This is a genomic window from Sandaracinaceae bacterium (assembly GCA_016706685.1).
In the GTDB taxonomy this organism is placed as follows: domain Bacteria; phylum Myxococcota_A; class Polyangia; order Polyangiales; family Houyiibacteriaceae; genus JADJJE01.
Genome location: JADJJE010000013.1, coordinates 228757 through 285032 on the forward strand (window position 1 = coordinate 228757; position 56276 = coordinate 285032).

The following is a 56276-nucleotide window of genomic DNA, read 5'->3' on the forward strand; positions in this document are numbered from 1 at the left end:
GTGGCGGAGCTCATCGTGCAGGTGCTGGACGCCGAGTGGATGACGGGCAGTGTGGTCACGCTGGACGGCGGCTTGAGCCTGTGAGGCCTGTGAGCCGGGTCAGCCCGGCTCTTCCATGGCCGCCGTGATCAGCGCCATGGCCCGCTCCAGCTTGTGCACGAAGTCGGTCTCGTTGCTCACGTCGAACAGCCGCGGGTGGCCGGCCCAGGCGCGCTTGATGCCTTCGTCCACGCGGCGGGCCTCTTCGGGCGTCTCTTTGCGCGTGGGGTTCTGCAGGTTGTAGCCGCCCCCCACGCCCGGCACCGCCAGGTGGATGACCGTGTGGTAGCGCGCGTGCTCGGCTTCGCGCGTGGACCCCACGGCCTCGAAGAAGTCGGGCGTGCCCTTCCAGTAGGCCGCGCCGTCGGCCGTCCCGCGATCGCACAGCACCACGGCGTCATCCGGGGCGTGCACGGTGCAGGCCTCTTCCAGCTCGCGCTGCACGAAGTAGATGGCCCGCTGGGCCGCGCGCCGGGTCTCATCGGACACCGGCAGCGGGAAGCCCCCGGAGAAAAGCAGGGTGGCGGCCTCGGGCACCAGCACCAGGCGGTCGCCGAACTGCTCGCTGGCCACCTGCTGCACGGCGGTCTTGCCGGCGCTGGGGCCACCCGTGAGGACGATGATGCGGTGCGCGGACATGCTGATGGGCCTCCCCGGGAGCGTACTACGACGGAAACACGAAAGGCCGGTGGGATGACCCGACCGGCTCTTTCACGAGCACCCGAACGGAGCGCCTCAGCTGGCGCTGCGACGAGCCGCGATCTCGCGCATGACCGACGCGATGCCGCGCTTGTCGATCTCGCGGATGCCGGCCGTGCTGACGCGCAGCTTCACCCAGCGGTTCTCTTCCGGGATGAAGAAGCGCTTCACCTGGAGATTGGGCTGGTTGAAGACAACCGTCTTCACGTTGGAGTGGGAGACTTTGTGGCCGCGCAGAGCGCGCTTGCCGGTGACGTCGCAGACCTTGGACACGGTAGAACTCCGCAATTCAAAAGGGCTGGCCAGATATCATGCCCGTTGCCCAGCCGCAAGCGCGGGGGCCTTTTAGTGCACCCGTCACCGGGGTGAACCAGGCAGCATCACCCCATGGACACCCCTGGAAACCTGACGGTCACCTACGAGCTGCACGGGCACGTGGCCCTGATCACCCTGCACCGGCCCGAAGTCCAGAACGCCGTGGACAGCGCCACCGCACAGGCCCTGCACGGTGCGTTCGCCCACTTCGAAGCGGACGAGCAGGCCTACGTGGCGGTCTTCACGGGAGGGGGCGGTACCTTCTGCGCGGGGGCGGACCTGAAAGCGCTGGCCAAGGGAGACACCCGCGATCTCGCGCCGGAGGCCATTGGCCCCATGGGGCCCACGCGCATGGAGCTGGACAAGCCGGTCATCGCCGCCATCGAAGGCTATGCCGTGGCCGGGGGGCTCGAGCTGGCCCTCTTCTGCGACCTGCGCGTGGTGGCCGAGGACGCCGTGCTGGGGGTGTTCTGCCGGCGCTTCGGGGTGCCGCTGATCGACCTCGGGACCGTGCGCCTGCCGCGCCTCATCGGGCACGGGCGCGCCATGGACCTGATCCTGACGGGGCGTCCGGTGCACGCCGACGAGGCGCTGCGCATCGGGCTGTGCGAGCGGGTGGCCCCGAAGGGACAGGCCCTCTCGCAGGCGCTCGAGCTGGCGGCCCAGATCGCGGCGTTCCCCCAACGCTGCATGCGCGGCGACCGGCGCTCGGCCATCGACCAGTGGTCCCTGGCGTGGCCCGACGCCATGCGCCGCGAGCTCGAGCTCGGGCTGGCCACGCTGGCCTCGGGCGAGACGTTGAGCGGGGCCACGGCGTTCTCGGGTGGCAAGGGTCGGCACGGGTCGTTCGAGTAGGGCCGGAGTGGCTCGTGGAGGCGGCTTCTAGACTTGGAAACAAGGTCGATTGGCACCCCCGGCTAAAGCCGAGGGCAGCAAACCAGGTGATCGTACTGCCTAAAGTCCCCCCTCCGGGCGGACTGGGTGGCTGCTGTGCCGGATCCGTTCTACCCAAGGTACCCGGACACCAAGGATTGCCGGACCAGAGAGGTGACTGGATAGCGACCAGCTAGTCCGCCCGAAGGGGGGACTTTCAGTAGGCCGAGGCCTGGTTTGCTGCCCTCGGCTTTAGCCGGGGGTGCCCCAAGTTGCGGCGCGCCGAGAGATGAAAGACGCTCGGCCTGGTGGACACCCCCAGCACGCTCGAGACCCTGCACGCGCGCATGACCGCCGCGAAGCTCACGAGCGACGTGGACCCGCTCTCGCGGATCTCGGCCGTGCTGTCGGACGACCTCCACACCGTGGCCGCCCACAGCCAGCTGGAGCGCATGCTGCAGGCTCTGCAGCCGCTGAACGTGGCGCGCGAGACGGTGGGGCGTCCGCCTGGCGCGCTCCCTCCGAACGGCGCAGGACCGCACGCCGATTTCGACCTCGTGGTGCGTGGGCGCCTGGGCGAAGGCGGGATGGGCGTGGTGGAGCTGGCGGAGCAGCGCTCGCTCGGCCGCGAGGTGGCGCTCAAGCGACTGCACAAGAAGCCCCAGCACGAGGCGGAGGGCTATGCGCTGTTGGACGAGGCGCGCATCCACGGCAGCCTCGAGCACCCCAACGTCGCGCCCGTGCACGCGGTGGGGGCCGATCGGGAGTTCGGCCCCGTGGTGGTGTTGAAGCGCGTCAGCGGCCAGAGCTGGGGCAAGGCCTTGCGCGCGGACGCCACGCGGCTCCCCCAGCAGCCGGACGCGCTGGAGCGTCACCTGCGTGTGCTGATCCAGGTGTGCCACGCGCTCGACTACGCCCACAGCCGCGGGGTGCTGCACCGTGACGTGAAGCCCGAGAACGTGATGCTGGGCGAGTTCGGCGAGGTCTACCTCATGGACTGGGGCCTCGCGCTGCGGCGTGATGGCCTCGTGGCCGGGCGGACCCTGCCCATCGCGGGGACACCGGCCTACATGGCGCCCGAGATGGTGCGCGGAGACGCCGAGGCCATCGACGAGCGCTCCGACGTGTTCCTGCTGGGCGCCACGCTGCACGAGGTGCTCTGCGGCGCGCCACGCCACCTGGCCGAGTCCATGTCGGCCACCATGATGCGGGCGCTCCACGCCGAGGCCGTGGTCTATGGCGACGAGGTCCCGGCGGATCTCGGGGCCATCGCCAACCGCGCGTGCGCCCCGGACCCGGACATGCGCTTCGCGAACGTGCGCGCCTTCCGCGAGGCCCTCGAGGGCTTCCTCACGCTGCGCGAGACCCACGCGCTGGTGGCCAGCGCGGAAGCGTTGCTGGACGGGGCGGATGGCAGAGACCCGCGGCCCTTCTACCAAGCGCAGTTCGTGCTGGAGCAGGCGCTGCGTGCGCGGCCGGGGCTGCCCTCCGCGCGGCGCGCGCTCGCCCGCTGTCGCGGGCAGATGTTCGCGCACGCGCTCCGCGAGGGCGACGTGCGGCGCGCCGAGGTGTTGCTGCTGGAGCTCGGTGATGCGGCCAGCAGCGCGCAGCAAGACGCGCTCGCGGCGGCGAGGGCAGAGCAAGAACGTGAGCGTGCCCGCATCGAGGCGCTCGAGCGTGACGCTGACCCGCGCGTGGCGAACGCCGTGCGGTTGCGCGCCATCAGCGCTGCCTTCGTGCTCCTGAGCGCGGCTCAGGCGGCGCAGCTCATGGCGGACCCGAGTCCGGGCTTCGCGGCCGACCCCACGACGCTCCTCTACACCTCTTTGGGCACCACGGTGATGCTGGCCGTGTACCTCGCGTTCCGCGCACGGGATCTCGCCGTCACTGCCATCGACCGGCAGTTCTTGCAGATCATCGTGGGCATGTCGCTCGCTGCCCTCGCGTCTCGCAGCGCGGGCATCCTCCGCGGCGAGGACGTGCCCACCATCCTGACGCGGGACACCTTCCTGTTCGCCACGGTGTTCGCCGTGGTGCGTGTGCCCATGCGCGGGACGCTGGTGCTGGGGCTGGTGGGCCTGGGCTTCGGTGTCATGAGCGCCGCGTGGCCACAGCTGGCCCGCTACCTGCACATGGCGCTGGTGGAGTTCGTGGTGTTGGGGGTGCTGCTCGACATCCTCCTCGAGGCGCGGCGCTTCGCCCGCACGCCGGCTGCGGCTCCCACCACCCGGCCTCCGCGCTGAGCGAGCGTGTCGAGAGGCCGAAGGCGGCCCGCGAGCTGATCCGCCCGGTCACGCCACGTTGGCGACGACGGGGCCCGTCCAACGAAACGGACGCGCCGCCTCGCGATCCGCGTCGGTCCAAGGCCGCACGCCATAGCGCGCGCGGACGGACTCGAGGCTCTCTTCGAAGTGCCGCTCCCAATACACGGGCAGCAACGGACTGGCTTCGCGGCCGCGCCGGTAGGCGGCGAGCAGGCCGCTACGCATGAGCCCGAAGCGCCCCTCGAGGAGCATGTGCTTCAGCGAGCCCAGCACCATGAGCACCACCGAGCTGGGCATGCCGGTCTGCGCGAGGGAGAACGCGTGGATCAGGATCTCGTCGTGGCCTGCGATGGAGAAGCCCGTGAGCACGTGCCAGAGGTCGTGGGAGTGGCGGTAGCGGCGCATGAGGTACGCTTGGTCCGGGTCGGCCGTGTACAGGGCGGGGATGCCGTAGATCTCGGTGGTCAGCCCGTTGTCTTCGAAGAAGCGTGCAAAGGCGCCGCCCAACGTGGAGGCCGGCAGCCGCCGCAGCGCCTCTTGGTCCACTTCCCCGAGGTCCGGACGATCCCGCATGATGTCGGGGCCCTCGCCCGTGCTCATGACCCCACACGTGGCGAGGTAGGCGATCTGCGACTGGGCGCCCAGCTCTTCCGCCGTGATGATGTCCTCGGTTCGGTTGGAGTCGAGCAACACTCGGAGGACGCAGCCTCCTACGGTCTTCCACTCATCGAGCGTCATGTCGGTGGGGAGATGAATCCTGGTGGCGTCACGCATGGCCGTCAGTGTGTATGCGAGCTATGCTCGCATACAACTCGCATTCTGGATAGGCTTCCCCGGTGTCCGAGACCACGCCCCCCTTGCCCCGCTCGTCATTGCTCAAGATCCCGACACAGCAGCGAGCCGTCGACACCGTGCACTTGATCCTGGATGCCGGTATTCGCGTACTGGAGAGCGAGGGGGTGGCGGGGTTCACCACCAACCGCGTGGCGGATGTCGCCGGGGTGAGCCCAGGCTCCCTCTATCAGTACTTCACCAACAAGGAGATGATCGTCTCCGGCATCGTGGAGCGGGGCGTGCTCTCCACCGAACAGCAAATCCGCGGCGTGAGCCTCAACGCCGTGGACATCCCCCCGCGTGTGCTGCTGCGGCAGGTTTGCCTGTCGGTCCTCGTGCAACTCGAGCCCTATCGAGTGCTGCTCTCGGAGATCCTCGCCGCCACCCCGGTGCTCTCCGGCACCGGTGTCGCTGCAATCTTGGAGACGCGGATCGGCGACGTGTTTCGCGCCTACCTGACGGCGAACAGCGAGCGCTACCGCGTACGCGGCGGGCCTGCGGCGCTGTACGTCGCGATCAACGGCGCGATCTACGTGGTGCTCAAGTGGCTCAGCGAGCGCCCGGCGTTCATCTCCCGCGAGGCGCTGGTCGACGCGCTCGTGACGCAGCTGGACGTGCTCTTGATCGCCAGCTGAGGAGGTGGCGCCTGCACGCTTCCTCTATGCCGCCGCGCTCCCCGTGACGGCGTCTCGCTCGCGACGGAACCGCGCCAGGCGCTCGTAGATGGCCACCCGCGCGCGGTTCAGGCCTCCGAGCGGTGAGTGCTCGGGGAGGGCGTGCCCAGGCGAGAACGCCAGCGACTCGCTGAGCGCCCGTCGCTCGGGGGTGCGAAAGACCTGAAGCGGGATGACCACGGTGGCCAGCTTGATGAAGGGGGAGGCGGCTTCGTCCCACACCACCGCCGCGTCTTCGATGGGCATGCCGTCCTTCTGGAGCTGCACGCAGAAGTCGAAGGTGGCCTCGTGTTCGTCCAGGTGCGCGGCCATCGCGTCGGTCAAGTAGTGCTCCCCCAGCTTGGCCGGCAGCGTGCTGCGGTGTGCCGAGGTGGGGATCAGCCCGTACTTCACCACGCGGTCCCCGAAGCGGTACGGGGTGGTGCTCCAGTAGCGGATATCCAAGGGCGACGTGGGGCAGCCGCTGGCCTTCTTCAGCTCCCAGAGCGCCCGGGCGTGGCCGGTGAGCACGAACTTCGCCAGCAGCAAGAGCGGCGAGCTCTCCACGGCGTAGTAGATGGCGTCGCGAAAGAGCGGCACCGTCCCGAGAGGCATGCTGGGGTGACTGAGCAGCACGAAGTCCTGCCCCCGGGGCACGTCGGCATCGCCCGCGCCGGTGGCGCCCAGCAGCTTGATGGCGAGCCCGCGCAGGTCCGGCACGGCGTCCGACTGGGGCTTGGCGCTGGCGCTCGATGAGCGCAGCCAGCAGTCGTAGCGGCGCCCGGGCTGAAACACGCCCACGGCGAGCTCCGCCGGCAGGTGCTCTTCGACCGTGAGGCTGCCGTGCAGCACGCCGAGGGACTTGGGGTGCGCTGCCCGCAGCGTGGACCCCGCGGGGTAGTCGCGCGCCAGCTTGCGCTCGAGGATGCCGATCATCTCCCGGACGAGCTCGACTTCACCGGGGAGCGCCATGTCAGCCGCGTCAGTCATTCTGATTCACCATGGGTGCGAGGGGGTGTCTGCGTCATGAAGGTTTCCAGCGGGTTCGCGATGCGCTGAACTCACGGTGCTCTTCATGTTGCAAGGCCCACGCCAGCCTCGGGGAGGTCAGCCGTTGCGTCGGCTGTCGATCAAGTCGCGGCTCACGCCCGAGGCCAGGATGAACTGCATGGTGGGCTCGTTCAGGCTCTCCAGCAGCTCACGCGGCGTCCCCGATGCCTGCACCTCGCCGAAGTACATGAAGGTGATGCGATCCGCGATGCGGAAGACGCTGGCCATGTCGTGGCTGATCACGATGCTGGTCACGCCGAACTTCTCTTCGGCCTCGGCGATGAGCTCGTCCACCGTGCAGGTGGTGATGGGGTCGAGGCCGGTGGTGGGCTCGTCGTAGATCAGCACGTCGGTCTCGAGCACCAGCGACCGCGCCACCGCCACGCGCTTCTGCATGCCGCCGCTCAGCTCGGCCGGAGACTTGTTCCACGCGTGCCCGATGCCCAGGGACTCGAGGCGGTCCATGACGCGCTCCTTGATCTCCTTATTGCTCATCTTCGTGTGCTCCCGCAGCGGGAAGGCCACGTTCTCGAACACGCTCATGGAGTCGAACAGCGCCGACATCTGGAAGACCATGCCCATGGTGCGGCGCATGGCGTCCAGCTCCATGCCCTCCAGCTCCACGAAGTCGCGGTTGTTCACCAGGATCTGCCCCGAGTCCGGCTTCTCGAGCCGAATGAGCTGGCGCATCAAGACCGTCTTGCCGGAGCCCGACGGCCCGATGATGACGTTGGTCTTGGCGCGCACGATGTCGAAGCTGAGGCCCTTCAGGACGTGGTGCGCGCCGTAGTACTTGTGCACGTCACGCACGCGAATGTGCACTGGGTCGGCCAGCACCTCCGGGTCCACGCGGCGGATCTCGTCGGCGGAGGCGCCCGTGAACGCGCCGAACCACTCCTTGACGCCCATCAGCCGAGGCCCTCGCCGAGCACGATGCCGGTCACCAGGTAGTCCAGCACCAAGATGGCGATGGCGTTGTGCACCACCGAGCGGTTGGTGGCCTGGCCCACGCCAGCGGCGCCGCCCGAGGCGTAGAAGCCCTGGCGGCACGCGATGAGGCAGACGGTGACGCCGAAGACCGCGGACTTGGTGAGGCCCAGCTGCACGTCCTTCCAGTCCACGATCCAGCGCATGCGGTCCAGGAACACGCCGCTGTCGAGGCCCAGCAGCTTGGTGCAGACCAGCCACGCGCCCGACATGCCGATGACGTCGAAGAAGATGGTGAGGATGGGCACCATGAGCAGCCCGGCCACCACGCGCGGGACCACCAGGTACTGCACGGGGTTCACCGCCATGGTGATGAGCGCGTCGATCTGGTTGGTGACGCGCATGGAGCCGAGCTCGGTGGTCATGGCGCTGCCGGCGCGGCTGGACACCATGAGCGCGGTGAACACGGGCCCGATCTCGCGCGAGAGCGCGAAGCCCACCACGGAGCCCGTCTGGCTCTCCACGCCCAGGTCGCGGAAGCCGTTGACCAGCTGCAGCCCGAGCACGGCGCCCACGAAGAAGCCGGTGATGCCCACGATGAAGATGGACTGGACGCCCACGTACTCCATGCAGTGGATGAAGATGCGCCCGCGATAGGGAGGCCGCAGGCCCCAGAAGACCACTTGGCCCAGCATCCGCGCCAGCGCGCCAATCTCGGCCAGCGGCGCGGTCAGGCTGGCCAGCAAGCGAGTCAGCCAGACGACCACGAACGAGGGCGGCTTCGGCTCCTCCTGCGCGGCCGCGCCCACGGCGCGACCCGGGTCACGCGGAACACCCTGCTTGGCCTCGTCGGCTTCAGGGGGCGCCGGGTCGCTCGGCTCATCGACTTCGTTGTCGGACACGGCCGCCTAGATACCACGGGAACCGCGCTGGGTCGTAGTGAACGGCGGAGGGTCAGTCGAAGACGGCGATGCTCACCCCGTCCGGCTCGGCGGGCCAGCGCGGGATGCCGATGCGGCGGCCGTTCCACTCGGCCACCGACGACTGGTCGGCGTCGGCGCCCGGTGCGAAGTCGAGGCCTGCCAAGAACGGGAAGGTCTCGAACAACGCCACGGGGCTCAGGTCGGTCATGTCGTCGCTGACGTTGTCGAAGAAGAACAGCGCGATGGTGGTGTTGTCGCGGTTCGTGTACGCGTCCCCGCTCAGGTCGGCTTCGTCGAGGTCCAGCATGTCGCCGGGCTGGAGCCCGCGGCTGGCCAGGAAGATGACCGTGGTGGGCTGGTCTTCGTCGAAGCGGGTGGCGCCGATCAGCGCGCGCCCGAAGAGGCCGGTGGGCAGCGTGCGCAGGTAGACCAGGGTGTTGCTGCGCACGAAGTTCTCCCGGTAGTAGTGGATGCTGCGGCCCGTCAGCGGGATGACGTGGAACTCGTAGCGGACGTCGGGGCTCCCGGCGAAGGGGCCCCAGTAGCCCTCCTCGCTGGCGATGAACGTGGCGCGCGGCCGCGAGCGCAGGCGCTGCCCCGTGTCGGTGTCGACCTCGTAGATGTTGATGGTGGCTCCGGCCACCGGCACGTTCTCACCCAGGGCGCCCGCGCGGCCCGCGATGACGATGGGCTCGGTCTGCGGCGTGATGTCGGTGGTGGTGGGCGCGCTGTCGGTCAGGAACTCCCAGATGGCCGTGAAGGACTCGGCGCTGGTGGCCACCTCGTAGTGGTCGTCGTCCACGAGGTCCACGTTCTCGGCACCGTCGATGCCGTCGTTGGCCGTCACGACACGGTCGTTGGCGGAGTAGAGGTTCAGCGTGGGCACGTTGGCCGTGGGGCCCGCGGGCGCGTCCTCGTCACCGCTGCCGATGTGGACGTAGCGCCGCACCTTCGCCGCACGCGTGGCGTCTTCGAGGTAGCTGTAGCCGATGCCGCCCCCGGCCGAGTGGCCCATCAGGTCGATCTGCGTGGCGCCGGTCACGCGCAGTACTTCGTCCACGAACGTGTCGAGGCGCGCGGGGCTGTTCCCGCCACCGAGCGAGTTCCAGTCGTAGACGAAGATCCGGTCCCGGCAATAGCCGTTCGCCGTGAAGCGCATGAGGTGGTTGGTGTACGTGTCTCCCGACGCGAGGAAGCCGTGCACCATGACGATGGGGACGTGCGCGTTGGTGCAGCCCTCTTCCCACGGCGGCAGCAACGTGGTCTCGCGCACCTCCCAGCCCGGGTCGGTGGACCCACCACCGCCACCGCCACAGCCGGCGGTGAGCGCCGCGAGGGCGAGGGAGAGAACGAGAGTGCGCTCGATCGTGAACGGCATGTTGGGAGGCTCCGGGGGGATGACGGACGGCGCGCCCGCGGACGGCGTGCGCCCGTCATGATGAACGCTCGCGGCGCCGGATGCGAGCTTGGACGATGGGCGGCAGGGCAGGGGGTGTAGAGTGGGGACATGGCCAAAGTGCCCGCGAGCTACCGCGTCCGGATCCTCACGACGACGCCGCTGGCCACCTCGGCCGGGTTGACGCGGCTCTTCGACACCCTGGCCGAGCTCGGTCTCACGCCCACGCACCAAGGGGCCGACGAGCGCGCCCGCGAGCCCTTCGACCGAGAGACTCTGGTCGCGGCGATCAGCGCACGACCCCACGCGTTCGCCCTCGCGCGGCGCAAGGCTCCCACGTACTCGGCGTCGATCTCGGCGCAGCCTGCTGGCGAGCTGGGGGCCATCCAGCTCGACTTCCCCGGCAGCCAGGATGCCTCGGCGGTGTTTGCCGTGGGTGACCGCTTGGCCGAGGTGTTTCGTGCCGAGCACGGTCTGGTGCATCCCACCTTCGAAGGCGAAGGGCAGTTCAACTCGGCCTCGGTGCTGGAGGCCGGGCGCCTGCAGCAGTACGGCCTCAAGGCGCCGGGCGCGCGCACCTGGTATGGGCCGCACCTGCGCGCGCTGGTGGGCGAGGCGCGCTTCGCCAGTGCGGGTGGCGTGTTGCGTGAGACGGCGTGGGGTGCGCTCTGCCTCGACCTCGTGGCCGACCCCGAGAGCGCGCGCTTCACCACGCTCGCCCGTCGCCAGCGCGAAGCCTTCGCCGCGCTGTCTCCGTCCGGTGCATTCGGCGACTACAGCCACCCGGTCATCAAGAAGCCGGGGCCCCGCTGGCGCCCGATCCCCGTCGCGTGAGCCAAGGAGCTCCACAGGCCGCGCTTGCGTTCTCTCCCGCGCTCGCCTGACACTCGTCTCCTGCTAGGAAACATGAGCACGAGCACCTGGCCCACCAAGACGCGCGAGTTCCACAACCATCACTTCGACTCCACCATCTGGAACGACTTCGCCTTCCGTGACGACGACATCATCATCGGCACGTACGCGAAGTCGGGCACCACGTGGATGCAGCAGATCATCTCGCAGCTGCTCTTCGCGGGCGAGGCGGGCCTCGAGGTGGCGGACATGTCGCCGTGGCTGGACCTCCGCGTTCCGCCGAAGGAGGTCAAGCTCCCCGAGGTGGAAGCGCAGACGCACCGGCGCTTCATCAAGACTCACCTGCCGGTGGACGCGCTCGTGTTCTCGCCCAAGGCCAAGTACCTGTACATCGGGCGCGATGGGCGCGACGTGGTGTGGAGCATGTACAACCACCACCTGAACGGGAACGCGGCCTGGTACGGCGCGCTCAACGACACGCCGGGGCGCGTGGGGCCGCCCATCGAGCCGCCGCCCGACTCCGTCCATCAGTACTTCCGGGACTGGCTGGCGCGCGACGGTCACCCCTTCTGGCCCTTCTGGGAGAACATCCGCACGTGGTGGGCCACTCGCGACCTCCCCAACGTCCAGCTGGTGCACTTCGCGGACCTGAAGGCCGACATGCCCGCGCAGATCCGGCGCATCGCCGCGTTCCTCGACATCCCCATCGACGAGTCCAAGTGGGACCAGATCGTGGACCACTGCACCTTCGAGTACATGAAGGCCAACGCCACCAAGTCGGTGCCCCTCGGGGGCGCCTTCTGGGACGGCGGGGCGCAGACCTTCGTGCACCGCGGCACCAACGGCCGCTGGCGCGACACGCTGACCGACGATGATTGCGCCGCCTACGAGGCCCGCGCGCGAGCCGAGCTGGGCGACGAGTGCGCGCGCTGGCTGGCCGCCGAGTAGTGGGCTAGCCGCGCCCGTGAGGGACCGCAGGCAGAGCGCGCCCAGCTTGGCCAGGGCGGCGTCGGTGCGCGCGTCGAACGGGCTCGCGCAGTTGAGGCGCAGGTACCCGCGGTGGCGGCCGGTGGGGGAGAACAACGGGCCGGGCGCCACGCCCACGCCGCTGCGCAGGGCGCTGCGATAGAGCGCGATGGCGTCCACGCCCTCGGGCAGCTGCACCCACAGCACGTGCCCGCCGCTGGGGCGCGTGCAGCGCGTGCCGGGCGGGAAGTGTCGGCGCACGGCCAGGCCCACCGCGCTCACCTGATCGCGGTACGCAGCGCGCAGCCGGCGGATGTGCGTGTCGTAGCCGCCCCCTTCGAGGTAGCTGGCCACGACCAGCTGCGGGAGGCTGGCGCTGGCGAACGACACGGCCAGCTTGGCATCGAGCACGGCGTCGTAGAAGCGACCCGGGGCCACCCAGCCCACCCGCAGGCCCGGCGAGAGCACCTTGCTGACCGAGCTGCACGACAGCACCCAGCCACCGCGATCGAAGGCCTTGAGGGAGCTGGGGCGCTGCCCGTCGTGCGCGAGCTCGCCGTACAGGTCGTCCTCGATGAGCGGGAGCTTGGCGCGCACGCACAGCTTCACGAGCCGCGCCTTGTCGGCGTCGGACAGCAGGCTGCCGCAGGGGTTGTTGAAGTTGGGCACCAGCACGCACGCGCTCGCGCCATCGGCCACCATCCGCTCGAACAGCCCGAGGTCGAGACCACGCTCGGGCGTGCTGGGCACCTCCACCGGAACGCGCCCCATGAACTGGATCTTCTCGATGATGCCGAAGTAGGTGGGCGACTGGACCAGCACGCGGTCGCCCGGCTGGGTGGTGGCGGCCAGGCTCAGGTAGATGGCCTCCATGGCGCCGGTGGTGGTGATGATGTCGCTGGGCTGGAGGTTGGCGCCCGCGTCGGCCGCGTGCGCCGCGATGGCACGCCGCAAGCGCGCAGGACCGGGGGGCAGCGCATAGCCGAAGGCCTCCTCCGGCGACTCTCGCATGATGCGCGTGGCCAGGCGCCCGAGCGCGCTCAGCGGCAGGTGCACCGGGTCGGGCAGTGCAGTGCCCAGGGCCACGAGGTCGGGCGCGGCGGTCTCGCGCAGCACGGAGAGGCCACGCAGGCGCTCGTCCTCCGGGAGCGGCACGCTGGGCTCGGGCACTGGCAACCAGAGGCGGGGCGTGTCCCGCACGAAGTAGCCCGAGCGCGGTCGAGCCTCCACCAGGCCGCGCGTCTCGAGCACTCGGAACGCGTGCTGCGCCGTGGCCACGCTCACGCCCCAGCGGTCGCGCACGTGCCTCACCGAGGGCAGCCGGTGCCCGGGCAGCAGCGTGCCATCATGGATCAGCCGCTCGAGGCGCTGGGCGACGTCTTCGTAGAGCATGACAGTTGGATCCCGTTGGACCAGTACAGATGGTGACCGACGCATCTGTGCTGGTCCAACTGTTCTTTCTCTGAATCTGTGCCGAAGTGGATGCGGACGCCAGGCTCTATGCATGCCTAGCACCGCGCTCCTCCCGGCGGCCGAACCGCCCGTCGGCGTCTCCCCCTCCCGCTTCAGCGACACCTTCACAGGCCTCTGGCTCGGCACGGTGGCCGTGGCCGCTTTCAGTCTGACCATGCCCATGACGCGCCTCGCGCTGCGCGACCTCGATCCCATCTCCGTCGCCACGGGTCGGGCCGCGCTCGCTGCGACGCTGGCGCTACCGCTGCTGTTGGCGCGCCGCGCACGCTGGCCCGGCTGGCCGCTCGCGCTGCGCCTCGCTGGGGTCGGCCTGTGCGTGGCCGTGGGCTTCCCCATCACCATCGCGTGGGCCATGCAGGAGGGGAGCGCCTCGCAAGCTGGGCTGGTGCTGGGGCTCGCGCCCATGGCCACGGCCGCCTTTGCCGCGCTCCGCTACGGTGAGACACGGCGCGCCCGCTTCTGGTGGATGTCGGCGGCGGCCACGCTCACGGTCGTCGCCTTCGCGCGCCACCACGGCGGCGGCGCGCTGCAGCCGTCGGACGCGCTGCTGCTGGCGGCCGTGGGCTTCACGGCGGTCGGCTATGGCTCCGGTGCACAGCTGACCCGTGAGCTGCCCAGCGTGGAGGTCATCGCGTGGGCTGTGTTGCTGGTGGCGCCGCTGACCGTGCCGTGGGCGCTCTTCGCGCTGCGCGAGCAGCACAGCCTGCCGGGGCTGCCCGCGATGGGCGGGCTGGTCTACGTGGGGACCATCTCGCAGCTGCTCGCGTTCGTGCCGTGGTACACGGGGCTCGCGCGCGGCGGAGTCACCACGGTCAGCCAGGTGCAGCTGCTTCAGCCCTTCCTCACGTTCTTGGGGGCCGCGTGGCTCGTGGGCGAGTCGCTGCCCATGACGCTGTGGGGCTTCGGCGGTCTGGTGGCGCTCTTCGTGTGGCTCGGCCGGCGCTAGCGGTGCCGCCGCATTTCGGTCCGATGTCGATCGGGTAAATAGCGCCGCGCTCCGTGCGCCTACATGGAAGAACGAAGCGCGGGTGCCTAGACTCTTCGGGAGAGGCCCCCATGGCGCAACAAAGTGCGTTCGTTCGCGAGATTGAGCTCTGGTCGCCGCAACGCGGCCATGACTGGCGGCGCACGACCACCGGTCCCGCCGGGCAGAGCGAAGAACAGGTGACGATCCACGGCACAGCCCAAGGGACGGCGCGCCTGGTGCGGCGTGTGCTCTCCACGCAGCGACCCGAGCTGGACAGCGAGGACCGCGAGACCGTGGTCGTGGCCTTTCCGCTGTTCCACGCGCAGCGGCTCTCCACAGTGGTGGTGCTGCGCTGTCACAGCGAGACGGGCCGCGGGGGCTGCGTGGAGGTCTGGGAGCCGAGCCAGAACGCCGAGCTGGTGCACGCCGAAGGCTACTACGGGGTGCTCGGCGACTTCGAGATGTCGAGTCGCCTCGCGCGCTTTCGGCGTGGCATCGGGCTTCCGGGAATCACCTGGGACCGCCACCGGCCTCACATCATCGACGACCTGCGCTACTCGCCTCACTTCTTGCGCGCCGCCCTGGCGCGGGAGCACGCGCTGGCCGTGGGGCTCGGGGTGCCCATCGTGCGGCAGAACGAGGTCGAGCACGTGTTGGTGTTCCTGACAGCCCAGCGCTCACCGCCGGCGCGCGCCATCGAGATCTGGATCCCGGACGCGCAGGGGCGGCTGTGGCTGGACCATGGGGCCTACGACACGGGACTCGAAGCGTTGGGCCGCGCGAGCCGGACCACCTGCCTGATGCCCGGGGAGGGCGTGGCCGGCCGCGCGGCGAAGGCCGGCGAGCCGCTCGTCTGGTCGAGGCAGAGCAAGCAGAACGATGCAACCGACAGCGACGCCGCGCGGGCCGGCCTGGTGCTGGGCGTGGCGCTGCCGCTCGTGGAGAGCACTGGCACACGGGCTGTGTTGGTGCTGCGGTCGTAGAGCAGAGCGGCACGCATGCGCGGCGAAGGTGGGGCTACAGGCGGATGTACGCGTCGATCCGCGACAGGAAGCTCGCGCAGTGGGTCCTGTATGCGCACCTCGCGCTCATGAACTCTCCGAGTGACACCGCCCAGCTCGACTCGCCGCTCCGGACTCCGTACGAGTGCGTGTAGCCACCGCCGTGGACCCGGCTCACGGCGGCGACCACCCAGTCGACGTCGTCGAGGTCACCCGTGCAGAAGCCGTGCGCCACGGTGCGCGACCACGTGCGGGTGTACGTGTCGGGTTGCTCGCCGGGGTGGCGCCGGACGGCGGCGATGGTCTCCGTGATGGACTCGAGCGAATCCGCCCCGAGGTATTCGCTGACCACACGGCGTGCGTGGGAACGAGGCGCGAGGACCTGCTCGAACGCGTAGGCGCCCTCGTCGGTCCAGCCGTCCACGCTGGGCCAGGCCAGCACGAGGCGTGGGGTGCGATGCGACCCATCGAGCCACGCGGTCACTTCGCCCGTCTTCGAGAGCCAGCGGGTCATGCGGGGCAGTCTATTCGGACCCCGGGACGCCGACACAATTTAGTCGTCGTCCGTTCACCTCCGCGAAACAGCAGCTCCAACTGACCATTTCACTACGGCGAAATCGCGCGGAAACGTCGGCCGATCACGGTACGACCATGACCGACATCAATGAATCGAACGTCGCCGCGAACGAGTCCGAAACAACGAGCGAGGCCCCGCTCGCCCCGGTCGGACGTCGTGGCTTCCTGAAGTGGAGCGCGGCGGGCGTCGGTGCCGCCGCGCTGAGCGCCACGGGTTGCGGCAGCGACGAGCCGGCCGCGCGCCCGGCTCAGGGGAGCGCTGGCGGCACGGGACCGGAGCTGTCCGAGGTGCGCCTCGGAATGATCGCGCTAACCGACTGCGCGCCCATCGTCATCGCGCAGGAGAAGGGCTTCTTCCGCCGCCATGGCATCAGCGCCACCATCGTGAAGGGGGCGAGCTGGGCGGCCATCCGTGACTCGCTCACCAACGGGTCCATCCATGGCACCCACATGCTGCTGGGGATGCCCATCGCGTCCACCATGGGCCTGCTCGGGTCCCCGCGCGTGCCCATGGTGGCGCCGTGGATGATCAACCGGAACGGGCAGGCCATCACGCTCGCGAACCGGTTCAAGGGCCGCGTGGCGGCTGACCCGGCCGCCATGCTGCCCTTCGTACAGGAGGCGAAGGCGGCGGGCTCACCGCTCACCTTTGCCATGACGTTTCCGCCCGGCACGCACGCCATGTGGATGCGCTACTGGCTGGCGGCCGGGGGCATCCACCCCGACCGCGACGTGGCGCTCGTCACCATCCCGCCTCCGCAGATGGTCGCCAACATGCGCGTGGACCGCATGCATGGCTTCTGCGTGGGCGAGCCCTGGAACGCCCGCGCGATCGCCGACGGCATCGGCTACACGGCCACCACCACGCAGGAGATGTGGCAAGACCACCCGGAGAAGGTCCTGGCCTTCCGCGAGGACTTCACCACCCAGAATCCGCGCACGGTGAAGGCCATGCTGAAGGCCATGCACGAGGCCAGCTTGTGGCTCGACGAGCCGGCCAACCGCCCCGAGCTGGCGGCCATCCTCTCGCGCACCACCTACGTGAACTGTGGCCCGGAAGTGCTGCTTCCCCGCCTCCAGGGCCACTACGACTACGGCGACGGCCGCGTCTCCGAGCACACCCACGCCATGACCTTCCAGGCGCGCAACACCAACCGCCCGCAGGAGAAGTACGCGGTGTGGTGGCTCACGCAGTTCCGGCGCTGGGGCATGGTGACCGGTGCGCCCGACTACGCGGGGGTCGCGCGCAAGGTCATGCGCGGCGACCTCTACGACGAGGCCATGAGCGAGCTGGGCTACACGCACGGAGGCGTGAACGATGCCCCCGAGACGCTCTTCGACGGTCGCACGTTCGATCCCGCCCAGGCCGAAGCGTACGCGACCTCCTTCACCACGCACGCCGTTCGCAACAGCTGACCCGATTAGGAGCACCCCACGTGGACAAAGCGCTGACCCTGAAGATTCGGACCTTCCTCGAGAACCTCCTCCTTCCTTTCGTGGGCATCGGCGTCGTCGTCGCCGGGTGGTCAGTCGCATCGGCGAGCTTCGCCGAGCAGCTGCCTTCTCCGATGGAGACCTGGGAGGCGAGCAAGCTCTACGTGCTGGCTCCCTTCGAGAAGCGGGGTGAGCTCGACCAGGGCATCCTGCGGTTCACGTGGTACTCGCTCGTGCGGGTGGCGGAGGGCTATGCGCTGGGCATGGCGCTGGCTGTGCCGCTCGGGCTGGTCTTGGGGGCGTCCAAGACGTTCGCGAAGTCCTTCGACCCCATCATCCAGATCCTGCGGCCCGTGTCGCCGCTGGCTTGGCTGCCGCTTGGCCTCGTGTTGTTCGGACAGCCCGACCCGGCCGGCACGTTCACCATCGCCATGTGCTCCATGTGGCCCACGGTCATGAACACGGCGCTCGGTATCCGCTCCATCCCCGAGGACTACATGAACGTGGCGCGCGTGCTGCGGCTCTCGCGCACCAAGACGCTGTTCAAGATCATGATCCCCGCGGCGCTCCCCTACATGTTCACGGGGTTCCGGCTGAGCCTCGGCATCGCCTGGCTCGTGATCGTGGCCAGCGAGATGCTCACGGGCTCCCCCGGCGTGGGTGGGTTCCTCTGGCAGGAGTACAACAGCCTCATCTACGAGCACCTGATCCTCTGCATCGTGACCATTGGCTTGGTCGGGTTCCTGCTCGACCGTCTCATGGGCGTCATGGAGCGCTCGCTCTTCGCGAAAGTCTGAGGGAAACCGCATGGCGTATCTCGAAGTCAAAGGTCTCGGAAAGTCGTTTGCGCGCGGCGGAGGCACGCTCGAGGTGCTGTCCAACGTGTCGCTGTCGGTCGAGAAGGGCGAGCTCGTCGCCATCGTCGGCTACTCGGGGTCGGGCAAGACCACGCTCGTCTCCTTACTGGCGGGGCTCATCGAGCCGGACACCGGCAGCATCGTGCTGGACGGAAAGCCGGTGAGCGCCCCGGGGCGTGACCGCGCGGTGGTGTTCCAGAGCTATGGCCTGCTGCCCTGGATGACTGTGCGACAGAACGTGGCGCTCGCCGTGGACGCGTCGAACCCCGAGCTGCCGAAGGCGGAGCGCGCGGCGTTGGTGGAGAAGTACATCACCCTGGTGGGTCTCGCTCACGCGCACGATCGCAAGCCTGCTCAGCTCTCGGGCGGCATGAAGCAGCGCGTGGCCGTGGCGCGCGCGCTGTGCACCGACCCCGACGTGCTGCTGCTGGACGAGCCCTTCGGCGCGCTCGACGCCCTGACGCGCGCCGGCATGCAGCGAGAGATCGCGCGGCTGGTGCGCGAGAGCGGCAAGACGGCCGTGCTCATCACGAACGACGTGGAAGAGGCCATCCTGCTGGCGGATCGCATCATCCCGCTCTCGGCGGGCCCGTCGGCGACGCTGCTCGACCCCGTGCCAGTGCCCTTCGCGTTCCCACGCGACCGCCGTGAGCTCTCGCGCGAGCACGACTACAAGGCCATCCGCGCCCACGTGCTGGCCACCTTGATTGCGAGCTCGAAGAAGCGCGCGGTCGCGCCCGAGACCAAGAGCGTTGCCATCCCCCGCGCCGAAGAGGTCATCGCATGAGAAGCGAGAACAAGTTCGTGGAGATTTGGCAGGTCACCAAGGAGTTCCCCACCAAGGCGGGGCCGCTCGCGGTGGTCAAGGAGTTCGACCTCACCATCGCCCGGGGCGAGCTGTGCTGCCTGCTGGGGCACAGCGGCTGCGGCAAGTCCACGGTGCTGTCCATGGTCGCGGGCCTCACGAAGACCACGAGCGGCGCCATCATCGTGGACGACAAGGAGGTGGTCGCGCCCGGGCCGGACCGCGCGGTGGTCTTCCAGTCGCCCACGCTGTTCCCCTTCATGACCGCGCTCGGGAACGTGCGGCTCGCGGTGGATCAGGTGAACCCGAAGACGTCGGCGGCGGAGCGCGACGCCCTGGCGCGCAAGTACCTCACGCTCGTGGGCATGGGCGACGCCTGGGCCGCGAAGCCCGCCGCGCTCTCGCAGGGCATGCGTCAACGCGTTGGCATCGCGCGCGCCTTCGCGCTCTCGCCGCGCATGCTGCTGCTGGACGAGCCCTTCGGCATGCTGGACTCGATCACGCGCGTGGAGCTCCAGCAGACCCTCGTGGACATCTGGTCCGAGCACAAGATCACGGCGCTCATGGTCACGCACGACGTGGACGAGGCGCTCTTCCTGGCGGACCGCATCGTGCTCATGACCAACGGCCCCGAGGCGCGCGTGGGCAAGATCATCGACGTGCCCTTCGAGCGCCCGCGCGACCGCTTCGCGGTGATCGAAGACCCGCGCTACGACGTGCTGCGCGACGAGATGCTGGCCTTCTTGGAAGAGAACGACCCGCACGCCGCGGTGGCCTGAGCCGACGCCAACCCTGCCGCTGCGCCGCGCCACGTTGCGGGGCGTGAGGTGGCGGGGTAGCCATGGCCCGTGCGTTCACCCCGCGACACGCTGATCCTGAAGCCGCGCCTGCAGTCTGCCGCGGACACGCTGCGCCCCACGCGCGCCGAGATCGACCTCGACGCCGTGGTGCACAACTTGGGCGTGGCGCGCGACATCGCGGGCACCAGCCGCGTGCTGGCGGTGGTCAAGGCCGACGCCTACGGGCACGGCGTGGTGCCCGTGGCGCGCCGGCTGCAAGAGGTGGGCGCCTATGGCTTTGGCGTGGCCCTGGCCGAAGAAGCACTCGAGCTGCGCGAGGCAGGCATCCACACGGCCATCGTGGTGCTGAACGGCGTGCACGGCGGCGCCCATGAAGAGGTGGTGGCCGCGGGGCTCACGCCGGTGGTGTACGAGCTGCCCGAGCTGCGCGCCTTTGCCGACGTGGCGGCCCGACGCGGCGCGCCCGTGGGTGTGCACCTCAAGGTGGACACGGGCATGAGCCGTCTCGGGGTCCCGTTCACGGCGCTGCCCCAGTTCCTGGACGCGCTCGAGGAGCTGGGCCCCAAGGGGGCCATCGCCATCGAGGGCTGCATGACGCACCTGAGCTCGGCGGACAGCGATCCGGACGTGACACGCGAGCAGCTGGCGCGCTTCGACCAGGCGGTGGCGCTGGTGCGCGCGCGCGGTCACGAGCCCACCCTGTTGCACGCCGCCAACACGGCGGGCGCGTTCCTGCACCCGGAGTCGCGCTACGACCTGGTGCGCCTCGGCAGCGCGCTGTTCGGCTATGGGCCGCCGGGCACGGAGCAGGCCGGGCTGCGGCCAGCCATGCGCTTGCGCACCGAGATCATCTCGCTGCGTCGCGTGCCTGCCGGCACGCGCGTGGGCTACGACGGAACGTTCACGGCCGACCAGGAGCGCACCATCGCGACGGTGCCCGTGGGCTATGGCGACGGCCTGATCCGCGCCACCAGCAACCGCGCCGAGGTGCTGGTGCGCGGGCGCCGCTGCCCCGTGGTGGGCAACGTGTCCATGGACCTCACCGGCATCGACGTGAGCACGCTGCCCGACGTGCAGCTGGGCGACGAGGTGGTGCTGCTGGGCGCGCAGGGCGGCGACGCCATCGACGCGCACGAGCTGGCGCGCTCGGCCGGCACCATCCACTACGAGGTGCTCACCAACGTGTCGCGCCGCGTGCCCCGCTTCTACGCGGGGTGACGAGCGCTAGACCGGCGAGCCGCCGATGAGCTTGGTGAGCAGGGCCTTCTCGACCGGGAACGCGGTTGGCGCGCCGCCCTCCGGGAACACGCGGTGCAGCAGGTTCAGGATGCGCGTGGTGGTCTTGGGGGTGACGCGGGCGGACACCGAGTAGAAGCGTCCTTGGCCGGTCATCACCATGCGTCGCTTGTCCACCACGCCGTCGAGCACCATGTGCGCGGCGCGCTCGGGCGTCATGATGTCTTTGCGCTCGGCGTAGGCCTTGGTGGGCGCCATCATCTCCGTGCGCACCAGCGGCAGGTAGATGTTGGAGACCTGCACGCCCTCGTGGTGGAACTCGGCCGCCAGGCAGTTGCCGAACGCCTCGAGCGCGGCCTTGCTGGACAGGTAGGCCGAGAAGTACGGGCCGGGGATGAGCACGCCCATGGTGAGCACGTGGCACACGGAACCGCGGCGCTCGCGCAGGCTGGGGAGCAGGCCCAGCGTCAGGCGCACGGGCGCAAAGTAGTTGAGCTGCATGGTGCGCTCGTAGTCGTGGAAGCGCGCGCGGCTGTCGGCGATGCCACGCCGGATGGAGTGCGCGGCGTTGTGGATCAGCACGTCCACCCCGCCGTGCGCTTCGGTCACCTTCGCCGCCAGCGCGTCGAGCGCCGCGAAGTCCGCGAGATCGGTGGGGTAGGTGGTGACCTTGGCACCCGTGGCGCGCAGCTCCGTGGCCAGCTCATCGAGGGCATCGGCGTTGCGCGCCACCAGCACCAGCTCGGCGCCTGCGCGTGCGGCCTGTCGTGCCACCTCGGCGCCGATGCCGCGCGACGCTCCCGTGACCAGCACCACCTTGCCGCCGAGTGCCTGCGCATAGCGCATGGGCCGCTGGTGCACAGCGGTCAGGTGGTCGTCGTAGTAGCGCACCATCGGCCGCGCGTAGTCGGCCAGGCGTGGGCACGCGATGCCGCTCCCGGCGAGCGCGGCCTGCGTCATCTGGTCGTCGAAGCGCACGCGCAGGTTGAGCGCGTCGATGCCCGTCGGCGGGAGCCCTAGGTCGTCCAGCACGTCGCGCCGCAGGGTGGCCACGCTGGGCAGCATGTTCATCAGGTTCAGCGCGTTGTCCACGCCGGGGATGCCGCGCACGTCCACCTGCACGCCCAACCCCGGCCCATGCATCTCGCGCAGGAAGATGCCCAGCATGGCGGCGAAGCGCGGCGGCGCGGGGTCCACCAGGTGATGGACGCGGCCTTTGGCGCTCACGTCGCTCGCGCTCGCTGCGAGGCCGATGTGGGCCAGCGCGTTGGCCACATAGTCCACCGGCACCAGGTTCATGCGCCCGCGCACCTTCGGCACGGGCAGCTTCACCCAGCGCGGCAGGGCGCCGGCCAGCTGCTGGAGCCCGGCGAAGCCCAGGTAGGGGCCGTCCACGCGGTCCATCTCGCCCGTGACGCTGTGGCCCACCACCGCGCTCGGCCGGTAGATGCGGTGGGCGAGGCCAGCCGCGCGCACCTGCTTCTCCGAGTTGAACTTGGAGCGGTGATACGCGTGCGGAAACGACTGCCCCTCGTCGAACATGGACTCGGTGAACGTGCCCTGGTAGTCGCCCGCCACCGCGATGCTGCTCACGTGGTGCAGCACGCCCCGAAAGCCTGACAGCGCGGTGAGCAGGTGCCGCGTGCCCGCTTCGTTGGCCGCCACCAGCGCCGCTTCGTCCGCGCTGATGTCGTAGAGCGCGGCCAGGTGGAACACGTGGTCCGCCGCGAGCAACGCCGTGCGCCCCGCCTCGTCGAGGCCCAGGCTCGTGTCGTCGAGGTCGCCCTGGACCACGATCAACGTTCCGCCGCGGGCCGACGCGCGGCTCACCTCGTGGAGCGCTTCGATGCGGGCTGCTCGCGCCCCGAGCGACGAAGGCCGCACCATCATGGTGACGTGCGCGCCGCGGCGCAGCAGGGCCTCGATGGTGAAGCGCCCGATGAGGCCGGTGCCGCCAGTGACGAAGACGCGGGGTGATGTCGTCATGGGCGCATCTTGCCAGGTGTCGGCTCCAGAACGTGTGCTCATCGCCCCGGCGCGCCGTGGCGGGCGCCCTCGGTGGTGTACGATCGAGGTGTCGCCCACGATGACCGCGCTCCTCGACATTGCCCTCAGCGAGCTCCCCGGCGACCTCGCGAGCTGGCCCGCCGCGTTGGGTGCCATGCGTGAAGTCGACGCGCACGAGGTGCTCGCTGCGCTCTTCGAGGCCTGGGTCGCGGGACGGCTCGAGGCTCACCTCCACGCGCAGGGCGAGACGTATCGCTCTTTCGGTGCCCTCCTGACGGGACTCCCAGAGCGGTTCACGGTGGGCCTGTCGGCGGAGCGCATGGCCGACGACGAGGTGGACGTGCGGCGCTGGTGCTGGGCGCCGGGGTGGTTCCTGCTGAGCCAGGACGAGGACCTCATGGTCATGAACGACGACTGCGTTTCGGCGCTCCTCGAGGAGGGCGCGGCTGGATGCCCCAAGCGCGAGTACGTGTTCGGCATCGTGGAGCACCATGTGCGCGATCAGATGCACCATGCGCTGTGGGATGGCGCGGCCACGTTGCCCGAGCGCCTCGCTTGGGCTGGTCAGGTGGCGAGAGGATGCCGCACGAGCGGGCGCCACCGACCTGGTGGACTACGCCGCGCGCATCGCGAGCTATGCGGTGCAGGGTGCGGTGAAGCGCGAGGACGTGGAGCAGCGCGTCTTTGATCTCCGGCGCTGCCACCCCAATCGGACCGTGCCGCCCCACGTGCGCCTCGAGGGCGACCGGTGGCTGGCGAGGCTGGACCGCGCGAACGCGCTGGTGGGCCAGCTGGTCATCGACCGGAGGACGGGCGCCATGCGGGCGGACGAGACGGTGCGCCGCCGCTGACGCTGGCCGCGCTACGAGGCGAGCCGCTGCGCGGAGGCCTCGAGCGTCCGCAGCTGACCGCTCACCACCGCGATGTCCCGCTCGCAGTCGCGGATGTTGCCCGCGTACTCGATGACGTGGACGCCCGTGATGTACCAGCCCCCGACGACCAGCAGCACCACCTGCACCAGCACCGCGAGCGCGATCCAGAAGCCCCAGAGCACGAACGCGGGGACGGCCAGGATCCCGAGCGCGCCGAGCTTGATGGCGTTGTTGCGGTCGCGCGTGGCGGCGTCGCGCAGCGTGATCAACCGCGTCTGCTCGAGGCCGAGGATGCGCAGCCGCTCGCGCAGGGCCTCGGGGCTGTCCACGTGGGTCACACTGCGTCGGGTCATGGGGTGCTCTCCGGTTCCAGGTTGCTCAGCATCGCTTCGAGTGCGCGCACCGCGGCCGCGAGGGTGGCTTCGTCCAGCCCCTGCACGGCCTGCGCGCGCACGGCGCCTCCCAGCGGCACCAGCTTGGCCTCGAGCCGCCTGCCGGTGGGGGTGAGGAACAGGCGCGGCGTGCGACGGTCGCTCGGGTCCGCCTTGCGCTGCACCCAGCCCTCGGCCTCGAGGCGCGAGACCATGCGGCTGAGCTGACCCTTGTCCTTGAGCGCGATGTCGCCGAGGCGTGCTTGGGGCAGGCCGTCCTCGGCCCACAGCGCGCGCATGAGGCGCCACTCTTCGACCGTGATGCTGAAGCCCGCGTCGCGCAGCTTGATGAGCAGGCTGCGCTGGAACGCCTGCCCCACGCGCGCGCTCAGGTAGCCGATGGTGCGGGCGAGCGGGAGCTCGGGGCGCAGCTGATCGCTGCGCGTGGCCGTGGTGGTGCGTGGCATCCCACTCAACGTGGGGTCAATGGTTGAGTATGTCAACCGTTGAGCTACGACACGGCGCGGACCCTCACTCGGACGCGAGAGCCTCAGGGGTGCGTGTAGATGTCGGTGGCGGGCGGGCCCTCCGTCGCTTCGCCCCCCGCAGGCTCTTCCATCGTGGCTTCGCTGGCTGCGGTGAACGCTTGGAAGCCGCTCAGCATGGCGATGATCACCCGCTCGAAGGTCTCGCTGTCGAGGCTGTAGGTCACGTCCACCACGGGTCCGTTGGCCACGATGTTGGCGCTCGCGAACAGCTGGTCGAACCCCGCGGCCTGGAGCTCGGCGCTCTGCTGCCCCTCCGCGATCTTCTCGCGCATGGCGGTGGCCATCGCGGCTGCGGTCGCGTCGTCCGTGAAGAGGCCGAAGCCCTGCAGTCGGATCGACTCGCCCAGGTCCATCCAAGCGCCGAGTGAGACGGCGTTCCCTTGCACCGGGAACACCCCGTCGAGACCGAAGTCACCGGGCACCGTGCTCGCGTAAGTGACGGTGTGCTGGCCCAGCTCCGCCCGCTGCGTGGCGTCCACCAAGACGGCGCTCGAGGGGCCGGCGGGAGGCGCCAGACCGTCCAGGCGGTCGAGCGCGGCCAGCACCCAGTGGTCGCTGCCGAACATGAGCGTGTGGTCGCTGGCCAGCGCCAGCACCGTGGGTCCATCGCGGCGCAGCTCGTGCTCTCGGTGGGTCCCGGGTGTCTGCGAGGCCGCGAACGTCTGGAGGTCCGACGCGCGGAAGCTCCCGCGCATCACGATCAGCAGCGGCTCGCCACCTTCGTCGGTGGGCTCGTGGCGGAACGCGACCGCCACCCGGTCGATGCGGTTCAGCAGCTCACGCACGTTGGTGGACTGCGCGTTCATGTACGGCTCGAGCGCTTCGTCCACCCGCGCCATGAACGGCGCGCCGCGCACCGCGGCGACATCGACCACGACCACGCCCTCGGCGTCGGGCGGCAGCAGCGAGACCACGTCGAGGACGCGGACCTGCGACGGATCCTGCGGCGAGGGCGAGCCACCGCAGCCCGAGAGCGCGACGGCGGCGGACGCGCACAGCGCCATGGAGGACAGCACGCGGCGGATGCGTACAGAGGGCTGATGGCCAGTGATCATCCGGGCAGGCTAGCAGCGCGCAGCGCCCACGTGAACGCCATGCGCTCGGAGCGGGCGGCTCGCGAACCGCTCACGCCTGCGCGTCGGCTTGAGACTCGCTGCGGGCGCCCGCCAGCGCCGCGCGCGCGCGACCGCCACGCTCCTGGTACGCCAGCAGCGGGCGGAAGTGCACGAACGAGTTCACGGGGTGATGCGTGGGCAGCCCCTGGATGGTGAACGGCCGCGTGGCGTCGGGCTCGATGTGGAAGCGGCGCAGCAGCGTGGTGATCAAGATGCGCAGCTGCATCTGCGCGAAGTTGCGGCCCAGGCACAGGCGCGGCCCGCCGCCGAAGCCCACCATGTACTTGCCCTTCGCCTGGTCCTCGCCGCGCGCGGGGTCCCAGCGGCCCGGGTCGAAGGCGTGCGGGTGCGGGAAGGCCTCGGGGCAGCGCTGGCTCATCCACGGGCTCCAGAACACGGGCGTGCCAGCGGGCACGGTGTAGCCGCCGAACTCGAAGTCGCGCATGGCCGTGCGCGGGAACATGGTGAGGCTCGGGCCGCAGCGCTCCACCTCGCGCAGGAACCAGCTCAGCGTGGTGAGCTTGGCGCTGCCCTTCAGCTGGTAGGGCTCGTCGCCCAGCGCGTCCCACACGTTCTCGCGCAGACGGTCTTGCCACTCGGGGTGGTGCGCCAGGAGGTGCAGCACCCAGGAGCCGGCGCTCGCGGTGGTGTCGTAGCCCGCCCAGAACAGCAGCATGGTGTGGTGGATGACGTCCTCGATGGGCAGGTAGCGGCCGTGCTCGTCCTTGTCCTGCGCCAGGCGCCCCAGGAAGCCCTTGGGCTCGGGGTCACGCCGCGCGCGCTCGATGTGCGGGCGCAGCATGTCCACCAGCACGTCACGCGACTTCAGGCCCCGGTCGAGGATGCCGTTCGGGTAGCGCAGCTTGGTGTGCGCCATGGCGCCCACGATCATGGCCTCGAAGTGCGGGCGCATGGCGTCCAGCTCGCTGCCGTCCTTGAGGCCGGTGAGCGCCATGGCCGACGCCTCGAACGTGGCGCGCTGCGCGATGTCGTACACGTCGCCGTGGGGGCGCCGCTCGAGCTTGTCGGCCGCGCTGTCCCAGATGCTCTGCACCTGGTCGATGACCTCGCCGAGGCCCAGGCGGTTGACGGCCGGCTCGAGCAGCGTGCGTGTGCGCAGGTGCTCCTCGCCGTCGAGCAGCAGGATGTTCTGCTGGAACAGCTTCCCGAACGCGAGCTGGCCGTAGCCCCCCGCGTACGAGAAGTTCTCGCGCCCGCTGACCATGATGGTGCGGTTGGCCTCGGCGCCCATCATCCACACCACCGGGTACACCAGGCTCGAGCGGAAGATGGGGCCGTGCGTGAGGTAGCGCTCCTCGAAGAACGCGAACGGGTTCTGCACCATCGCGCGGAGCTCGAGGGGCGAGGAGGTGCCGGGGATGGCGCGAAAGCGAGGGTCGATGGCGTAGCGCATGATGGTGGTCTGGGCGTGTGAAGTGGGGTCAGGCGGTGAGGCCACGCGTCACCAGCGCGGCCAGGCGGTCCAGGAAGGCGGTGTCGCTGAGGTCGAAGCCCGTCACGAGCGCGCGCAGGATGAGCGGGCCAATCAGCGGCTCGGCCAGGTCGATGGCGCTGGCGCTGGCGGGCAGCTCACCGCGCACCACAGCGCGCTCCACCACGGCGTCGAACGGCCCGCTGCGCGTGAGCCAGAACTCGGCGGCCCAGGTGCGCAGCTCGTCGTCGTGCGGCGCGTCCGACACGACCATGCGCACGATGGCCTGCGAGATGGGCTGCGCCAGGTAGTGCCCGAACTGATGGGCCAGCGCGCGCACGTCACCCGCGAACGAGCCCGTGTCGGGCGCCTGCATGGCGGTGTCGTCGTAGTCGGCGCAGGCCTCACGCACCAGCGGCTCCACGCTGCCCCAGCGACGGTATAGCGTGGTCTTGTGCACGCCCGCCTCGTGCGCGATGGCCTCCATGGTCAGCCCCACGCGGCCATCGCGCGCCAGAATGGTGAGCGCGGCGTCGAACACCTGACGCTGCACGCGCTCGCTGCGGCCCTTGGGGCGGCGAGCGATGGGAGCGGCGTCGTGCGCCGCGCGCGGGGGGTGAGCCGACATGCGAGGAGAACACGTTCTAGTCGGTTGCTGCCACTAACGCAACTCGGAGTTGCGTTTTGACTCGAATGCCGGGACCGCGAGGGAATGGCCGCGTCCCATGGGGGTTTGACAGGGCCCCACCTCCCATCCAGGTCACCCCGATGACGTCTCGGCTCTACTCCCTCCCGTCCTTCTCTCTCGTGCTGAGCCTCGCCCTGGGCGCGTGCGGCGGCCCCAGCACCGGCACGGTCACCACGCCGCTCGACCAAACCGATGGCCGCTCGGCGCGCACGGCGATCGAGGCCGCCATCTCGGGCAACCACCGCTCGCCGGACAGCCGCTCGCGTGACGCCCACCGGCACCCGCTCGAGACGCTCATGTTCTTCGGCCTCGAGCCCGGCATGACCGTGGTGGAGATGGGGCCCGGCGGCGGCTGGTACACCGAGATCCTCGCGCCCGTGCTTCAGGAGGAGGGACGCCTCATCGCGGCGGCCCCGCCGGGCGACACCGAGTACGGTGTGCGCTTCGACACCTTCCTGGCCACCAACCCCGAGCTGTACGGCCGCATCGAGCGACTCTCGTTCAACCCGCCGGACTCGGTGTCCCTCGGGCCCGATGGCTCGGCGGACATGGTGGTCACGTTCCGCAGCACGCACGGCTGGATCAACCGCGGCTTCGCGCAGGCGGTCTATCAGGCCATGTTCGCGGTCCTGAAGCCCGGCGGCGTGTTGGGGGTGGAGCAGCACCGTGGGCCCGAGGGCATCAGCGCCGAGAGCGGCTATGTGCCCGAGGCCACCGTCATCGAAATCGCACAGGCCGCTGGCTTCGTGCTGGAAGCGCGCAGCGAGATCAACGCCAACCCCGCGGACGACCACGACCACCCGGAGGGCGTGTGGAGCTTGCCGCCCACGCTGCGTGGCGCCACCGACGAGAACCGCGCGGAGTACGAGGCCATCGGCGAGTCCGACCGCATGATGCTTCGTTTCCGCAAGCCCGCCATGCCGTGAGCCGCGGATGTGACTAGCATGCTCGCCTTCCAACTGAAGAAGCTGCTGGGCATGCTGCTCATGCCCATCCCGCTGGTGCTCGTGGCGCTGGGCGTGGGGCTCTTGCTGCTGCGGCGTCGGCCGCGCACGGGGAAGGGCGTCATCGCGGGGGCCACGCTGTTCTTGCTGCTGACCAGCTGGAACCCCGTGGCGGATAGCTTGCTCGCGCCCTTCGAGGACGACTTTCCCATCTTTGACGTGCGGCAACCCGTGGCGGTGGTCGTGGTGCTGGGTGGCTGTCACGTGACGGACGACTCCCTGCCGCCCGCCGCGCAGCTGTGCGCCACGTCGCTGCACCGGCTCACGGAGGGCGTGCGCATCCTGGACGCCAACCCCGAGGCCAGGCTGTTCGTGTCGGGCTTCGCTGGCGTCGACCGTCGCGCGCACGCCGACGTGCTGCGCGAGGTGGCCATCGCGTTGGGAGTGGAGGCGACCCGCATCGAAGCCTTTCCCGAGCCCCGCGACACGGCGGAGGAGGCCGCGGCCATGGCGCCCGCGCTGCGTGGCTTGCCTTTCGCGCTCGTCAGCGAGGCCTCGCATCTTCCGCGCGCGGTCGATGCCTTCGAGGCGGCGGGGCTTCACCCGCTGCCGGCGCCGGCGGTACGCGTGAGCCGCGACGAGTCCACGCTGCGCGTCGAGGCGAGCGCGGCTCAGAAGAGCGAGCGCGCGCTGTACGAAGGGGTGGGGCGGCTCTGGCAGTGGCTGCGAGACTGAAGCCTGCGGAGGGCTGAGCCGGCGGTGCGCGAGCCAGCGACTCGCGCGAGCGTGCGCCGAGTGCCGCGCAGGAGCGGCGCAGAACCGGCGTCTCGCGCATGAGGCGCGCCGTGGAGCGGGCTCGGGGGGGCGATTGTTTCAGGCTGCGCACACCCAGGGAGTCCGAATCCCTCGCGGCCTGTTTTGGCACCATCGTTGCGTAGGGCCGGCTCGTGGACGCTCGGATATGGAGTTTGGCGTGGCTCGCGCTGGCCGCCGCCTGTGATGGTGGTGCGGCCGAGTCGCGTCGCGACGTGGAGCCGCCCGAGGCGCGCTACCCCGTGACCATCACCACGCCGCGGGTGCTGGAGGGCCTGCCCGTGGGCCCCCTCGACGTGTCGGGGCGACCCACGGTGGTGGCGTGTGGGACATGCCACGAACCGGGTGCGCAGCGTGAGTTCCCAGAGAGCGCTGGCGAGGTCGGCGCACCGCACGCGGGGCTCTCCCTCCGTCATGGCGAGCTGCCGTGTGCCTCGTGCCATGCGCAGTCGGACCGCAGCGAGCTGCACCTCGCGGACGGAACCGACATCCCGCTGACCGACGCGCTGCGCCTCTGTGCGCAGTGTCACGGCCCCCAGTACCGCGACTACCGGCATGGTGCGCACGGCGGCATGCGCGGCCACTGGGATCTCTCGCGTGGGCCACGCGAGCGCAACCACTGCGTGGCCTGTCACGACCCGCACGCCCCCGCGTTCGGACAGTTCGAGCCGGTGCCCGGCCCGCGAGACCGCTTTACGGGAGCCGCCGCGCCCCACGGAGACGCCCATGACTGACGACATCAGCCGACGCAGGATGCTGAAGGCTGCGGGGGCCACGCTCGGCGCCGCCGCCTTTGCGCGCGCCGTCGCGCCTCTCCTGCAAGCGGTGGAGGCCACGAGCATGGAGGAGCTGCTCACGCAGCACTACAAGGAGCTGAGCGCCGATGACAAGCGCCGGCTCATCGCGCGGCTCGAGTCCGAGACCGAGCATCGCTATGGCGCGGTGGTCACCATCCGCGACATCGAGGCCCGAGCGGGCGTGCAGTTCGCGTATGCGCTCAACCTGAGCGCCTGCATCGGCTGCCGGCGCTGTGCCGACGCTTGTCATCAAGAGAACAACCACGATCGGCGCACCAATCAGTCGTACATCCGTGTGCTCGAGATGGAGCAGGGCTCCATGGACATGGAGCGCGGCACGGTGCACTACGACCACGCCGTGCCGGCCCCCGGGAAGTTCTACATGCCGGTGCAGTGCCAGCAGTGCGAGAACCCGCCGTGCACGCACGTGTGCCCCGTGGAGGCCACCTGGCAGGAGGCCGACGGCATCGTGGTGGTGGATTACAACTGGTGCATCGGCTGCCGCTACTGCGAGGCCGCGTGTCCCTACCACGCGCGTCGCTTCAACTGGACGGCACCCGAGATCCCGGCGGAGGAGATCAACCCCGACCAGGGCCTCTTGTCGAACCGCATCCGCCCGCAGGGCGTGGTGGAGAAGTGCACCTTCTGCCTCCACCGCACACGCGATGGTCGCCTGCCGGCGTGCCTCGAGGCGTGCCCGACCGGCGCCCGCGTCTTCGGGAACATGCTGGACCCCGACTCCGAGATCCGCTGGGTCCTGGACAACAAGCGCGTCTTCGTCCTGAAAGAAGAGCTCGGGACGCGCCCACGCTTCTACTACTTCTTCGACAACTGAGCGTGCCGTGACCCATCAACCCACGAACCCAGACGAGAGCCCCGGCGAGGTCCGCCACGCGGTCAGCTATCCGCGCTTCCTGCTGGACGCGCTGGACGAGGCCACCGAGGGCTCGCGGCTCTTCTACGCGTGGATGTTCGTGCTCACGGCCATCGCGCTGGTGGGCGCCAACGCGTGGGCCAACCAGGTGGTGGAGGGGATGGGCGTCACCAACATGACGGACCACGTGTCGTGGGGCCTCTACATCGCGAACTTCACGTTCGCGGTGGGCCTCGCCGCAGGCGGCGTCATGATGGTCATCCCGGCCTACGTCTACGACGACCACGAGATGCACCGCGTGGTGATCATCGGCGAGGTCCTGGCCATCGCGGCCATCGTCATGTGCTTGATGTTCGTGGTGGCTGACCTCGGTCGCCCCGACCGCTTCTGGCACATGATCCCGGGCATCGGCCGCTTCAACTGGCCCATGTCCATGCTGACCTGGGACGTGTTGGTGCTGAACGGCTACCTGCTGATCAACCTCCACGTGGTCGGTTACATCATCTACCAGCGCTGGCTGGGGCGAGAGCCCAACCCCAAGTGGTACCTGCCCTTCGTCTTCCTCTCCATCGCGTGGGCCATCTCCATCCACACGGTCACCGCGTTCCTCTACGCCGGCCTCGGCGGCCGTCCGTTCTGGAACTCCGCCCTGCTGGCCCCGCGGTTCCTGGCCTCGGCGTTCGTGACCGGGCCGGCGTTCATCGTGCTGTCGCTGCAGGTGGTGAAGCGCACCACGGACTTCTACGTGCCGCGCGCCGCGCTGACCACGCTGGTGTCCATTATCCGGGTCACCGCGCCCATCAACCTCTTCATGCTGGGGGCCGAGGTCTTCTCGGAGTTCTATGCGGGTGGCGCGCACGTCGCCTCGGCGCGCTACCTGTTCCTCGGGCTGCACGGGCACTCCGAGCTGGTCCCGTGGATCTGGACGGCCATCAGCTTCAACGTCTTCGCCGCCGTGGTGCTCCTGACGCCGCCGCTGTCCGCCCGGCCGTGGCTGCTGAACCTCGCCCTGATGCTCACCTTCGTGGGCGTGTGGATCGAGAAGGGCATGGGGCTGATCGTGCCGGGCTTCATCCCGTCCACGCTGCACGAGATCGTGCCGTACACGCCCAGCCTCACGGAGTGGAAGGTGATGGCGGGCGTATGGGCGGCGGGGCTGATGGTGTTCACCGTGGGCCTGCGCGTGGCCCTCGGCGCCATGACCGGTGCGATGCGTGCTGACGACGCGCCGGCCGAGGACCTCGCGCTCGCGCCCGACGAAGCTCCCGCGCAGCACGCGAACGTGCGGGGAGGCCACTGATGCCCATCTCCGGCCTGGTGGTGACCCTGGACCGCGACCACACCGCGTGCGCCGCTGCCCTCGCCGAGCTGCGCGCCTTCGCCGCGCTCGAGCTGGGCGAGCACTCGGCCGGGCGCGTGGCTGCGGTGCTGGAAGCCGGACTATGCGGCCCACGACGCGCGCCTCGCAGCGCTGCGGGCCCTGCCCGGCGTGGTCTGGGTGGACGTGGTCTTCCACGACTTCTCCGACCTGCGCGACTTCGAGCGGCCCCCGCGTGGGAGTCGCCCTGACCTTTGCTCGGATGATGGAGGTGCCCATGGAGCGGCGTGACTTCTTGAAGGCTTCGGCCATGAGTGCGGCCAGCGCCGCCGTCCTCGCGCGCACTGTGAGCGCCAACGCGCCCGACGCCCTCGACCCCGCCATCGGTGAGCAGGTCGGCAGCGGCGTGACCTGGGACAAGGCGCCGTGCCGCTTCTGCGGGACAGGCTGCCACGTGCAGGTGGGCGTGCGCAACGACCGCGTGGTGGCCATCGCGGGCGACCGCCAGGCGGCGGTGAACCGCGGGCTGCTTTGCGTGAAGGGCTACCACGTGGGGCTCGCGCTCTACGGCGGCGACCGCCTCACGCGCCCCATGCTCAAGCGGGGTGACGTGCACGTACCCATCTCTTGGGACGAGGCGCTCGGCATCATCGCCGACCGGATAAGGGAACCCGGCTGGCTTCGCGTTCTACGGCTCGGGCCAGTGGACCATCCCCGAGGGCTACGCCGCGCAGAAGTTCATGAAGGGGGGCCTCGCCAACAACCACATCGACCCCAACGCGCGGCTCTGCATGGCGTCGGCGGTCACCGGGTTCATCTCTACCTACGGGGTGGACGAGCCCGCCAGCTGCTTCGACGACCTCGAGCACGCCAACGTGGTCATCCTGTGGGGCAACAACCCCGCGGAGATGCACCCCATCCTCTTCTCGCGGATGATCGACAGGCGCGCGCGTGCGGCGAGAGCCGTCACCCTCATCGACATCGGCACGCGTCGCACGCGCACCACGGGCTTCGCCAACGACTACCTCGAGTTCCGCCCGCAGTCGGACATCGCCATCCTCAACGGCATCCTCCATCTACTGATCGAGGACGGCACTTACGACCGCGAGTTCGTGGAGCGCCATGTGGCGTTCCGGCGCGAGGAGGGCGCCCCCGACCTGATGGGCGTGGCCACCGACTTCGACACGTTCCGCGCCGCCATGAGCGAGTACACCCCCGAGCGGGTGCAGGAGCTCTCGGGCGTGCCCGCAGCCAAGATTCGCATGCTGGCCGGGCTGTTCGCCGACCGTGACCTGCGCATCACCAGCCTCTGGTGCATGGGCGGCAACCAGCACACGCGCGGCACGGGCGTGAACCGGCAGATCCACGCCATCCACCTGCTCTCGGGGCACTGGGGCCGACAGGGCGATGGGCCACAGAGCCTCACGGGACAGCCGTCGGCCTGCGGCACGGCGCGCGAAGTAGGCACGCTCTCGCACGCGCTCCCGGGCGGCCTGCTGGTGGCCAACCCCGAGCACCGCCGCCACGCAGAGGAGCTCTGGAACCTGCCCGAGGGCCGCATCAACGCCACGCCCGGCACCACACCGTGGAGATGTGGCGGCGCTTCTCGACTGCGGCCAGCGAGGGCGGCGACATCGACACCATCTGGGTGCAGGTCACCAACCCTGCGCAGTCGCTGCCCAACACCAAGGCGCTGTTCGAGCCCAGCCGCAGCATCGCCGGCAAGTTCCTGATCGTCTCGGACGTGTACCCCACGGCCACCGCGCGGGCGGCGGACCTCATCCTCCCGTCCGCCATGTGGGTCGAGAAGAACGGCATGACCGGCAACTCCGAGCGGCGCACGCAGCAGTGGTTCAAGATGGTGAACCCGCCGGGCGAGGCGCGTGACGACGCGTGGCAGGTCATCGCGGTGGCGCGGAAGCTGTTCGACCGCGGCCACCTCGGCATGCGCGACAAGGACGGGCGCTTCCTGTTTCACATGACCGACGCGACCGGCGCCGAGGTACCCGTGTGGGACTTCCGGCGCTACTACGACGTGAACGTCGACCAGCAGCTGTTCGACGAGTACCGGCGCTTCTCGCGCTTCAAGCACAAGGACCTGGCGCCCTACGCCGAGTACACGCGCGCCCGCGGGCTGCGCTGGCCGGTGGTCGAGCGCGACGGCGTCTGGGAAGAGACACGCTACCGCTTCGTCGAGGGCGAAGATCCGTACGTGGAGGCCGGCAAGGGCCTCCAGTTCTACCACTCGACCTCGGGCGACGACCGCGCGCAGGTCTGGATCCAGCCGTATGTCGCGCCGCCCGAGGAGCCCGACACGGAGTACCCGTTCTGGCTCTGCACCGGCCGGGTGCTCGAGCACTGGCACACGGGCTCGATGACCATGCGCGTGCCGCAGCTGCGCCGGGCCATGCCCGAAGCCTATGTGGAGCTGAACGCCACCGATGCGCGCCGGCTCGGCGTCGAAAACGGAGACGTGGTGCGGCTCGAGACGCGGCGCGGAGCCATCGAGATCGCGGCCTGGATCGACGGTCGCGGCCGCCCTCCCGAGGGCTCGCTGTTCGTGCCGTTCTTCGACGAGCGGCTGGCCATCAACGAGCTGACGCTCGAGGACTACTGCCCCATCTCGAAGCAGCCCGACTACAAGAAGTGCGCGGCGCGCGTGGTGCGCGTCCCGCGCAGAGCGGGGTCCCGTGAGTGACGACGGCCCCGTGAGTGACCAAGGCGGACGCCGCTGGCGGTCGGTGTTCCTCGCGGGCGCCGTGGTGGTCGCAGCCGTGGGCTACATGACCGGAACGCGCCACGCGGAGCAGCCGCGCGGCTACTCCGAGGTGGAAGACCCCGGCCACAGCGCGGCCACGGCGCCCCCGCAGGCCGGCATGGAGTCCGCGCGCTACGCCGAACGTCGGGCCACCCAGCTGCTGGCGCTCGAGTCCATGAGGGCGCAGCCGGGCCCGGGCACCGAGGCGCCTCCACACGACCCGGTCGCCTACGCGCAGGCTGTGGCGGCGCGGCGTGACGCGCGCGCCTACGACGGTGCCCCGCCCACCATTCCGCATGCGGTAGACCAGCACGGCGCGCCCGCGTGCCTGGCCTGCCACGCCGAGGGGATGCGCGTGGACGGGCGGGTGGCGCCGATCATGAGCCACGAGCGCTTCGACAGCTGCCTGCAGTGCCACGCGCTCGCCGAGAGCCCGCTGCCGCGGAGCGCGCCCTTGGCGCACTCGGTCAGCGAGGTGAACAGCTTCCTGGGGTTGACCGAGCCGGAGCGCGGCGAGCGCGCGTGGCCTGGTGCGCCCCCCACCATGCCGCACCGCACGTTCATGCGGGAGCGCTGCGACAGCTGCCACGGCACGCAAGCCTCGGGGCTCACCACCAGTCACCCCTGGCGGCAGAGCTGCCCTCAGTGTCACGCGCCTTCGGCGACTTCGGACCAGCGCCCGCGCTCCACGCTCGCGCCGCTCCCCGGCCTCACCACGGCGGGGGCGCGGTGAGCCGTGACCTGCCGCTCGGGCGGCGCGATTTCCTGCTGGCACGGCTGCGGCCCGTGATCGCCGGGCGTGTGTCGGCTGCGGCGCAGGCCGAGGTGCTCGCTTCACAGGGCGAAGCTACCCCTGCGCCTCCGTGGGCGCGGCCGAGTGCGCGTCGCCGCGTGGCGCTCCCCAGCATGTCGTTCCGGGCCACGGTGGACCGCTTCAGCTGCCTGGCGGGCGCGGGGCAGGTGTGCACCGTGTGCGTGGAGCGCTGCCCAGAGCCCGGCGCGCTCAGGCTCGACGGGCTCTACCCCGTCGTCGACGGCGACCGCTGCACGGGCTGCGGCGCGTGCGAACCCGCTTGTCCTGCGCCGAGCCCCGCCATCCGCGTGCTCCCGCTGATTCCCTCGAAAAGGACCACACCATGAAGCTCAGCGAGCTCCCCGACGTGTACCGCGCCTCTCTCGACGAGGCGACCTTCGACACCTACCTGGAGGACCTGCGGGCGCTCGATGGCCCGCTCGAGGTGCGCGCCAAAGCCGCCGCCACCGTGTACGCCGAAGAGCGCACGTGGACGCTGGACGACGCCGTGAGCGCGCTCGAGACCGGCGCCGTGCGGGCCGTCCAGGTGCGCTATGCGCTCGACGGTCAGGTGTGGTGCGACACCATCATGGGCGCGGGCCGCGCCGTGCCACGGCAGCTCGTGAGGATGGCGGCGTTGGTCGCGGCGCTGCTGTTGTGCGCCACGGGGCCGGCGAGGGCGCAGTCTCCCGGCGCACCGCCAACGGACGCCACGGCCGCGCCCGCGGAGGGCGACGCGGTTGGCGCGAGCGATGCCGAGGCCCCAGCGCAGGCGGACGCTGCGTCCGTGCCGGAGGAGCAGCCTGCACCGAGCGAGCCGCCACCGGAGGAGCCCGCCGCGCCCGCGGCGTGGCCGTTCGACTGGGGGCTCGACGCCTTCACCCGTCCCGAGGTGCGCACGGGCTACGACCAGCTCGGCCTCGCGGACAACGACTTCGTCCGCTTTCGCTTTCGCTTCGCGCTCATCCTCACGCCCATCGAGCTGGGACGCGTGCGGCTCTCGGCGCGCATCGAGCCGCAGGCCTCGGGGGCGTGGTCCTCGGGCGCCGACCTCACGGACGCGGCGCTCGGCCTGCACCAGGGCTTCATCACCATCGCCACCGACCGGGTCAGCGTGCAGCTGGGTCGTCAAGAGCTCGTATACGGCGAGCACCTGGTGCTCGGCTCCGTGCCCTGGCACCCGACGGGGCGCGCGTTCGATGCCGCCAAGCTCCGCGTGGACCTCGGCAGCGGGGCGTGGCTCGACGTGTTCGGGGCGCAGCTGGTGGAGGGTGCCACCACCAACTTCGCGGACACCGACGCGTACTTGCTGGGCGCCTACGCGGCGCTCGGACCTTTGCTCCATGAAGGGCTCGCGCTGGACGTGTACCTGCTGGAGCAGCTGCGCGGCGCCGCGAGTTCGGGCGGCATCCCCGTCACGCCGGGGCTCCAGCGCTCCACGCTGGGCGTTCGCGCCAAGCAGCGCATCGGCCTGTTCGACTACCGCGCCGAGGCTGGCGTGCAGCTCGGGCGCACCGGGGCCGTCAAGCTGCGCGCGTTCCAGTTCGACGCCGAGGCCGGCGTCACGCTCGCGCGTGATCACCTGCGGCTGGCGCTCGAGGGCTTCTACGCGTCTGGCGACGACCCCGGGACCGCGAAGAACGAAGCGTGGGACCAGCTCTACCCCACGGCGCACATCTGGCTCGGCTTCGCGGACATCATCGGGGGGCGCTCGAACGTGGCGGGGGCGGTCTTTCACGCTGCCGTGAACGCCAACGCCGAGCTGCGCTTCACGCTCGACACGCACCTCTTCGTGCGGCCGGAGGTGGGCGCGCTCAGCGGTGACGGCCTGGCCGGCTTCGAGGCCGACGTGGGCGCTCGCTGGCAGATCGGCACGGGCCTCGCGCTGCGCGCCAACTACAGCCTGTTCCGTGCCTTCACCGATGCCTACCCGGTGGACGAGCTGGCCCACTTCGCCGAGCTCGAGCTGCGCTACACGCGCTGAGCGGCCGCAGTGGACGCCCCGCGCACGGCGTGGGCGTTCCAGTCGAGCGGGCGCCAGTCGTCGAGGCAGGCCGCCGGGTGGGTGGGCGTCCGATAGCTGCGCTCGCGGACGCGTCGGAAGCTGGTGGCGCCGTGGCTGGTCACCGGCACGTGCGCGAACGACAGCGCTGCGTAGAAGATGCGGTAGTGGAAGAAGCTCTTCTGCACGAGCACGTCGGCGCGGCGCGGGTCGAGGCCCAGCTCGCGCCAGAAGCGAGGATGGAGGGGCAGCGGTGGTCCCTCGGTGATCACGCAGTGGAGCGCGCCGGTGGCTCCCTCGGGCAGCGCGATGTCCAGGCGCACCTTGCGTCCGAACTCGCTCGTCGCGCGGGCGGCGACGGTGGCGCGCACGGGCAGCTCGGGCATCCCATAGCCAGGTGTGCCCCGCAGCACCAAGTCGTGGGTGCTCCCGATGGCGTGGTCCCAGGTGGCCGCGACGAGCAATGGGTCGTGAACCGGGACGTAGGCGCGCAGGTCGCTGCCATGCTCGGCAAGCGCCCTGACGAGGTTGGTGTTTCCGCCCGGGGCCCCCGCGCTCACGATGTCGTCCACGTCGACCAGCGTGACGGGCCCGAGGCGCCCCGCCAGCGAGCGCCGCAGCTCTCGCGCGGTGGCAATCGCGTCCTCCGCTCCGTACATGGTGGGCATCTCCACCGTGCGCTTGGCCCAGGCCAGGTCGGCGAGCTCCTCGACCAGCCGCTGGGCGAGCGCGGGGTTCCCGTCCGTGGCGACATACACGCTCCAGCCGAGGTCCTCCGCGCCCGTGTAGGGGTGCACCATGCAGAGGCTCGCGCTGAGCACGCGCGGGTCGCGCTCCATGCGGCGCATGGCCCGGAACACGTCGCGCATGGGCGGGAGGAAGCTGATGGTGTTGCCGCCCCCGAGCACCATGGGCAGCTTGCGGAAGGCGTGCGTGGGCGTGACCCTGCCGCGCAGCGTGTCGATCAGCTGGCGGCCCGCGCGGAAGCCCGTGGGGCCGAGGTCCCAGTGCGGGTTGGTGCGGTAGGCGTACAGCACGTCCAGCGCGTCCACGATGCTCTGGCTGAGGTTGGCGTGCAGATCGAAGCTCGCCGCCAGGCGCGGCCGCGGGCCCAGCACCTCGCGGACGCGGCGCAGGATCACGGCTTCCGGGGCCTCGCCGAGTCCAACGACCTCCATGGAGCCATGCAGGGCTAGGTAGACAGCATCCAGCGTGCCGGCGTGGGCGAGGCGCTGCAGCAGGTCAGAGAGGATCTCCTCGAAGGCGCTCCGCTCGAGTGGGCCGCTCGGCACCGCGAGGTACGACGCCAGCGGCACGGTCTCGACGTTGCCCGCCAGGCGTGCGGCCTGCACGAAGCCGGTCAGCTCTGCGTGAGGCATGTAGCCGGGCAGCTCCGCGCCCCGCAGCCCCGTGGCACGAGCCAGCGAGTCGCCCTCGAGGAAGAACGCGTTGTCGAACGCGGCCCGGTCCGTGACCTGAGGGGAGTAGGTGTTGGCCTCGTGGAAGAAGCGTCCGTACGCGATGCGCAGCGGGCGCCCCAGGTGGCACAGGGAAGGGGTGTTACGGGGATCCATGGGGCGTCTCCTCGGGTTGCGTGAACAGCTCTCCGACGAAGCTCACGAGCAGCGCCTCGCGCACGTCGGGTGAGGCGGCGTTCAGCAGGCGATGGATCCCCGCGGCGCGCGCGGGCATCTGGCCATCCTTGATGCCCAGGGCTCCCATCAGCATGTGGGTGTTCATCTTGGATCCCGTGGCGTTGCCGCTCACCAGGGACTCGAGCGCGGCCAGCAGCGGCGCTGGCGGCGGCGTCTGCGGTGGCAGGTCCCGCGCGGCGTTGCGCAGGTCCGCAGCGAACGCCGCTGCGTGGGCGGCGTTGCCGGGGTCCAGCGTCAGGTGGATGTGCGCCGGCGAGCGCCCGAACGAGTAGGTGGGCTGCACGTGCCAGCCGCGCGCGAGCAAGCGATCCGACAGCTCGAAGAGGTCACCTGCCCGCTGCTTGCCGGCAGCGCTCGTGGTGAACGCGAACAGGTTCATGTCGGGGCGCGCTAGCAGGCGCAGACCGGGCGTCTGCTCGACCGCATCGCAGAGCAGCAGCGTCGCCTCCCACATCTGCTGGGCGTGGCGCCGATAGCCCTCGCGGCCGAGGTGCTGCATCACCGCCAGCGCCGCTCCCATGGCGGCCACCGACTTCGAACCCAGCGTGGTGGAGTTCACGATGGAGTAGCCACTCCAGCGCGCGCACGCGAAGTAGTGTGCGTCGCGCAGGCTCCGGTCGCGCATCAACAGCGCCGACACGCCCTTCGGTGCGAACCCGTACTTGTGGAGGTCCAGCGAGAGGCTGGTGACGCCGGGGACGTCGAAGTCGAAGGCAGGCACGGGCACGCCCGACTCACGCAGGAAGGGCAGCACCCAGCCCCCGACGCACGCGTCCACGTGCATGAAGGCGTCGTGCTCCCGGGCCAGCGCGGCGAGCTCCGGGATCGGGTCCACCACTCCGTGGGCGTACGAGGGCGCCGAGCCCACCACCAGGATCACGTCCCGTGTCATCTTGCGGCGCGCGTCCTCGACGGAGGCACGAAAGGTGTCGTCTACATCCACTCGCACGACCTCGACGCCGAGGTACGCGGCCGCCTTGTGGAAGCACGCGTGCGCGGTCTCGGGCACGAGCATGCGCAGGTGCTTGATCTCGGGTCTGCTGCGGCGCGCGTTGTCTCTCGCCGCCTTCACCGCGAGCATCACGCTCTCGGTGCCCCCGGCGGTGGCCGTTCCTGCGGCGCCTGCGGGCGCCCGGACCAGCTCGAGGCACGCCTGCACGATGGCGTTCTCGATGCCGCGCGCCGACGGGTAGACGGTGGGGTCGAGCCCGTTGATGCCCATGCAGGCCGCGAAGGCTTCCCGGGCGATGGACTGGGCTTCTTCGCCCGGGTCGTAGACGAACGCGAAGGCGTGGCCGTCGCTCTGCAGGTCTTGGCGGCGGAGGTCCGTCAGCGCCGCCAGGATGGCGCCTCGCGTCATGCCTCGCTCCGGAATCGTGGTCTTCATGGTCTGGTCTCCGATGCGGGATCACGCAGCACATGGGCCGCGGCGCGCAGCCCGCTCGCGAGGCAGTCGGGAACGCCGATGCCGTCGTAGCCATTGCCGGCGAGCTCGATGCCCAGCTCGCGTGCGCGTGCGCGCGCGTCGGCCACGTGCGCGTGGTGCCCGGGGGCGTAGACGGGCAGCGCCCGCAGCCTGCGCTTGGTCCGCGAGAGGGTGGGCTCCGCCGTGATGCCCACGAAGTGCTGCAGCTCCGCGCGGGTCAGCTCCACCAGCTCGGCGTCGCTGCAGCCCGGCGGGGCCTCCATCACGCAGCGCACCAACACCTCACCGCGCGGCGCGCGGCCGTGCCACTTGCGGCTGGCCCAGGTGCACGCGACCAGCGCGCGGCCGAGCGCGGGGTCCACCAGGAAGCCCGTGCCGTCCACGCCGGCGGCCCACTCGCCGTCTCCGCTCGCGTCCTTCGAGATGAAGGGCAGGTCGGCGGCGTGGTAACCGAGCGACACCACGTTCACGTCCGACGCTCGGATTCCATCGAGCTGGTCCGAAAGCGTGGCATCCAGTCCGGCGACGAGGCGCGCGCCCATCCAGGTCGGGCAGGCCAGCACCACCGTGTCGGCCTCGATCTCCCCGTGTCGGCTGGTGATGACGCGCAGCTGTCCGTCGCTCGTCCTCCGGATGCTCTGTGCCGGGACACCGAGGTACGTCCACGGGGCCACCTCCTGGGCCAGCACCTCGACGAGGGTCTGCATGCCACCCGAGAGCGTCACCAGTCCGCCTTGCTCGCCGCTCCGCGGCGCCAGCATCAGGGCCAGCCCCACGCTCCCGTAGCGGCGCTCGTGGTCGGCGAGCTTGGGCATCGCGCCCTGCATCCCGAGCGCGCTCGTGGGCGAGCCGAAGACCCCGCGCAGCATGGGCTCCACGATGTGCTCCGCCACCTCCACACCGAAGCGGCGCCCCATGAAGCCGGCCACGCTCTCCTCCGCCGTTCCGCGCGTCACGAAGGGCTCGAGCAGCAGGCGCAGCTTCGCGCTGGGGCTCAGCAGGCGTGAGCCCAGCAGCTCGCGCACCGCGCCCCGCTCGAAGCGGAAGAGGCTGGCGGGCAGAGGCTCGAGGCCCCCTTGGCTCGCGATGTAGGCGCGCCGGGGTGCGCTGCCGCTCCGCACGATCTTGCCCTCGAGGCCCAGCCACGCGAGGTGCTGCGTCATCTGCGACTTGCTCGACAGGAAGCCATCGGCGCCGTGCTCGATCACCCAGCCGCCAGTGCGCTCCGTCTCGACCAGGCCTCCCACGCGTGCGCCCGCCTCGAGCAGCGTCACGCGGGCTCCCGCTCGCCGCAGCCTCGCCGCCGCGCCCAGCCCGGCCACGCCTGCGCCGATGACCACCGCGCTGGTCACGAGGCCCTCGCCGCCGCAGGTTCGTACGGGCAGGCAGGATCCTCCGCCATGAAGTTCCCGGTGGCGGCGTAGGCCCTCGCGCGCGAGCCCCCGCAGACCTTGCGGAACTCACAGCTCCCGCAGCTGCCCTCGAGCTGGTCGGGCTCACGCAGCGTGCGGAAGACGGACGAAGTCCGGTACGTGGCGGCCAGGCCTTCCACCCGCACGTTGCCGGCCACCACCGGCAGGAAGCCGCTCGGCTGGATGTCGCCGACGTGCGAGACGAACGCGACCCCCTGACCGTCGTTGATGCCGCGCCGCACCCGCCCGATGGCGTCGTCTCCGACGACTTCGCGCAGGCCCACGACGTCCTGCTGGCTCGTCTTGCGCTGCAGGAGCACGCGCCGGAACTGCGGCGCCGCCGTGGTCTTGATGTCGTACGGGACGCGCGTTCCGAGAACCGCCAGCCACTCGAGCTGACGCTCCACCTCGTCGGCCGGCAGCGTCTCACTCCCTGCGGCGCGGCCCATGGGGACCACGAAGAACACGCCCCACAGGTCGATGCGCCGGTCGGCCAGCTGCGTCGCCAGCAGCGGCAGCTCGCTCACGTTGCGGGCGCTGACGCTGGTGTTGGCCTGCGTCGACAGCCCCAACGAGCGCGCATGGTCCAGGATCTGATGCGAGCGCGCCCACGACCCGACCACACCCCGAAAGCGGTCATGCGTGGTGGCGCTAGCGCCGTCGATGCTGATGGCCACCCGGGCGACGCCCGCATCGCGCATCCGCTCGAGCCACTCCCGCGTGACCAGCGGTGTGGCGCTGGGCGTGAGCGCCATGCGGAGCCCGAGGTACGTCCCGTGACGAACCAGCTCCACGATGTCGGGGCGCTTTGCCGGGTCTCCGCCGGTCAGGACCACCAGCTTGGTGCCCATGGCGGCAGCCTCGTCCAGGAGGCGCTTGCCCTCGCGGGTGGTCAGCTCGCGGGCGTCCCTCGTGGGCACCGCGCAGGCGCGGCAGTGAAGGCACGCCAGGTCACACGCGCGCGTGGTCTCCCAGAAGAGGATGAAGGGCGCCTGGTCGAAGGGAACTGCCGTGGGCCGGGACATACAACCTCGCTTTGGTGCGGTACGGGGGTCTCAAGCGTCGCGCTGCAGCTCCTCTTCGAGGGCCAGCGCCAGGGGGAAGAGCACGCCGTCCTCGAGCAGGACGTGGCGCGTCAGGTCGACGTCGAGCGCGCGCAGCCCGTCGATGAGCTCGCGCCAGGGCTCGTCGGCATCGGCGGGGCAGGCGTAGCCACCCGTGAGCGAGCGAATGGACTCGAGCAGCGAGTCCTCCACCGCGTGCTCGGCGCTCATGATCTGGAGGGGGTGGCGCAGAGAGGCAAAGGGCGCCTGTGGCCGCACACCGCCTGCCTTCGCGGCGGCCTCGAGGGCGAGCAGGAAGGGGAACAGCACCCTCTCCTCGCGGGCGAGGTGCGCCTCGAGCTCGTCGGCCAGCGTCTCGGTGTACTCCGACAGGCGAATGAGCTCCGGCCGGGTACGGCCGTGCAGGCGCGCCACGTCGCCCGCCAGCTCGGCCAGGCGGGGGGCCTCGTGCCGCTCGAAGTCGTGGTGGTCCCGCAGGATGTGCCCAATCAGCGCGCTCACCCCCAGCTCGATGGGGCCGAGCTCGACGGCGCGCCGGAGCTCGCTGACCAGCGCATCCAGCGGGACGTCGTGCCGCTCGCAGAGGTGCCGCAGGGTCTCGTGCCGAAGCGCGCGGGGCAGCGCCTCGGCCAGCAGCGGTGCCCCCGGTCCGCCCACGCGGAGCGTCAGTTCTTCGAGCGTCAGATCGGGGTCGATGACCATGACACTCGAAGGATTGGGCCGTGGCGTGTGGGCCACCATGACATGCGTCATGTGGAGGCAGGGAACCGTGCTAGGGTCGCGCGCGATGTCGCCCCCGCCTCCCCAGAAGGCCGAGACCACGCTCCGCCGCCGGATGCGGGGCTGCCGCTTCTTCTCCGACCTCGACGAGCGCGAGCTGCAGGAACTCGAGCCCACCTGCTCGCTCTCCACGCTGCGGCGCGGGGAGTTCCTCTGGCGGCACGGGGCCGAGTCGCAGAACTTCCACCACATCGTGTCCGGGCTCGTGGAGATCCGGCGCCCCACGCCCTCCGCCGAGGTCACGCTCATGGCGTTCTTCGGGCCCACCGAGTGTCCCGGCGTGCCGGTGGTGCTCGAGCGTCGCCGCTACGGAGCCGACGCCGTGGTGGCCAGCACGCAGGCCGTCATCCTCTCCATCCATGCGGTGTCCCTGATCGAGCGCATGCAGCGCGACCCGCGCGTGGCCAACGCCATGAACCGCACGTTGCTCGCCCAGGTGCGCCTGTTGCACGGCAAGATCGACGTGATGGCCGCGGGGACGGTTGCGCGTCGGCTCGCGCTCTTCTTGTTGAACCTGGCAGACCGCTTCGGCGACGAGCTCGAGGGCGGCGAGACGGTCATCCCCTTCGGGTTGAGCCGTCAGCAGATCGCCACCTATATCGATGCACGCGTGGAGACGGTCATCCGCGCGCTCAGCGTCTGGAAGAAGAGCGGCGTGGTCCTGATCCACCGCGACCGCATCGTCCTGCCCAGCATCGACGCGCTGCGCCAGTCGGTCGCCGGCTGACCTGACACAGATCATACCGGCGCGCTCGGCTTCCCCCCAGGATCGGGGCTGGAGGCTGAACATGACCATTTCATTACAGACGACCATCGGCGAGCTCGCGTCCGCCATCCCCCACGCGGCGCGCGTCTTCGAGGCGCACCGCATCGACTACTGCTGCGGAGGGCGCCGAAACCTCGGCGACGCATGCGCGAAGGTGGGCGTGAACCCCACCACGGTCATCGCCGAGCTCGAAGCGCCTGCGCGCGACGTGGGCGAGCAGATCGACTGGCGCGAGGCGCCTCTCGCTACCCTCGCGCAGCACATCCTGGACGTGCACCACACGTTCATGTGGCAGGAGCTGCCGCGCATCGAACAGCTCATGAAGAAGGTGGCGCGGGTGCACGGGGAAGCGCACCCCGAGCTGCTCGAGATGTCTCCCGTGGTCCTCGGCATGGTGGACGAGCTCAACATGCACCTCCTCAAAGAGGAGCGCGTGCTCTTCCCGTACATCCAGGCGCTGGCTGTGGCGACCGGGCCCGTCTCCGGTCCCTTCGGCACCGTCCTGCACCCCATCAGCATGATGAACGCGGAGCACGAGGACGCGGGCGAGGCGCTCGAGACCATTCATCGGCTCAGCAACCAGCTCCGCGCGCCGGAAGACGCGTGCGGGAGCTACCGCGCGCTGTACGCCGCGCTCGCCGCCGTGGAGCTGGACCTGCACCAGCACATCCACCTCGAGTCCAACGTGCTCTTCCCGCGCGCGCTCGAGCTCGAGCAGATCCTGAACTCCTCTTCGGCTCGAGGTTGACGCCGCCATGCTCTCGAAATCCGCAGCACGCATGTTCTTCCTCGTCGGGACGGGGCTGTGCAGCCTCTCGTTCGTCCTCCTGACGGTGGACACCTTCCGGCAGATCCCGGGCCAGACCAACGAACACCTCCTCACCCCCGAGGCCATCCGCGGCAAGCACCTCTTCGACAGCTCCAATTGCATGGGCTGTCACACCATCCTCGGCGAGGGCGCCTACTACGCCCCCGAGCTCACGCGCGTGCACTCGCGCCGCGGCCCGGAGTTCATCTCCGCCATGCTGCGCGACCCGGAGGCCATGTACCCGGGGCGGCGTCGCATGCAGCAGTACGACTTCACGGACCAGCAGATCAGTGACTTGGTCGCGTTCTTCGAGTGGGTGGACGGCATGGACCTCAACGGGTTCCCCGCTGACCCCCCTCTGGCCGCTCACATGGGGTCCTCTGTGCAGGCGCCCGTAGCAGACGGACGGCCTCCCATCTTCGACCAGATGTGCACGGCCTGCCACGCCGTCGGTGGCCGCGGCGGCACGGTCGGGCCTGCGCTCGACGGCGTCGGCAGCCGCTTCGACCAAGACTATCTGAGCCGCTGGCTGAATGACCCGCAGTCGGTGCGGCCCGGCACGGCCATGCCCGAGTTGCCGCTCACGGACGAGCAGGTCGCCGCGCTCACCACCTATCTCGCCACCCTCCACGACGGAACGAGCGCCCCATGAAATACGAGTCACAGCGCATCGCGTACTGGTTCTTCGCGACCTGCATGCTCCTCTTCGGCCTGCAGATCGTCTACGGCTTCATCATGGCCTTCGCGCACGCGGGCATGGACGGCCTGCACGACATCATCCCCTTCCACACCGCGCGCGCCACGCACACCAACCTGCTGGTCATGTGGAACCTGTGCGGCTTCATGGGGGCGGCCTACTACATCGTCCCCGAGGAGGCCGAGCGTGAGCTCTACTGGCCCAAGCTCGCGGTGGTGCAGCTGGTGGCGTTCGTCGCCGTCGGGGTGACGGCCATCATCGGCTTCCACTTCTCCTGGTGGGAGGGGCGCAAGTTCCTCGAGATCCCGCGGCCACTCGACTACCTGGTGGTGGTCGACGTGCTGCTCTTCATCGCGAACATCGGGATGACCATCCTCAAGGGCAAGCGCATCACCACCACGGCGTCGGTGCTCTTCTTCGGCCTCTTGATGGCCGCGCTGCTCTACCTGCCGGGCATGATCCCCACCGACAACCAGACGGAAGACTCGTACTGGCGCTGGTGGGTGGTGCACCTCTGGGTGGAGGGCGTCTGGGAGCTCATCATGGGCGGCATCCTGGCCTTCCTGCTGATCAAGCTCACGGGCATCGACCGCGAGGTCATCGAGAAGTGGCTCTACGTCATCGTTGGGCTCACGTTCCTCTCGGGCATCCTCGGGACGGGTCACCACTACTACTTCATCGGCACGCCGCGCTACTGGCTGTGGATCGGCGGCGTCTTCAGCGCCCTCGAGCCGCTCGCCTTCCTGGGCATGGCCATGTACGGCATCACCATGGCCAAGAAGGGCGGCCGCAAGCACGCCAACCGCATCGCGCTCGCGTGGACGGTGGGCTGCTGCGTCATGTCGTTCGTGGGCGCTGGCTTCCTCGGGTTTGCTCACACGCTGCCGCAGGTGAACATGTACACGCACGGCACGCTGGTGACCGCGATGCACGGGCACATGGCCTTCTGGGGCGCGTACGCGATGCTGATCCTGGCCATCATCACCTACGCCATGCCGCTGCTGTCCGGGCGCAAGCTCTACGACACCCCGAGCGCCACCGTGGCGTTCTGGGCCTCCAACATCGGCATGATCGCCATGACGCTGGCCTTCGGCGTGGCGGGCGTCACGCAGGTCGTCCTCGAGCGTCGCATGGGCATGGAGTTCCTGGCCGTGCAGGAAGAGGTGGAGGTGCACTTCTGGGGCCTGATCCTCGCCGCCTCGTTGTTCACCGTGGGGGTCACCGCCTTCATCTACAACTTCATCCGCCACGGTCTCCCGAAGGGTGAGGTGCAGGGCGGCGCGCCTGCTCTCGACGCCGACGATGACGAGGGCGCTGGCGCCGCAGCATCGGGAAGCGCGCTGGACGCCGCCGAGGCGTGATGCCGTACTACCGAGCCACCGGTCGCGAGGAGGAGGTCTTCCTCGCGGCCCACGCCGAGCGGCTCCCCGTGCTGCTCAAGGGGCCCACGGGGTGTGGCAAGTCACGCTTCGTGGAGGCCATGGCGCACCGCCTCGAGCGTGAGCTGGTCACGGTGGCGTGCAACGACGAGACCAGCGCGGCGGACCTCCTCGGACGCTGGCTGGTGCGCGGCGGCGACACGGTCTGGCAAGACGGCCCCGTCACCCGCGCGGTCCGCGAGGGGGCCATCCTCTACTTGGACGAAGTGGCGGAGGCGCGCGAGGACGTCATCGTGGTGCTCCACCCGCTCACGGATCACCGCCGCGAGCTGTTCGTGGACCGGCACGCCGAGCAGCTCGTCGCGCCGCCGGAGTTCCAGCTCGTGGCGAGCTTCAACCCGGGCTACCGGCGTGGCCCGAAGGAGCTGAAGCCGTCCACGCGGCAGCGCTTCGTGGGCATCGACTTCACCTACCCAGAGCCGGCGGTGGAGGCCGAGATCGTGGCCCGCGAGGTGGGCATCGAGGCCGCCGTGGCGAAGCGCCTGGTGGGGCTTGCGCGCAAGGTCCGCTCGCTCTCCGAGCTGGGCCTCGCGGAGACGGTCTCCACGCGGCTCCTGGTGAACGCGGCGCGCCTCATCCGCGCTGGCGTGGATCCGCGCGTCGCGTGCGTGCACACCGTGGTGGCACCCCTGACAGACGACCCGGAGGTCGCAGGCGCGCTCCGGGACATCGTCCACTTGGTGTTCTGAGAGGCGCATGGCCTGGGACGAGGCGCTCTTCGGCTGGCTCTACGACGCGGTGCGAAAGCGCCGTGGCGCCTTGCCGTCGAAGGAGGAGCTGCTGCGCGAGGCGCGCCTCGAGCCCTTGGTGCCGCGCCTGCGGCTCTTGGCGAGCGCGCTGGGTGAACGCTCGCTCGAGGTGCGCGAGGCCGAGGGCGACGGGTCCTTCCGCGACGACGTCATCTTTCTGCCGTCGAGGATGGACTGGGCATCGGACCCCGAGCGCAACGAGCTGGCCTACGTGGTCCGCGTGGCCTTCGTGACCACCGCGATGCGCTGCGCGCCCGTGTCGCTGCCCGAGGACGCGGACTCCGACGAGCGTGCGATCGCCGCCGTGGCCGTGGCCGACGTGGTGCTGCGTGTGCTGCAGGAAGAGCTCCCTGTCGCGGCCGAGGGCTGCGTGGCGCTGGGCGCCGAGGCGCTCGCTGGGCGCGTCGGGGTGCTGGACTCGCGCCAGGGTGCGCTCGACACGTGGGCAGCGGCGCGCCTCGGGCTGCCGCTGACAGAAGACGCGCGAACCTTCGCAGCGCACGCCGACGCGCTGCTGTGGCCCGAGCAGCTGGCCCTGTTCAAGGCCCTCCCCGGGCCGCTGCGCAGCTTCCCGCTGTTCGGTGGGCTGGGCTCGCAGAGCAGCAGCCTGCGTGCGGGCGCGCGCGGCCCCGCCAGCCAGGACGCGCTCCCGAGCGGCACCGAGGTGAAGGGCAGGGCGGTGGAGCACATCACGCGGGTGGAGCTGCCCGACGTGCCGGACGAGGTGAACCCCCTGGTGCACTCCTTCGAGAAGGTGCACACGGCCGAGACCTACACGGGTGGGATGAAGCAGCTCGATGGAGACGACCAGCTGGCCGATCACGCCCAGGCGCTCGAGGAGCTGGACCTGCGCGAGGTGGTCCGGAGCGCCGAGCGGGCGCGCTCGCTGCTGCGCGTGGACGTGATGCTGGAGGGTGGCGCGGGAGACGTGGCGGACGGCGCGGCTTCGCGCGGGATCCCGTATCCCGAGTGGGACGAGCGTCGGCGCAGCTACCGCGAGGGGTGGTGTCATGTGCAGGCGGGGCGCGTGCGCCGGCGCGTGGCCGCCGCGGCCGCCGAGCAGCAAATGGCCGCGCGCCTGCTCCCGCTCCGCAGGGAGGTGGAGGCCGTGCGCGCCGAGCTCGAGCAGCTCGAGGTGTCACGCCGGTGGCGCTCGCGGCAGCTCGACGGAAGCGAGATCGACGAGGACGCCATGGTGGACCGGCACGCCTGCCTCGCGGCCCGCACCACGCCGCCGGACCGTCTCAACCGGCAGCGCCGGCGCAGCGCACCCACGCTGGCGGCGCTCTTGCTGGTGGACAGCAGCCTCTCCACCGACGGCTGGGTGGACGACACGCGCGTGCTCGAGCTCGAGATCGACGCGGCGCTGGTGCTGGGGGAGGCACTCGCCTCGTTCGACATCGAGCTGGGCGTCGCGGCGTTCCACAGCCACACCCGAACGGACTGTCGCTTCGACGTGGTGAAGGGCTTTCAGGAGCCGTGGCGGGCTGCGCGCCATCGCCTCGCGAGCGTCGAGCCCGAGGGCTACACGCGCATCGGGCCCGCCGTCCGGCACGCTACGGAGCTGCTCTCCCGCACCAAGGCGCAGCGGCGCCTGTTGCTGCTCCTCACGGACGGAAAGCCTAATGACTACGACCGCTACGAGGGCCGGCATGGCGTAGCGGACGTGCGGCAGGCCATCCGCGAGGCGGACGCCAAGCGTGTCCACGTGCACGCCTTCGCCATCGACCACGAGGCGCGCTTCCACCTTCCGCAGATGCTGGGGGGTGGCCGCTACAGCTTCTTGAAGCACCCCCGCGGTCTATCGGCGACGCTGGGCGAAGTCTTGGTGGCCGCGCAGCGCTGACCTGACGCAGATCATACTGCGGCCGCCCGCCGAGGCCTACGTTCGCAGCAGGAGAAAGCCGATGCGAACCACGACCTACACGAGACTGGGTGTCATCCTCGCGCTGTGTGCAGGTGTCCTTGCGTGCTCGGAGGCAGCCCCTGCCGACGAAGCCACGGAGACACCCACGCCTGCCGTCGACCCGGAGGCCCTCCCGGCCCCGGTGGAGCGGGTGGACCCCGCGTCGCTGACCGAGATCGTGGCCCAGCTCGGTGTGCCCCCCATGGCGGCGCCTCCCACCGGCCGCACCAGCCCGGCTCGCGTCTCGGTGACGCTCGAAGTGCGCGAGGAGACGCGCGAGATCGCCGACGGCGCCACGTTCAACTTCTGGACCTTCGGCGGCACCGTGCCGGGCCCCATGATCCGCGTTCGTCGCGGTGACTACGTGGAGATGCACCTGGCGAACCACCCGGACAACACGATGCCGCACAACATCGACCTGCACGCGGTCACGGGCCCCGGCGGCGGTGCCACCAGCTCGTTCACGGCGCCCGGCCACCAGACGCAGTTCTCGTTCCAGGCCTTGAACGCAGGCGTCTACGTCTACCACTGCGCCACGGCGCCGGTGGGCATGCACGTGGCCAACGGCATGTACGGTCTGATCGTGGTGGAGCCCGAAGAGGGCTTCCCCGAGGTGGACCACGAGTACTACGTGATGCAGGGCGACTTCTACACCACGGGCAACTACCGCGCGGCGGGCCTGCAGCCGTTCGATATGCAGCGCGCCATCGACGAGAACCCCTCGTACGTCATCTTCAACGGCCGCGACGGTGCGCTGGTGGGCGAGGGCGCTCTGACCGCCAACGTGGGCGAGAACGTCCGCATCTTCTTCGGCAACGGCGGCCCCAACCTGATCAGCTCGTTCCACGTCATCGGCGAGATCTTCGACCGCGTGTGGCTCGAGGGCGGCACGCGCACCTCGCGCGACGTGCAGACCACGCTGGTGCCGGCAGGCGGCGCGTCGGTGGTGGACTTCGGCGTGCAGGTGCCGGGCACGTACATCCTGGTGGACCACTCGCTGCTGCGCGCTTTCAACAAGGGCGCGCTCGGCATGCTGCGCGTGACCGGCGACGACCAACCCACGGTCTACTCTGGCCAAGAGGTGGACGAGGTGTACCTCGGCGACCAGGCGCCCGAGGTGGTGGCCGCGCTGGCCGCCGCGCCCGAGGGACAAGAGCCCCTGGCCGTGCGCATGAGCCGCGGTGAAGCCACCTACCGTGGCGTCTGCGCGGCCTGCCACCAGCGCACGGGCGAGGGCCTGCAAGGGGTCTTCCCGCCGCTGGCCGCCAGCGACTACCTGCGACGCCCCGAGTCGGAGCTCGCCACCGTCGTGCTCGCTGGGCTCTCGGGTCCCATCACGGTCAGCGGTCGCCCGTACAACGGCGTCATGCCAGCCTTCGCGAACTTGACGGACCACGAGATCGCGGACGTCCTCACGTACGTGCGCGCCAGCATGGGCAACCGCCTGCCGCCCGTCAGCAACGAGGTCGTGGCCACCGCTCGCCGGGACATGCCGCGCCCCGTGGAAGGCGCGCATCCATGAAGAACGGCCTCGCGTGGACCAGCATCATGCTCGGGCTCGTCGGCAGCGTGGCGCTCGCGAGCGCTGCGCAGGCCACGGGGACGCCGCTGGTGCCCATCGCCGAGGCCGTGGTCTTCCCATTCTACGGGCGTGGCACGGCGACCGAGGCGGTGCTGGTGCCCGCCTTCGAGATCGAGCGGACGCCGGTCACCAACGCCCAGTTCCTCTCCTTCGTGAGAAGCGCGCCGCGCTGGCAGCGGGGCACCACGCCGCTGCTCTTCGCGGACGAGAGCTACCTTGCGCACTGGGGCGGCACGCTGGACCTCGGGGACGCCGACCCGCGCCAGCCGGTCACGCACGTCTCGTGGTTTGCGGCCCGTGCCTACTGTTCCTCGCTCGGGCGAAGGCTGCCCAGCGAGCACGAGTGGGAGCTGGTGGCCCAGGCTGACGAGACGCGCCTCGACGCGAGCCGTGACCCCGCCTTTGTGGCCCGCATCCTCGCCTGGTACGGCACCCCGCGCGGCACCCTGGCACGCGTGGGCGCGGCACCCGCCAACCGCCACGGCGTGCACGACATGCACGGCCTCGTGTGGGAGTGGGTGCTCGACTTCAACGCCGCCATGGTGGACTCCGACAACCGCGAGCGAGGCGACGGCGAGAGCTCGCAGTTCTGTGGTGGCGGCAGCGTCTCGGCGCGCGACGCCGCCGACTATGCCGCGTTCATGCGCTACGCGTTTCGCTCCAGCCTGCGCGCTTCCTACACGGTCCCGAACCTGGGCTTCCGGTGCGCGCGATGAAGGAACCTTCCATGATCAAGATGAACCCCGCAATACTGCTCTTGCTCCTCGTCGGCTGCGGCGGCCAGGAGAGCGAGCATGCTGGCCACGACGACCACGAGGCGCACCCCGCTGCGCAAGTGGCCAGCGGGGAGGGCGAACCGAGTGAGCACGCGGAGCACGAGGCCCACGAGCATACGGCGCTGGCCGCCACCGAAGGGATGGACCGTCAAGCGACGCTGCATGACCTCGACGCGGTGTTCACGGACGCCTCGGGCGCGAGCGTGCGCCTCCGGGACCTGAGCGGGGCGCCCGCGCTGGTCACCATGTTCTACGGGAGCTGCACCACCATCTGCCCGCTCATCCTGACTGACCTCGCGCGCATCGCAGAAGAGGTGGGGGACCCGAGCCTGCGCGTCGTGGCCGCTACCTTCGACCCCGAGCGCGACACCGCCGAGCGCCTGGGCGCCATCACCCGCGAGCGTGGCCTCGACCCTGCGCGCTTCCGCCTGGTGCGGGGCGACGAAGAGGGCACGCGTGACCTCGCCATGGCGCTGGGCATCCAGTACCGCCGGCTCCCCAACGGCGAGTTCGCACATAGCGCGCTCATCACCCTGATCGACGCGGAAGGTCACGTCGTGACCCGCCACGAAGGGGTGGGGCAGCCGCTGCACACCATCATCGCGCAAGCGCGCGCGCTCACCCCAGCTCCGGCGCCAGCTGCTGGCGCCAACACCGTCACCCCTTGAAGGAACCCAGCATGTCCACGAACCAGCCCGCCCGTCTCTCTCGTCGCGTCTTCCTCGCCCGCGTCACCGCGTCCGGAGCCGCCCTCGGTGCCCTCGGCGTGCTCGGCTGCGGCGGCAGCGAGCCCGAGGTCCTCACCTGCACCGGCGCCGTCGAGCCCACGGCGCAGGCCACCCGCTCGGCCCTGCACTACGTCGACGCGTCGGCCGACCCGAGCAAGCTGTGCGTCAACTGTGCGCTCTATCAGGGCAACGCCGCTGCCTGTGGCACGTGCGGCGCGGTGCCCGGCCCGATTCACCCGCAGGGCACCTGCGACGCCTTCGCGCCCAAGCCCGCCTGACACGCTCTCAGTGCAGCACTTCGCCGGCGTTCACCTGCGCAGCATGCGCGTCGGCGCGCTCGTCCGGCACGTCTAGGCGCTGCAGCTTCACCACCACTGTGGTGTCCACGGCGTTGCCCTGCTCGGGCAGCGTGAAGCTGCCGTCCACCCAGCGTGGGATGAACAGCAGCGCCTGCGCCGTGCCTTGGTAGCCCAGCTGCACCAACATGCCGGGCGCGTACGCCACGCACTGCTTCGCGCAGCAGTGGAATGCCTCGCGCACCACGTAGAGGCCTTCGGGTGCCAGCGGCTCGAGCGCGCTCGCGTCGGTGTGGTCGGGCAGGGTGGTGCCCGCCGCCTGGAAGTGCGCGCGGTTCTGCTTCCAGGCCGCCGGCAGGTACACCCCGGGCCCCGGGGTGCCGTGGTTGTGGAAGTACACCAGGCGCCCCTCGGGCACGGAGCCGATGGGGCGGATGGTCTTGTAGAGGCCGCAGGGAGGCAGCTTGGCGTCGCTCATGCGAAGCACTGTAGCAGCCCGCGGAGGGACCCTCCCGGCTCAGTGCCGTGCGGGGTCGAGCAGCGCTTCGAGCACGTCGAACGAGCCAGCGACTAAACCGGCTCACCGGCGAGGCGTGCGTGTGCCCAGCGGAGTGCATCGGTGCGCCGTTCGTGGACGGAGTGGGGGTACGGTGTGGAGATCATCCACCACACGCCGGTGACGATGGTGCGCGCGACCGGCGACTCGGTGACGAAGCACGCGCCGAGGCAGCGCTTGGCGTGCATCGTTCCCGATCGTTCGACCCAGGTCGTCAGCTGCCGTCGAAGCGCGGCGTTGAGGCCAGGCACGCCCCGCGACTCGTGGTAGATCACGTAGCGCGCGACCAGCTCGACCATCGCGTCGTGACGCTCGGTGAAGCGGGCGACGTCTTCCGCCGTGATCTCCTCCGGCCAGACCACCCGCAGGAGACCGGGTTCAGACCATTCGAGCTTGATCTCCATGGGCGGCGGGTCTAGCCCGCATTGGGGACGCATCCAAGGCGAGCGCTGCGAATCGCGCGAGCACGGCGCCTCGCGAGCACCACGCCCACCATGAACGCGATGAGCGCCGGCCATGCGGGGCCGTCCGATGGGACGCCCACGGCGCAGGCGCCGCCACCCAGCCCTCCCGGGCCGTCCACGCCGCCGTCTGGCTGCTCACACCCCAGGACCTCGGTGTAGACGCAGCGATTGTCCATCCCGCAGGTAGTCGTCTCGCATGGGCCACGCGCTGCGCAGTCACCGCTGCTGTGGCAGCAGCCAGGAATGGGCTGTGGGTCGCAGCCCCCCGCGGCGTCGCAGGTGTCCACGGTGCAGACGTCGCCGTCGTCGCACGCCACAGGTGCACACGCACCGAAGGAGCACGCGGCGGGTCCGGAGCACACTCCTGTGTCCGTCACGGAGCACGTCTCACCGTTGGCGGCGCGCGCGTCTGCCGGGCAGGCGGGCGACGCGCCGTCGCACTGCTCGGGCTGATCGCACTGCACCGATACTGCGTCGCGGCACGAGATGCCGGCGGCCGCGACTTGGTCTTCTGGGCAGGTGGGCTCGAGCCCGTCACAGTGGTCCTCCACATCACAGACGGACTCGGCTGCACGGCACGGAGCACCTGCCTCCGAGACCTCGTCCGGTGGGCACTGCGCGCTCGCGCCATCGCACGCCTCAGCCTGGTCACACACGCTCTGCGGAGGCCGGCAGACCGTGCCCTCGGTCGCCAGAGCGTCTTCGGGGCACTGCGCGCTCAGACCGTCGCATGCCTCCGCCGCGTCGCACAAGGTGGCTGGCCCGCGGCAGACGGTACCCTCGGGCGAGCGCACGTTGGGTGGGCAGCCGGCCGAGACCCCGTCGCAGAAGTCGGTGGGATCACAGGGGCCCGTGCCAAACCGGCAGAGCCGGGTGCTGGCGTGCACGCCGTCCGCGGGG

Annotated in this window: 53 protein-coding genes and 2 pseudogenes (2 of these 55 only partly in view); 32 read left to right on the forward strand and 23 right to left on the reverse strand. The window is 70.4% G+C overall.

Going from position 1 to position 56276, the window contains the following annotated elements; genetic code table 11:
- On the forward strand, positions 1–84 hold the final stretch of the coding sequence (locus IPI43_17270; GenBank protein ID MBK7775857.1) for an SDR family oxidoreductase. It extends 696 nt beyond the left edge of the window; the window shows 84 of its 780 coding nt (coding positions 697–780); its start codon lies off the left edge, out of view; the stop codon is at positions 82–84.
- Between the two features lie 15 nt (positions 85–99).
- On the opposite strand, the gene IPI43_17275 is transcribed toward IPI43_17270, so the two are convergent.
- Positions 100–678 carry an ATP-binding protein gene (locus IPI43_17275; protein MBK7775858.1) on the reverse strand — a complete coding sequence of 193 codons (579 nt, stop codon included), beginning with the start codon at positions 676–678 and terminating at the stop codon, positions 100–102.
- A 96-nt stretch (positions 679–774) separates the two neighbouring features.
- Positions 775–1011 (reverse strand): 50S ribosomal protein L28, encoded by a 237-nt coding sequence (rpmB, locus tag IPI43_17280; protein MBK7775859.1) that lies wholly within the window; start codon positions 1009–1011, stop codon positions 775–777.
- Between the two features lie 132 nt (positions 1012–1143).
- Here rpmB and IPI43_17285 point away from each other — a divergent pair, with 132 nt between their 5' ends.
- Together IPI43_17285 and IPI43_17290 are read left to right on the forward strand one after the other, a co-directional pair.
- The gene (locus IPI43_17285) at positions 1144–1908 is read left to right on the forward strand and encodes a crotonase/enoyl-CoA hydratase family protein (GenBank protein ID MBK7775860.1); all 765 of its coding nucleotides are present in this window, start codon (positions 1144–1146) and stop codon (positions 1906–1908) included.
- Between the two features lie 326 nt (positions 1909–2234).
- Complete coding sequence (locus IPI43_17290) at positions 2235–4169, forward strand: serine/threonine protein kinase (protein MBK7775861.1); 1935 nt, start codon at positions 2235–2237, stop codon at positions 4167–4169.
- A 48-nt stretch (positions 4170–4217) separates the two neighbouring features.
- On the opposite strand, the gene IPI43_17295 is transcribed toward IPI43_17290, so the two are convergent.
- The gene (locus IPI43_17295; protein MBK7775862.1) at positions 4218–4964 is read right to left on the reverse strand and encodes a hypothetical protein; all 747 of its coding nucleotides are present in this window, start codon (positions 4962–4964) and stop codon (positions 4218–4220) included.
- Between the two features lie 62 nt (positions 4965–5026).
- Between IPI43_17295 and IPI43_17300 the strand changes: the two genes are divergently transcribed.
- Positions 5027–5659, forward strand: a complete 633-nt coding sequence (locus IPI43_17300) for a TetR/AcrR family transcriptional regulator (GenBank protein MBK7775863.1) — start codon at positions 5027–5029, stop codon at positions 5657–5659.
- 24 nt (positions 5660–5683) lie between these two features.
- Here IPI43_17300 and IPI43_17305 read toward each other — a convergent pair whose 3' ends face one another.
- The 4 genes from IPI43_17305 to IPI43_17320 form a co-directional block, all read right to left on the reverse strand.
- Positions 5684–6667, reverse strand: a complete 984-nt coding sequence (locus IPI43_17305; GenBank protein ID MBK7775864.1) for a hypothetical protein — start codon at positions 6665–6667, stop codon at positions 5684–5686.
- A 117-nt stretch (positions 6668–6784) separates the two neighbouring features.
- Complete coding sequence (locus IPI43_17310; GenBank protein MBK7775865.1) at positions 6785–7636, reverse strand: ATP-binding cassette domain-containing protein; 852 nt, start codon at positions 7634–7636, stop codon at positions 6785–6787.
- Positions 7636–8388, reverse strand: coding sequence for an ABC transporter permease (locus tag IPI43_17315; GenBank protein MBK7775866.1), 753 nt, complete (start codon positions 8386–8388; stop codon positions 7636–7638). Before IPI43_17315 ends, IPI43_17310 begins: the two co-directional genes overlap by 1 nt.
- A gap of 220 nt (positions 8389–8608) precedes the next feature.
- Positions 8609–9955, reverse strand: a complete 1347-nt coding sequence (locus tag IPI43_17320) for an alpha/beta fold hydrolase (GenBank protein MBK7775867.1) — start codon at positions 9953–9955, stop codon at positions 8609–8611.
- Positions 9956–10084: 129 nt separating this feature from the next.
- Here IPI43_17320 and IPI43_17325 point away from each other — a divergent pair, with 129 nt between their 5' ends.
- Positions 10085–10807, forward strand: coding sequence for a hypothetical protein (locus IPI43_17325; protein ID MBK7775868.1), 723 nt, complete (start codon positions 10085–10087; stop codon positions 10805–10807).
- A 63-nt stretch (positions 10808–10870) separates the two neighbouring features.
- On the opposite strand, the gene IPI43_17330 is transcribed toward IPI43_17325, so the two are convergent.
- Entirely contained in the window at positions 10871–13183 is a 2313-nt protein-coding gene (locus IPI43_17330; GenBank protein ID MBK7775869.1) for a PLP-dependent aminotransferase family protein, read from the reverse strand.
- A gap of 112 nt (positions 13184–13295) precedes the next feature.
- On the opposite strand from IPI43_17330, the gene IPI43_17335 reads away from it, so the two are divergent.
- Both IPI43_17335 and IPI43_17340 read left to right on the forward strand, forming a co-directional pair.
- Complete coding sequence (locus IPI43_17335; protein MBK7775870.1) at positions 13296–14210, forward strand: DMT family transporter; 915 nt, start codon at positions 13296–13298, stop codon at positions 14208–14210.
- Between the two features lie 110 nt (positions 14211–14320).
- Positions 14321–15214, forward strand: a complete 894-nt coding sequence (locus IPI43_17340) for a hypothetical protein (protein MBK7775871.1) — start codon at positions 14321–14323, stop codon at positions 15212–15214.
- 34 nt (positions 15215–15248) lie between these two features.
- Here the strand turns inward: IPI43_17340 and IPI43_17345 are convergent, their stop codons facing one another.
- Positions 15249–15746, reverse strand: a complete 498-nt coding sequence (locus IPI43_17345; protein ID MBK7775872.1) for a hypothetical protein — start codon at positions 15744–15746, stop codon at positions 15249–15251.
- Between the two features lie 137 nt (positions 15747–15883).
- On the opposite strand from IPI43_17345, the gene IPI43_17350 reads away from it, so the two are divergent.
- The 4 genes and pseudogenes from IPI43_17350 (at position 15884) to alr (ending at position 20922) form a co-directional block, all read left to right on the forward strand.
- Positions 15884–17224 carry an ABC transporter substrate-binding protein gene (locus tag IPI43_17350; GenBank protein ID MBK7775873.1) on the forward strand — a complete coding sequence of 447 codons (1341 nt, stop codon included), beginning with the start codon at positions 15884–15886 and terminating at the stop codon, positions 17222–17224.
- Between the two features lie 44 nt (positions 17225–17268).
- Complete coding sequence (gene ntrB, locus IPI43_17355; protein ID MBK7775874.1) at positions 17269–18039, forward strand: nitrate ABC transporter permease; 771 nt, start codon at positions 17269–17271, stop codon at positions 18037–18039.
- A gap of 10 nt (positions 18040–18049) precedes the next feature.
- A pseudogene (locus IPI43_17360) lies at positions 18050–19683 on the forward strand (ATP-binding cassette domain-containing protein).
- 69 nt (positions 19684–19752) lie between these two features.
- The gene (gene alr, locus IPI43_17365) at positions 19753–20922 is read left to right on the forward strand and encodes an alanine racemase (protein MBK7775875.1); all 1170 of its coding nucleotides are present in this window, start codon (positions 19753–19755) and stop codon (positions 20920–20922) included.
- A gap of 6 nt (positions 20923–20928) precedes the next feature.
- Here alr and IPI43_17370 read toward each other — a convergent pair whose 3' ends face one another.
- Positions 20929–22926: an SDR family oxidoreductase gene (locus IPI43_17370; protein ID MBK7775876.1), complete on the reverse strand. Its 1998-nt coding sequence runs from the start codon at positions 22924–22926 to the stop codon at positions 20929–20931.
- A 100-nt stretch (positions 22927–23026) separates the two neighbouring features.
- Between IPI43_17370 and IPI43_17375 the strand changes: the two genes are divergently transcribed.
- Positions 23027–23635 carry a hypothetical protein gene (locus tag IPI43_17375; GenBank protein MBK7775877.1) on the forward strand — a complete coding sequence of 203 codons (609 nt, stop codon included), beginning with the start codon at positions 23027–23029 and terminating at the stop codon, positions 23633–23635.
- The gene (locus IPI43_17380) at positions 23601–23798 is read left to right on the forward strand and encodes a hypothetical protein (GenBank protein ID MBK7775878.1); all 198 of its coding nucleotides are present in this window, start codon (positions 23601–23603) and stop codon (positions 23796–23798) included. Before IPI43_17375 ends, IPI43_17380 begins: the two co-directional genes overlap by 35 nt.
- Positions 23799–23809: 11 nt before the next feature.
- On the opposite strand, the gene IPI43_17385 is transcribed toward IPI43_17380, so the two are convergent.
- From IPI43_17385 to IPI43_17405, 5 genes are all read right to left on the reverse strand, one after another.
- A complete protein-coding gene (locus IPI43_17385) occupies positions 23810–24172 on the reverse strand; it encodes a hypothetical protein (GenBank protein MBK7775879.1) in 363 nt (120 codons plus the stop codon).
- The gene (locus IPI43_17390) at positions 24169–24657 is read right to left on the reverse strand and encodes a winged helix-turn-helix transcriptional regulator (GenBank protein MBK7775880.1); all 489 of its coding nucleotides are present in this window, start codon (positions 24655–24657) and stop codon (positions 24169–24171) included. The genes IPI43_17385 and IPI43_17390 overlap by 4 nt, the downstream gene beginning before the upstream one ends.
- Before the next feature lie 83 nt (positions 24658–24740).
- Positions 24741–25793: a hypothetical protein gene (locus tag IPI43_17395; GenBank protein MBK7775881.1), complete on the reverse strand. Its 1053-nt coding sequence runs from the start codon at positions 25791–25793 to the stop codon at positions 24741–24743.
- 70 nt (positions 25794–25863) lie between these two features.
- Positions 25864–27312 carry a cytochrome P450 gene (locus IPI43_17400; GenBank protein ID MBK7775882.1) on the reverse strand — a complete coding sequence of 483 codons (1449 nt, stop codon included), beginning with the start codon at positions 27310–27312 and terminating at the stop codon, positions 25864–25866.
- Positions 27296–27913, reverse strand: a complete 618-nt coding sequence (locus IPI43_17405; protein ID MBK7775883.1) for a TetR/AcrR family transcriptional regulator — start codon at positions 27911–27913, stop codon at positions 27296–27298. Before IPI43_17405 ends, IPI43_17400 begins: the two co-directional genes overlap by 17 nt.
- Positions 27914–28107: 194 nt before the next feature.
- On the opposite strand from IPI43_17405, the gene IPI43_17410 reads away from it, so the two are divergent.
- The 9 genes and pseudogenes from IPI43_17410 (at position 28108) to IPI43_17450 (ending at position 38254) form a co-directional block, all read left to right on the forward strand.
- Complete coding sequence (locus tag IPI43_17410; GenBank protein MBK7775884.1) at positions 28108–28899, forward strand: class I SAM-dependent methyltransferase; 792 nt, start codon at positions 28108–28110, stop codon at positions 28897–28899.
- A gap of 18 nt (positions 28900–28917) precedes the next feature.
- Entirely contained in the window at positions 28918–29652 is a 735-nt protein-coding gene (elyC, locus tag IPI43_17415; GenBank protein ID MBK7775885.1) for an envelope biogenesis factor ElyC, read from the forward strand.
- A 212-nt stretch (positions 29653–29864) separates the two neighbouring features.
- On the forward strand, positions 29865–30464 hold the full coding sequence (locus tag IPI43_17420) for a hypothetical protein (protein MBK7775886.1): 600 nt from the start codon (positions 29865–29867) through the stop codon (positions 30462–30464).
- Positions 30457–31362: a 4Fe-4S dicluster domain-containing protein gene (locus tag IPI43_17425; protein ID MBK7775887.1), complete on the forward strand. Its 906-nt coding sequence runs from the start codon at positions 30457–30459 to the stop codon at positions 31360–31362. Before IPI43_17420 ends, IPI43_17425 begins: the two co-directional genes overlap by 8 nt.
- 133 nt (positions 31363–31495) lie before the next feature.
- On the forward strand, positions 31496–32701 hold the full coding sequence (gene nrfD / locus IPI43_17430) for a polysulfide reductase NrfD (protein MBK7775888.1): 1206 nt from the start codon (positions 31496–31498) through the stop codon (positions 32699–32701).
- A gap of 280 nt (positions 32702–32981) precedes the next feature.
- Positions 32982–35417, forward strand: a pseudogene (locus IPI43_17435) (molybdopterin-dependent oxidoreductase).
- A gap of 10 nt (positions 35418–35427) precedes the next feature.
- Positions 35428–36210 (forward strand): nitrate reductase cytochrome c-type subunit, encoded by a 783-nt coding sequence (locus tag IPI43_17440; GenBank protein MBK7775889.1) that lies wholly within the window; start codon positions 35428–35430, stop codon positions 36208–36210.
- Between the two features lie 173 nt (positions 36211–36383).
- A complete protein-coding gene (locus IPI43_17445; protein MBK7775890.1) occupies positions 36384–36617 on the forward strand; it encodes a 4Fe-4S binding protein in 234 nt (77 codons plus the stop codon).
- Positions 36614–38254 carry an alginate export family protein gene (locus IPI43_17450; GenBank protein ID MBK7775891.1) on the forward strand — a complete coding sequence of 547 codons (1641 nt, stop codon included), beginning with the start codon at positions 36614–36616 and terminating at the stop codon, positions 38252–38254. Before IPI43_17445 ends, IPI43_17450 begins: the two co-directional genes overlap by 4 nt.
- On the opposite strand, the gene IPI43_17455 is transcribed toward IPI43_17450, so the two are convergent.
- The 5 genes from IPI43_17455 to IPI43_17475 are packed head-to-tail and all read right to left on the reverse strand — an operon-like array spanning position 38242 to position 44531.
- Positions 38242–39846 (reverse strand): M81 family metallopeptidase, encoded by a 1605-nt coding sequence (locus IPI43_17455; protein MBK7775892.1) that lies wholly within the window; start codon positions 39844–39846, stop codon positions 38242–38244. The two genes, IPI43_17450 and IPI43_17455, sit on opposite strands and share 13 nt — an antisense overlap.
- Positions 39833–41314, reverse strand: coding sequence for an aspartate aminotransferase family protein (locus tag IPI43_17460; GenBank protein MBK7775893.1), 1482 nt, complete (start codon positions 41312–41314; stop codon positions 39833–39835). Before IPI43_17460 ends, IPI43_17455 begins: the two co-directional genes overlap by 14 nt.
- Entirely contained in the window at positions 41311–42705 is a 1395-nt protein-coding gene (hemG, locus tag IPI43_17465) for a protoporphyrinogen oxidase (GenBank protein MBK7775894.1), read from the reverse strand. The genes IPI43_17460 and hemG overlap by 4 nt, the downstream gene beginning before the upstream one ends.
- Entirely contained in the window at positions 42702–43790 is a 1089-nt protein-coding gene (locus tag IPI43_17470) for a TIGR04053 family radical SAM/SPASM domain-containing protein (GenBank protein MBK7775895.1), read from the reverse strand. Before IPI43_17470 ends, hemG begins: the two co-directional genes overlap by 4 nt.
- A 30-nt stretch (positions 43791–43820) precedes the next feature.
- Positions 43821–44531 (reverse strand): hemerythrin domain-containing protein, encoded by a 711-nt coding sequence (locus tag IPI43_17475; protein ID MBK7775896.1) that lies wholly within the window; start codon positions 44529–44531, stop codon positions 43821–43823.
- An 85-nt stretch (positions 44532–44616) separates the two neighbouring features.
- Here IPI43_17475 and IPI43_17480 point away from each other — a divergent pair, with 85 nt between their 5' ends.
- The 10 genes from IPI43_17480 to IPI43_17525 all read left to right on the forward strand — a co-directional run bounded on the left by IPI43_17480 (position 44617) and on the right by IPI43_17525 (position 54338).
- Positions 44617–45336, forward strand: a complete 720-nt coding sequence (locus IPI43_17480; GenBank protein MBK7775897.1) for a Crp/Fnr family transcriptional regulator — start codon at positions 44617–44619, stop codon at positions 45334–45336.
- Positions 45337–45397: 61 nt separating this feature from the next.
- A complete protein-coding gene (gene ric, locus IPI43_17485; GenBank protein MBK7775898.1) occupies positions 45398–46123 on the forward strand; it encodes an iron-sulfur cluster repair di-iron protein in 726 nt (241 codons plus the stop codon).
- Positions 46124–46130: 7 nt separating this feature from the next.
- Positions 46131–46835 carry a c-type cytochrome gene (locus IPI43_17490; protein ID MBK7775899.1) on the forward strand — a complete coding sequence of 235 codons (705 nt, stop codon included), beginning with the start codon at positions 46131–46133 and terminating at the stop codon, positions 46833–46835.
- Positions 46832–48241 carry a cbb3-type cytochrome c oxidase subunit I gene (locus tag IPI43_17495; protein MBK7775900.1) on the forward strand — a complete coding sequence of 470 codons (1410 nt, stop codon included), beginning with the start codon at positions 46832–46834 and terminating at the stop codon, positions 48239–48241. The genes IPI43_17490 and IPI43_17495 overlap by 4 nt, the downstream gene beginning before the upstream one ends.
- Positions 48241–49008, forward strand: a complete 768-nt coding sequence (locus tag IPI43_17500) for a CbbQ/NirQ/NorQ/GpvN family protein (GenBank protein ID MBK7775901.1) — start codon at positions 48241–48243, stop codon at positions 49006–49008. Before IPI43_17495 ends, IPI43_17500 begins: the two co-directional genes overlap by 1 nt.
- Positions 49009–49015: 7 nt before the next feature.
- Complete coding sequence (locus IPI43_17505; GenBank protein MBK7775902.1) at positions 49016–50914, forward strand: VWA domain-containing protein; 1899 nt, start codon at positions 49016–49018, stop codon at positions 50912–50914.
- A gap of 61 nt (positions 50915–50975) precedes the next feature.
- The gene (gene nirK, locus IPI43_17510; GenBank protein MBK7775903.1) at positions 50976–52496 is read left to right on the forward strand and encodes a nitrite reductase, copper-containing; all 1521 of its coding nucleotides are present in this window, start codon (positions 50976–50978) and stop codon (positions 52494–52496) included.
- On the forward strand, positions 52493–53272 hold the full coding sequence (locus IPI43_17515) for a formylglycine-generating enzyme family protein (GenBank protein ID MBK7775904.1): 780 nt from the start codon (positions 52493–52495) through the stop codon (positions 53270–53272). The genes nirK and IPI43_17515 overlap by 4 nt, the downstream gene beginning before the upstream one ends.
- Positions 53269–54000, forward strand: coding sequence for an SCO family protein (locus tag IPI43_17520; GenBank protein ID MBK7775905.1), 732 nt, complete (start codon positions 53269–53271; stop codon positions 53998–54000). The genes IPI43_17515 and IPI43_17520 overlap by 4 nt, the downstream gene beginning before the upstream one ends.
- Before the next feature lie 11 nt (positions 54001–54011).
- Positions 54012–54338: a hypothetical protein gene (locus tag IPI43_17525; protein ID MBK7775906.1), complete on the forward strand. Its 327-nt coding sequence runs from the start codon at positions 54012–54014 to the stop codon at positions 54336–54338.
- A 7-nt stretch (positions 54339–54345) separates the two neighbouring features.
- On the opposite strand, the gene IPI43_17530 is transcribed toward IPI43_17525, so the two are convergent.
- From IPI43_17530 to IPI43_17540, 3 genes are all read right to left on the reverse strand, one after another.
- Entirely contained in the window at positions 54346–54834 is a 489-nt protein-coding gene (locus IPI43_17530) for a hypothetical protein (protein MBK7775907.1), read from the reverse strand.
- Positions 54835–54926: 92 nt separating this feature from the next.
- A complete protein-coding gene (locus IPI43_17535; GenBank protein MBK7775908.1) occupies positions 54927–55316 on the reverse strand; it encodes a hypothetical protein in 390 nt (129 codons plus the stop codon).
- A gap of 11 nt (positions 55317–55327) precedes the next feature.
- Positions 55328–56276, reverse strand: partial view of a hypothetical protein gene (locus tag IPI43_17540; GenBank protein ID MBK7775909.1) — the 3' portion only. It continues 818 nt past the right edge of the window; 949 of the gene's 1767 nt are visible here — the last part of the coding sequence; the start codon falls outside the window, past its right edge — the gene reads right to left on this strand; it ends in the stop codon at positions 55328–55330.

Bases quoted from the DNA above. Each gene is read 5' to 3' on its own strand.
- IPI43_17275 (MBK7775858.1), bottom strand. From the start codon at position 678: ATGTCCGCGCACCGCATCATCGTCCTCACGGGTGGCCCCAGCGCCGGC.
- IPI43_17295 (MBK7775862.1), bottom strand. From the start codon at position 4,964: ATGCGTGACGCCACCAGGATTCATCTCCCCACCGACATGACGCTCGAT.
- IPI43_17305 (MBK7775864.1), bottom strand. From the start codon at position 6,667: ATGACTGACGCGGCTGACATGGCGCTCCCCGGTGAAGTCGAGCTCGTC.
- IPI43_17310 (MBK7775865.1), bottom strand. From the start codon at position 7,636: ATGGGCGTCAAGGAGTGGTTCGGCGCGTTCACGGGCGCCTCCGCCGAC.
- IPI43_17320 (MBK7775867.1), bottom strand. From the start codon at position 9,955: ATGCCGTTCACGATCGAGCGCACTCTCGTTCTCTCCCTCGCCCTCGCG.
- IPI43_17325 (MBK7775868.1), top strand. From the start codon at position 10,085: ATGGCCAAAGTGCCCGCGAGCTACCGCGTCCGGATCCTCACGACGACG.
- IPI43_17330 (MBK7775869.1), bottom strand. From the start codon at position 13,183: ATGCTCTACGAAGACGTCGCCCAGCGCCTCGAGCGGCTGATCCATGAT.
- IPI43_17335 (MBK7775870.1), top strand. From the start codon at position 13,296: ATGCCTAGCACCGCGCTCCTCCCGGCGGCCGAACCGCCCGTCGGCGTC.
- IPI43_17340 (MBK7775871.1), top strand. From the start codon at position 14,321: ATGGCGCAACAAAGTGCGTTCGTTCGCGAGATTGAGCTCTGGTCGCCG.
- IPI43_17345 (MBK7775872.1), bottom strand. From the start codon at position 15,746: ATGACCCGCTGGCTCTCGAAGACGGGCGAAGTGACCGCGTGGCTCGAT.
- IPI43_17350 (MBK7775873.1), top strand. From the start codon at position 15,884: ATGACCGACATCAATGAATCGAACGTCGCCGCGAACGAGTCCGAAACA.
- IPI43_17370 (MBK7775876.1), bottom strand. From the start codon at position 22,926: ATGACGACATCACCCCGCGTCTTCGTCACTGGCGGCACCGGCCTCATC.
- IPI43_17375 (MBK7775877.1), top strand. From the start codon at position 23,027: ATGACCGCGCTCCTCGACATTGCCCTCAGCGAGCTCCCCGGCGACCTC.
- IPI43_17385 (MBK7775879.1), bottom strand. From the start codon at position 24,172: ATGACCCGACGCAGTGTGACCCACGTGGACAGCCCCGAGGCCCTGCGC.
- IPI43_17390 (MBK7775880.1), bottom strand. From the start codon at position 24,657: ATGCCACGCACCACCACGGCCACGCGCAGCGATCAGCTGCGCCCCGAG.
- IPI43_17395 (MBK7775881.1), bottom strand. From the start codon at position 25,793: ATGATCACTGGCCATCAGCCCTCTGTACGCATCCGCCGCGTGCTGTCC.
- IPI43_17405 (MBK7775883.1), bottom strand. From the start codon at position 27,913: ATGTCGGCTCACCCCCCGCGCGCGGCGCACGACGCCGCTCCCATCGCT.
- elyC (MBK7775885.1), top strand. From the start codon at position 28,918: ATGCTCGCCTTCCAACTGAAGAAGCTGCTGGGCATGCTGCTCATGCCC.
- IPI43_17425 (MBK7775887.1), top strand. From the start codon at position 30,457: ATGACTGACGACATCAGCCGACGCAGGATGCTGAAGGCTGCGGGGGCC.
- nrfD (MBK7775888.1), top strand. From the start codon at position 31,496: ATGTTCGTGCTCACGGCCATCGCGCTGGTGGGCGCCAACGCGTGGGCC.
- IPI43_17445 (MBK7775890.1), top strand. From the start codon at position 36,384: ATGTCGTTCCGGGCCACGGTGGACCGCTTCAGCTGCCTGGCGGGCGCG.
- IPI43_17450 (MBK7775891.1), top strand. From the start codon at position 36,614: ATGAAGCTCAGCGAGCTCCCCGACGTGTACCGCGCCTCTCTCGACGAG.
- IPI43_17455 (MBK7775892.1), bottom strand. From the start codon at position 39,846: ATGGATCCCCGTAACACCCCTTCCCTGTGCCACCTGGGGCGCCCGCTG.
- IPI43_17460 (MBK7775893.1), bottom strand. From the start codon at position 41,314: ATGAAGACCACGATTCCGGAGCGAGGCATGACGCGAGGCGCCATCCTG.
- IPI43_17470 (MBK7775895.1), bottom strand. From the start codon at position 43,790: ATGTCCCGGCCCACGGCAGTTCCCTTCGACCAGGCGCCCTTCATCCTC.
- IPI43_17475 (MBK7775896.1), bottom strand. From the start codon at position 44,531: ATGGTCATCGACCCCGATCTGACGCTCGAAGAACTGACGCTCCGCGTG.
- IPI43_17480 (MBK7775897.1), top strand. From the start codon at position 44,617: ATGTCGCCCCCGCCTCCCCAGAAGGCCGAGACCACGCTCCGCCGCCGG.
- ric (MBK7775898.1), top strand. From the start codon at position 45,398: ATGACCATTTCATTACAGACGACCATCGGCGAGCTCGCGTCCGCCATC.
- IPI43_17490 (MBK7775899.1), top strand. From the start codon at position 46,131: ATGCTCTCGAAATCCGCAGCACGCATGTTCTTCCTCGTCGGGACGGGG.
- IPI43_17495 (MBK7775900.1), top strand. From the start codon at position 46,832: ATGAAATACGAGTCACAGCGCATCGCGTACTGGTTCTTCGCGACCTGC.
- IPI43_17500 (MBK7775901.1), top strand. From the start codon at position 48,241: ATGCCGTACTACCGAGCCACCGGTCGCGAGGAGGAGGTCTTCCTCGCG.
- IPI43_17505 (MBK7775902.1), top strand. From the start codon at position 49,016: ATGGCCTGGGACGAGGCGCTCTTCGGCTGGCTCTACGACGCGGTGCGA.
- nirK (MBK7775903.1), top strand. From the start codon at position 50,976: ATGCGAACCACGACCTACACGAGACTGGGTGTCATCCTCGCGCTGTGT.
- IPI43_17515 (MBK7775904.1), top strand. From the start codon at position 52,493: ATGAAGAACGGCCTCGCGTGGACCAGCATCATGCTCGGGCTCGTCGGC.
- IPI43_17520 (MBK7775905.1), top strand. From the start codon at position 53,269: ATGAAGGAACCTTCCATGATCAAGATGAACCCCGCAATACTGCTCTTG.
- IPI43_17525 (MBK7775906.1), top strand. From the start codon at position 54,012: ATGTCCACGAACCAGCCCGCCCGTCTCTCTCGTCGCGTCTTCCTCGCC.
- IPI43_17530 (MBK7775907.1), bottom strand. From the start codon at position 54,834: ATGAGCGACGCCAAGCTGCCTCCCTGCGGCCTCTACAAGACCATCCGC.
- IPI43_17535 (MBK7775908.1), bottom strand. From the start codon at position 55,316: ATGGAGATCAAGCTCGAATGGTCTGAACCCGGTCTCCTGCGGGTGGTC.